Source organism: Clostridium akagii DSM 12554, from assembly GCF_000686725.1.
GTDB classification, from domain to species: domain Bacteria; phylum Bacillota; class Clostridia; order Clostridiales; family Clostridiaceae; genus Clostridium_I; species Clostridium_I akagii.
In genome coordinates this window covers 230,686-288,356 of record NZ_KK366007.1, presented here as the reverse complement: position 1 = coordinate 288,356, position 57,671 = coordinate 230,686, and the positions used below count along the sequence as shown (strand labels likewise).

The 57,671-nt window shown below is 31.4% G+C and carries 56 protein-coding genes (2 of these 56 only partly in view); 10 read left to right on the top strand and 46 right to left on the bottom strand.

Translation table 11 applies throughout. The features are described 5' to 3' along the window. The 23 genes from rnr to BR66_RS0116780 all read right to left on the bottom strand — a co-directional run. On the bottom strand, nt 1-167 hold the start of the coding sequence (gene rnr / locus BR66_RS0116890; RefSeq protein ID WP_026883953.1) for a ribonuclease R. The gene continues 2,119 nt to the left of window position 1, outside the view; only the first 167 of its 2,286 coding nucleotides appear in the window; the start codon lies at nt 165-167; its stop codon lies off the left edge, out of view. Nucleotides 168-356: 189 nt separating this feature from the next. Next, nucleotides 357-593: a preprotein translocase subunit SecG gene (secG, locus tag BR66_RS0116885; RefSeq protein ID WP_026883952.1), complete on the bottom strand. Its 237-nt coding sequence runs from the start codon at nt 591-593 to the stop codon at nt 357-359. Nucleotides 594-770: 177 nt separating this feature from the next. Continuing rightward, the gene (gene eno / locus BR66_RS0116880; protein ID WP_026883951.1) at nt 771-2,066 is read right to left on the bottom strand and encodes a phosphopyruvate hydratase; all 1,296 of its coding nucleotides are present in this window, start codon (nt 2,064-2,066) and stop codon (nt 771-773) included. Nucleotides 2,067-2,188: 122 nt separating this feature from the next. Then, a complete protein-coding gene (gpmI, locus tag BR66_RS0116875; RefSeq protein ID WP_026883950.1) occupies nt 2,189-3,706 on the bottom strand; it encodes a 2,3-bisphosphoglycerate-independent phosphoglycerate mutase in 1,518 nt (505 codons plus the stop codon). A gap of 175 nt (nt 3,707-3,881) precedes the next feature. Further along, nucleotides 3,882-4,631: a triose-phosphate isomerase gene (tpiA, locus tag BR66_RS0116870; protein WP_035796486.1), complete on the bottom strand. Its 750-nt coding sequence runs from the start codon at nt 4,629-4,631 to the stop codon at nt 3,882-3,884. Nucleotides 4,632-4,837: 206 nt separating this feature from the next. Further along, nucleotides 4,838-6,031 (bottom strand): phosphoglycerate kinase, encoded by a 1,194-nt coding sequence (locus tag BR66_RS0116865; RefSeq protein ID WP_026883948.1) that lies wholly within the window; start codon nt 6,029-6,031, stop codon nt 4,838-4,840. A gap of 110 nt (nt 6,032-6,141) precedes the next feature. Further along, nucleotides 6,142-7,146, bottom strand: a complete 1,005-nt coding sequence (gap, locus tag BR66_RS0116860; protein WP_026883947.1) for a type I glyceraldehyde-3-phosphate dehydrogenase — start codon at nt 7,144-7,146, stop codon at nt 6,142-6,144. 117 nt (nt 7,147-7,263) lie between these two features. Continuing rightward, nucleotides 7,264-8,298: a sugar-binding transcriptional regulator gene (locus BR66_RS0116855; protein WP_026883946.1), complete on the bottom strand. Its 1,035-nt coding sequence runs from the start codon at nt 8,296-8,298 to the stop codon at nt 7,264-7,266. A 125-nt stretch (nt 8,299-8,423) separates the two neighbouring features. Then, nucleotides 8,424-9,785, bottom strand: coding sequence for an RNA polymerase factor sigma-54 (gene rpoN, locus BR66_RS0116850; protein ID WP_026883945.1), 1,362 nt, complete (start codon nt 9,783-9,785; stop codon nt 8,424-8,426). Between the two features lie 264 nt (nt 9,786-10,049). Next, a complete protein-coding gene (locus tag BR66_RS0116845; RefSeq protein ID WP_026883944.1) occupies nt 10,050-10,982 on the bottom strand; it encodes an ABC transporter permease in 933 nt (310 codons plus the stop codon). Next, the gene (locus BR66_RS0116840) at nt 10,975-12,078 is read right to left on the bottom strand and encodes an ABC transporter permease (protein WP_026883943.1); all 1,104 of its coding nucleotides are present in this window, start codon (nt 12,076-12,078) and stop codon (nt 10,975-10,977) included. Before BR66_RS0116840 ends, BR66_RS0116845 begins: the two co-directional genes overlap by 8 nt. Next, nucleotides 12,068-13,606 carry an ABC transporter ATP-binding protein gene (locus BR66_RS0116835; RefSeq protein ID WP_026883942.1) on the bottom strand — a complete coding sequence of 513 codons (1,539 nt, stop codon included), beginning with the start codon at nt 13,604-13,606 and terminating at the stop codon, nt 12,068-12,070. Before BR66_RS0116835 ends, BR66_RS0116840 begins: the two co-directional genes overlap by 11 nt. Nucleotides 13,607-13,795: 189 nt before the next feature. Continuing rightward, nucleotides 13,796-14,860 (bottom strand): BMP family lipoprotein, encoded by a 1,065-nt coding sequence (locus tag BR66_RS0116830; RefSeq protein WP_026883941.1) that lies wholly within the window; start codon nt 14,858-14,860, stop codon nt 13,796-13,798. Between the two features lie 247 nt (nt 14,861-15,107). Then, on the bottom strand, nt 15,108-15,944 hold the full coding sequence (locus BR66_RS0116825; protein WP_026883940.1) for a DegV family protein: 837 nt from the start codon (nt 15,942-15,944) through the stop codon (nt 15,108-15,110). Between the two features lie 15 nt (nt 15,945-15,959). After that, the gene (locus tag BR66_RS0116820; protein WP_156946316.1) at nt 15,960-16,472 is read right to left on the bottom strand and encodes a tRNA (cytidine(34)-2'-O)-methyltransferase; all 513 of its coding nucleotides are present in this window, start codon (nt 16,470-16,472) and stop codon (nt 15,960-15,962) included. A 60-nt stretch (nt 16,473-16,532) separates the two neighbouring features. Further along, nucleotides 16,533-17,540 (bottom strand): spore photoproduct lyase, encoded by a 1,008-nt coding sequence (gene splB, locus BR66_RS0116815; RefSeq protein WP_026883938.1) that lies wholly within the window; start codon nt 17,538-17,540, stop codon nt 16,533-16,535. Nucleotides 17,541-17,600: 60 nt separating this feature from the next. Continuing rightward, on the bottom strand, nt 17,601-18,422 hold the full coding sequence (locus tag BR66_RS0116810) for a Cof-type HAD-IIB family hydrolase (RefSeq protein ID WP_026883937.1): 822 nt from the start codon (nt 18,420-18,422) through the stop codon (nt 17,601-17,603). Between the two features lie 258 nt (nt 18,423-18,680). Further along, complete coding sequence (locus BR66_RS0116805; protein ID WP_026883936.1) at nt 18,681-20,162, bottom strand: UxaA family hydrolase; 1,482 nt, start codon at nt 20,160-20,162, stop codon at nt 18,681-18,683. 130 nt (nt 20,163-20,292) lie between these two features. Then, the gene (locus BR66_RS0116800) at nt 20,293-21,306 is read right to left on the bottom strand and encodes a LacI family DNA-binding transcriptional regulator (RefSeq protein WP_026883935.1); all 1,014 of its coding nucleotides are present in this window, start codon (nt 21,304-21,306) and stop codon (nt 20,293-20,295) included. Nucleotides 21,307-21,423: 117 nt separating this feature from the next. Continuing rightward, nucleotides 21,424-22,830: a glucuronate isomerase gene (gene uxaC, locus BR66_RS0116795; RefSeq protein WP_026883934.1), complete on the bottom strand. Its 1,407-nt coding sequence runs from the start codon at nt 22,828-22,830 to the stop codon at nt 21,424-21,426. Nucleotides 22,831-22,980: 150 nt separating this feature from the next. Further along, on the bottom strand, nt 22,981-23,931 hold the full coding sequence (locus tag BR66_RS0116790) for an AEC family transporter (protein WP_026883933.1): 951 nt from the start codon (nt 23,929-23,931) through the stop codon (nt 22,981-22,983). Nucleotides 23,932-24,033: 102 nt separating this feature from the next. Beyond that, on the bottom strand, nt 24,034-24,387 hold the full coding sequence (locus BR66_RS0116785; protein WP_026883932.1) for an HsmA family protein: 354 nt from the start codon (nt 24,385-24,387) through the stop codon (nt 24,034-24,036). A gap of 29 nt (nt 24,388-24,416) precedes the next feature. After that, entirely contained in the window at nt 24,417-24,815 is a 399-nt protein-coding gene (locus BR66_RS0116780) for a DUF1284 domain-containing protein (protein ID WP_026883931.1), read from the bottom strand. Nucleotides 24,816-24,989: 174 nt separating this feature from the next. Here BR66_RS0116780 and BR66_RS0116775 point away from each other — a divergent pair, with 174 nt between their 5' ends. Continuing rightward, on the top strand, nt 24,990-25,562 hold the full coding sequence (locus BR66_RS0116775; RefSeq protein WP_051624280.1) for a TetR/AcrR family transcriptional regulator: 573 nt from the start codon (nt 24,990-24,992) through the stop codon (nt 25,560-25,562). Further along, the gene (locus tag BR66_RS0116770) at nt 25,562-25,939 is read left to right on the top strand and encodes a hypothetical protein (protein WP_026883929.1); all 378 of its coding nucleotides are present in this window, start codon (nt 25,562-25,564) and stop codon (nt 25,937-25,939) included. Before BR66_RS0116775 ends, BR66_RS0116770 begins: the two co-directional genes overlap by 1 nt. Before the next feature lie 233 nt (nt 25,940-26,172). Here the strand turns inward: BR66_RS0116770 and fucO are convergent, their stop codons facing one another. The 22 genes from fucO to BR66_RS0116660 form a co-directional block, all read right to left on the bottom strand. Continuing rightward, the gene (gene fucO, locus BR66_RS0116765; protein ID WP_026883928.1) at nt 26,173-27,324 is read right to left on the bottom strand and encodes a lactaldehyde reductase; all 1,152 of its coding nucleotides are present in this window, start codon (nt 27,322-27,324) and stop codon (nt 26,173-26,175) included. A gap of 74 nt (nt 27,325-27,398) precedes the next feature. Then, nucleotides 27,399-28,217 (bottom strand): rhamnulose-1-phosphate aldolase, encoded by an 819-nt coding sequence (gene rhaD, locus BR66_RS0116760; protein ID WP_026883927.1) that lies wholly within the window; start codon nt 28,215-28,217, stop codon nt 27,399-27,401. Between the two features lie 81 nt (nt 28,218-28,298). Then, complete coding sequence (gene rhaA / locus BR66_RS0116755) at nt 28,299-29,555, bottom strand: L-rhamnose isomerase (RefSeq protein ID WP_026883926.1); 1,257 nt, start codon at nt 29,553-29,555, stop codon at nt 28,299-28,301. 31 nt (nt 29,556-29,586) lie between these two features. Beyond that, nucleotides 29,587-30,990, bottom strand: coding sequence for a rhamnulokinase (rhaB, locus tag BR66_RS0116750; protein WP_026883925.1), 1,404 nt, complete (start codon nt 30,988-30,990; stop codon nt 29,587-29,589). 27 nt (nt 30,991-31,017) lie between these two features. Next, on the bottom strand, nt 31,018-32,016 hold the full coding sequence (locus BR66_RS0116745; protein WP_026883924.1) for an AraC family transcriptional regulator: 999 nt from the start codon (nt 32,014-32,016) through the stop codon (nt 31,018-31,020). A gap of 118 nt (nt 32,017-32,134) precedes the next feature. After that, nucleotides 32,135-33,424, bottom strand: coding sequence for an MFS transporter (locus BR66_RS0116740; protein WP_026883923.1), 1,290 nt, complete (start codon nt 33,422-33,424; stop codon nt 32,135-32,137). A gap of 53 nt (nt 33,425-33,477) precedes the next feature. Further along, on the bottom strand, nt 33,478-33,792 hold the full coding sequence (gene rhaM, locus BR66_RS0116735) for an L-rhamnose mutarotase (protein ID WP_026883922.1): 315 nt from the start codon (nt 33,790-33,792) through the stop codon (nt 33,478-33,480). A 238-nt stretch (nt 33,793-34,030) separates the two neighbouring features. Then, nucleotides 34,031-34,735 carry an MIP/aquaporin family protein gene (locus BR66_RS0116730; RefSeq protein WP_026883921.1) on the bottom strand — a complete coding sequence of 235 codons (705 nt, stop codon included), beginning with the start codon at nt 34,733-34,735 and terminating at the stop codon, nt 34,031-34,033. A 56-nt stretch (nt 34,736-34,791) separates the two neighbouring features. Next, complete coding sequence (gene glpK, locus BR66_RS0116725; protein WP_026883920.1) at nt 34,792-36,282, bottom strand: glycerol kinase GlpK; 1,491 nt, start codon at nt 36,280-36,282, stop codon at nt 34,792-34,794. Between the two features lie 122 nt (nt 36,283-36,404). Next, nucleotides 36,405-36,980: a glycerol-3-phosphate responsive antiterminator gene (locus tag BR66_RS0116720; protein ID WP_026883919.1), complete on the bottom strand. Its 576-nt coding sequence runs from the start codon at nt 36,978-36,980 to the stop codon at nt 36,405-36,407. Nucleotides 36,981-37,103: 123 nt separating this feature from the next. Continuing rightward, a complete protein-coding gene (locus BR66_RS0116715) occupies nt 37,104-37,466 on the bottom strand; it encodes a DUF1667 domain-containing protein (RefSeq protein WP_026883918.1) in 363 nt (120 codons plus the stop codon). A 5-nt stretch (nt 37,467-37,471) separates the two neighbouring features. Further along, nucleotides 37,472-38,728 (bottom strand): NAD(P)/FAD-dependent oxidoreductase, encoded by a 1,257-nt coding sequence (locus BR66_RS0116710; protein ID WP_026883917.1) that lies wholly within the window; start codon nt 38,726-38,728, stop codon nt 37,472-37,474. Nucleotides 38,729-38,762: 34 nt separating this feature from the next. Further along, entirely contained in the window at nt 38,763-40,202 is a 1,440-nt protein-coding gene (locus tag BR66_RS0116705) for an NAD(P)/FAD-dependent oxidoreductase (protein WP_026883916.1), read from the bottom strand. Nucleotides 40,203-40,447: 245 nt separating this feature from the next. Then, a complete protein-coding gene (gene larA / locus BR66_RS0116700) occupies nt 40,448-41,722 on the bottom strand; it encodes a nickel-dependent lactate racemase (protein ID WP_026883915.1) in 1,275 nt (424 codons plus the stop codon). A gap of 1 nt (nt 41,723) precedes the next feature. Further along, nucleotides 41,724-43,109, bottom strand: a complete 1,386-nt coding sequence (locus tag BR66_RS0116695) for an FAD-binding oxidoreductase (protein ID WP_035796483.1) — start codon at nt 43,107-43,109, stop codon at nt 41,724-41,726. Nucleotides 43,110-43,122: 13 nt separating this feature from the next. Beyond that, nucleotides 43,123-44,331, bottom strand: coding sequence for an electron transfer flavoprotein subunit alpha (locus tag BR66_RS0116690; RefSeq protein WP_026883913.1), 1,209 nt, complete (start codon nt 44,329-44,331; stop codon nt 43,123-43,125). A gap of 15 nt (nt 44,332-44,346) precedes the next feature. Then, nucleotides 44,347-45,135, bottom strand: coding sequence for an electron transfer flavoprotein subunit beta/FixA family protein (locus BR66_RS0116685; RefSeq protein WP_026883912.1), 789 nt, complete (start codon nt 45,133-45,135; stop codon nt 44,347-44,349). Nucleotides 45,136-45,411: 276 nt separating this feature from the next. Next, nucleotides 45,412-46,107, bottom strand: a complete 696-nt coding sequence (locus tag BR66_RS0116680; protein WP_026883911.1) for a FadR/GntR family transcriptional regulator — start codon at nt 46,105-46,107, stop codon at nt 45,412-45,414. 84 nt (nt 46,108-46,191) lie between these two features. Further along, complete coding sequence (locus BR66_RS25330; RefSeq protein ID WP_026883910.1) at nt 46,192-46,659, bottom strand: ATP-binding cassette domain-containing protein; 468 nt, start codon at nt 46,657-46,659, stop codon at nt 46,192-46,194. Continuing rightward, nucleotides 46,631-47,023 (bottom strand): ABC transporter ATP-binding protein, encoded by a 393-nt coding sequence (locus tag BR66_RS26670; RefSeq protein ID WP_051624279.1) that lies wholly within the window; start codon nt 47,021-47,023, stop codon nt 46,631-46,633. The genes BR66_RS25330 and BR66_RS26670 overlap by 29 nt, the downstream gene beginning before the upstream one ends. 153 nt (nt 47,024-47,176) lie before the next feature. After that, nucleotides 47,177-47,308: a hypothetical protein gene (locus BR66_RS26665; RefSeq protein WP_278246820.1), complete on the bottom strand. Its 132-nt coding sequence runs from the start codon at nt 47,306-47,308 to the stop codon at nt 47,177-47,179. Nucleotides 47,309-47,487: 179 nt separating this feature from the next. Then, the gene (locus BR66_RS0116660) at nt 47,488-48,594 is read right to left on the bottom strand and encodes an alpha/beta fold hydrolase (RefSeq protein WP_026883909.1); all 1,107 of its coding nucleotides are present in this window, start codon (nt 48,592-48,594) and stop codon (nt 47,488-47,490) included. Between the two features lie 401 nt (nt 48,595-48,995). Between BR66_RS0116660 and BR66_RS0116655 the strand changes: the two genes are divergently transcribed. Next, nucleotides 48,996-49,568 carry a TetR family transcriptional regulator gene (locus BR66_RS0116655; protein ID WP_026883908.1) on the top strand — a complete coding sequence of 191 codons (573 nt, stop codon included), beginning with the start codon at nt 48,996-48,998 and terminating at the stop codon, nt 49,566-49,568. Between the two features lie 252 nt (nt 49,569-49,820). Further along, nucleotides 49,821-51,179 (top strand): MATE family efflux transporter, encoded by a 1,359-nt coding sequence (locus tag BR66_RS0116650; protein ID WP_026883907.1) that lies wholly within the window; start codon nt 49,821-49,823, stop codon nt 51,177-51,179. Between the two features lie 95 nt (nt 51,180-51,274). On the opposite strand, the gene BR66_RS0116645 is transcribed toward BR66_RS0116650, so the two are convergent. Continuing rightward, nucleotides 51,275-52,906 (bottom strand): NAD-dependent malic enzyme, encoded by a 1,632-nt coding sequence (locus tag BR66_RS0116645; protein ID WP_026883906.1) that lies wholly within the window; start codon nt 52,904-52,906, stop codon nt 51,275-51,277. Nucleotides 52,907-53,271: 365 nt separating this feature from the next. On the opposite strand from BR66_RS0116645, the gene BR66_RS0116640 reads away from it, so the two are divergent. The 6 genes from BR66_RS0116640 to BR66_RS0116615 all read left to right on the top strand — a co-directional run. Next, nucleotides 53,272-54,045 carry a DeoR/GlpR family DNA-binding transcription regulator gene (locus BR66_RS0116640; RefSeq protein ID WP_026883905.1) on the top strand — a complete coding sequence of 258 codons (774 nt, stop codon included), beginning with the start codon at nt 53,272-53,274 and terminating at the stop codon, nt 54,043-54,045. 3 nt (nt 54,046-54,048) lie between these two features. Next, complete coding sequence (gene lacD, locus BR66_RS0116635; protein WP_026883904.1) at nt 54,049-55,050, top strand: tagatose-bisphosphate aldolase; 1,002 nt, start codon at nt 54,049-54,051, stop codon at nt 55,048-55,050. Nucleotides 55,051-55,081: 31 nt separating this feature from the next. Continuing rightward, on the top strand, nt 55,082-56,023 hold the full coding sequence (gene lacC, locus BR66_RS0116630; RefSeq protein ID WP_026883903.1) for a tagatose-6-phosphate kinase: 942 nt from the start codon (nt 55,082-55,084) through the stop codon (nt 56,021-56,023). Between the two features lie 153 nt (nt 56,024-56,176). Then, nucleotides 56,177-56,755 carry a TetR/AcrR family transcriptional regulator gene (locus BR66_RS0116625; RefSeq protein WP_026883902.1) on the top strand — a complete coding sequence of 193 codons (579 nt, stop codon included), beginning with the start codon at nt 56,177-56,179 and terminating at the stop codon, nt 56,753-56,755. A gap of 166 nt (nt 56,756-56,921) precedes the next feature. Beyond that, nucleotides 56,922-57,302, top strand: coding sequence for a hypothetical protein (locus BR66_RS26490; RefSeq protein ID WP_242841175.1), 381 nt, complete (start codon nt 56,922-56,924; stop codon nt 57,300-57,302). 157 nt (nt 57,303-57,459) lie between these two features. Further along, nucleotides 57,460-57,671, top strand: the 5' end (the start) of a protein-coding gene (locus BR66_RS0116615) for a cysteine hydrolase family protein (RefSeq protein ID WP_035796480.1). The gene runs 283 nt beyond the window's last position; only the first 212 of its 495 coding nucleotides appear in the window; the start codon lies at nt 57,460-57,462; its stop codon lies beyond the right edge, outside the window.

The window sequence follows — 57,671 nt, the reverse complement described above, 5'->3', positions numbered from 1 at the left end:
GTTCTATTTTGAACGATTAAACCTTCTAGTTCCATATCTTTTAGAAGTTTTTTAAAACCCTTAATTCCAGATTTTTTCACATCAAATATTTTTTCAAGTTCACGTGAGTTCATTGGTTTATATGCTTCTTCTCTCATAAAATCAATTAATGTCTCTCTTATACTCATATTTTCATCTCCATTCTTATTATTATATATATTATAAATTTTTAACCTAATAGAAAATAATATTCAATTAAATACTGTTATAAGGCATATTGAAAAAATATATCAGCATCTTAGTTGTGTATTTTTAACACGCCTAAAATTAAAAAGGCATAATTCATCATGCTATCGAATTATACCTAGTTTAATTTATTATTGTATAAATTTGGGTAAGTTTTGCATAATAACCACAACTGCAAACAGAACAGAAGATAAAACTGTAACTCTAGCAAGCCTTGACTCACGAGTTTTTGATTTATTATGTGAATAAAATGTCTCACCACCACCTGAGAAAAAATTAAATCCATCCATTTTACTTGGTTGCATTAAAATTGAAACTAAAATTACGATAGCACATATTACTTGTATACCTACTAAAAGATTATGCACGTCTAGAAACCCTCCTATAGATAGTTTTATTTATATAAAATAAAACATTAAAATCATTAAATTAACAATATCATATATTCTACATCTTAACATATGTACGTATTTATTACAACTTAATTTAATATTTCATGGTTTTTTATAAAAAAAGATTGAGGGAAAGCCCTCAATCTTTTTTTATTATTTCTTCAAATTATAGAAAGCACTAAGTCCTCTATATTCTCCAATGTCTCCAAGTTCTTCTTCAATTCTTAAAAGTTGATTATATTTAGCAACTCTTTCAGTTCTTGCTGGTGCTCCAGTTTTAATTTGTCCTGCATTAACAGCTACAACTAGATCTGCGATAGTTGTGTCTTCTGTTTCTCCAGATCTATGTGACACAACTGCAGTATATCCAGCTCTCTCAGCCATTTCAATGGTGTTAAGAGTTTCTGTAATTGTTCCGATTTGGTTAAGTTTAATAAGTACTGAATTTGCTACACCCTTTTCAATACCAGTTTTAAGTCTCTGAGTATTTGTAACAAATAGGTCATCGCCTACAAGTTGTATTCTCTTTCCAAGTCTCTCAGTTATCTCTTTCCATCCATCCCAATCTTCTTCTGCCATACCATCTTCAATGGATATTATAGGATATTTATTAACTAATTGTTCATAGTAATCAACCATTTCTTTAGCAGATAAAATTTTTCCTTCTCCTGCAAGATTATATTTTCCATCTTCATAAAATTCTGATGATGCTGGATCAAGTGCAATAAATGCATCTTTCCCTGGTGTATAACCTGCTGCTTCTATAGCTTCAATAATTATTTTTATTGCTTCTTCATTGCTGGAAAGGTTTGGTGCAAAACCACCTTCGTCACCTACTGCTGTATCAAGGCCTTTAGCTTTTAAAATTCCTTTAAGAGCATGATATACTTCTGCTCCCATTCTAAGTGCTTCACTAAAGCTTCTTGCTCCTGCAGGCATAACCATAAATTCTTGAAGATCCACATTATTATCTGCATGTTTACCACCATTTAATATGTTCATCATAGGAACTGGAAGTACTTTTGCATTTACTCCTCCAAGATATGAGTATAAACTCTGTCCAAGAGACTCCGCTGCTGCTCTAGCAACAGCTAGCGATACTCCAAGAGTTGCGTTAGCTCCAAGTTTTGCCTTATTATCTGTTCCATCAAGTTCGATTAATGTGTTATCAATTTTAACTTGACCATAAACACTCATTCCGATAAGTTCTGGTGCAATAATGTTATTAACATTATCCACAGCCTTTAGAACTCCTTTACCATTATATATTTCTTTATCATCATCTCTAAGTTCTACTGCTTCAAAAATTCCTGTGGAAGCACCTGATGGAACGGATGATCTACCAACGGTACCATCATCTAATGTAACCTCTACCTCTACTGTAGGAAAAGCTCTTGAATCTAATATTTGTCTAGCAAAGACATCTACAATTTCAACATCATATTTCATTTGAAATACCTCCCATAAATTTAATTTATAATAACTATGTTTATAACATAGGTATTTATCAAGCTCTAATTCACAATACCATATTTTTATGTGTATAAGTAGAAATTTAACTTAATTTAACCTTATTTTATTAAACTTTTACCTGTCATCTCTTTTGGAATAGGAAGTCCCATAACTTGTAACATTGTTGGTGCAATGTCTGCAAGCACTCCGCCATCTCTTAATTCACTAGTATCTTGGCTTACATAAACAAAAGGTACTGGACCAGTTGTATGTGCTGTCATAGGTTCTCCAGTTGCATAATCAATCATTTGTTCTGCATTACCATGATCAGCTGTTATAAACACTGTACCATCTTTCTCTAGTATTTTATCCACAACTTTACCTAAACATGCATCCACAACTTCTATAGCTTTTTTAGCAGCTTCTAATATACCAGTATGTCCAACCATATCTGGATTTGCAAAGTTAAGTATTATCATGTCATATTCATCTGTATCCAATCTCTTTAATAGTTCATCAGTAACTTCATAAGCACTCATTTCAGGCTTAAGATCATAAGTTGCTACCTTTGGTGAAGCTATAAGAGCTCTGTCTTCATTTTCATTTGCTTTTTCTACGCCACCATTAAAGAAGAAAGTTACATGAGCATATTTTTCAGTTTCAGCAATTCTAAGCTGTTTCTTTCCAAGTTTACTTACATATTCTCCAAGAGTGTTTGTTAATGATTCAGGTTTAAATGCTACATCCACACCTTCAAGAGTTAAATCATATTGTGTCATTGTTACAAATTTAAGATCTAATGCGTTTCTTGAAAAACCGTCAAAGTTTTTATCATTTATTGCTCTAGTAAGTTCTCTAGCCCTATCCGGTCTAAAATTAAAGAATATTACTGAATCCTTATTTTTAATTTCGGCTCCCTTTACTATAACAGTTGGAAGAACAAATTCATCATTTTTTCCTAAAGCATAAGACTTGTCTACAGCGTCAATTGCGGAAACTGCAGTTTCACCTTTTCCAAGTACTAATGCATTATATGCAAGTTCAACTCTATCCCATCTGTTATCTCTATCCATTGCATAATATCTTCCTGAAACAGAAGCTATCTTTCCTACTCCAATTTCTTTCATGTAATTTTCAATTTCTTCAATATAGTTTTTTGCTGAAGCTGGTGCCACATCTCTTCCATCTAGGAATGCATGTACATAAACTTCTTTTAATCCACCCTTTTTTGCAAGATCTAATAGACCCTTTAAGTGTTCTGTATGTGAGTGTACTCCGCCAGGTGAAAGTAATCCTAATAAATGAAGTGCTGAACCATTTGCCTTTGCATTTTTAACTGCATCCGTAAGTTCAGTATTTTCGAAAAAATCTCCATCTTTGATTGACTTAGTTATTCTTGTCAATGCTTGATAAACAACTCTTCCTGCTCCAATATTTAAATGTCCAACTTCTGAATTTCCCATCTGTCCTTCTGGAAGTCCAACGCTTAGTCCACATGCCCCTAGTGTTGTATTATAATAATGTGAGAATATATCATCAATATTAGGTTTATTTGCTGCCTTTACTGCGTTTCCCTCTGCCCTATCAGTTAGTCCAAATCCATCTAAAATCATTAACATTACAGGTTTCTTAGCCATGTTATTTCCTCCATCCAAAATATACTTATATATACATACATAAAAATGTATGATATTTTCAAATTTAATTAGTTGATGCATTATTCAAAGTATTTATATATATATTTTTCTATAAAAAAATTTATGATATGTGGAAGTAAAATTCAAAAGTTTACTTCCACATATTATTATGTTTTTAGAAGTTCACTATACCTGCAAAGTCATTAGCCTTAAGACTTGCTCCACCAACTAATGCTCCATCTATTTCTTCTTTTGCCATTTGTGCTTTAATAGTTCCTGGTTTAACAGAACCACCATATTGTATTCTAACTTTATCTGCTACTTCTTTACCAAAAATTTCAGCAACAGTTTTTCTTATAGCTCCAATAGTTTCATTAGCTTGATCATCTGTAGCTGTTTTTCCTGTTCCTATAGCCCATATTGGTTCATAAGCGATAACAACTTTAGCTGCGTCAGTTTTGCTAATTCCTTGTAAATCTAATTTGATTTGTTTTCCTGTAACTTCGTTTGTAACATTTGCTTCTCTTTCTTCAAGAGTCTCTCCGCAACAAAGAATTGGAGTTAAACCATGTGCAAATGTAGCTTTTACTTTTTTGTTTAAAGCTTCATCAGTTTCATTAAAGTATTGTCTTCTTTCACTATGTCCAAGTATTACATATTCTACTCCTAATTCTTCAAGTGCTTTTAAAGATATTTCTCCTGTGAAAGCTCCATTTTCTTCAAAATGAGCATTTTGAGCAGCTACTTTAACATTTGTTCCTTTAACTGTTTTAACTACTGCATCTAGTGCTATTGACGTTGGTGCAATAACAACATCTACCTTAGCATCTTTAACTAGTGGTATTAATTCTTCAGCTAATTTTATTGATTCGTTTATTGTGTTGTTTAATTTCCAGTTTCCAGCTATTATTGGTGTTCTACTCATTAAAATTCACTCTCCATTTTTATATATATTTGTGCCTTAAATATCTTAAATATATTAAATATATTAAATATCTTTATTTCACTGTTTAAATATATTATATCACTTTAAATTAAATTGTAAATGATATTAAATAATAATTATTATTATTTAACATAATTATAAGTATCATAAAGTGTAGAATTTAAAATTCTACACTTATTATTTAATTATTTATCATTTAAAGCAGCTATTCCAGGAAGTTCTTTTCCTTCTAAGAATTCAAGTGAAGCTCCACCACCAGTTGAAATATGAGTCATTTTATCTCCAAATCCCAATTGATTAACAGCTGCTGCACTATCTCCGCCACCAATAACTGTAGTTGCATCTGATTCAGCCATAGCTTTTGCAACTGCTATAGTACCACTTGCAAAATTTGCGAATTCAAATACACCCATAGGTCCGTTCCATATAACAGTTTTAGCAGTTTTGATTGCATCTGCATAATTTTTTGATGTTTTTGGTCCTATATCAAGTCCCATATATCCTTCTTGAATATTTGCATCATCGGTAGTAACTGGAGTTGTATCAGCATTAAATTCTGCTCCAACAACGTTATCTACAGGAAGTAGAAGTTTAACTCCCTTAGCTTTAGCTTTTTCAAGCATTTCTTTTGCATATTCAACTTTATCTTCTTCTACAAGTGATTTACCTATAGTATAACCTTGGCCTTTTAAGAAAGTATAAGCCATACCGCCACCTATAATTAAAGTATCAACTTTTTCAAGAAGATTGTTTATAACATTGATTTTATCTGAAACCTTTGCTCCACCTAGTATTGCAACAAATGGTCTTACTGGTCTTTCAACAACCTCACCCAAGAATTTTAATTCTTTTTGAATTAAAAATCCACATACAGCTGTTTTCACAAATTCAGTAACTCCAACTGTTGAACTATGAGCTCTATGAGCTGTACCAAACGCATCATTTACATATACGTCAGCAAGTGAAGCTAAATCCTTTGAAAAAGCCTCACCATTCTTTCCTTCTTCTGGTCTAAATCTTGTATTTTCAAGAAGAACAACTTCGCCTTCTTTTAAATTAGCAACAGCTTTTTGGGCATTTTCTCCAACTACAGTATCATCAGCAGCAAAAATAACTTCTTTTCCTAAAAGTTCTGAAAGTCTTTTTGCAACTGGTGCAAGAGTAAGTTTTGGATCTGGTCCTTTTGTCTTTCCAAGATGTGAGCAAAGAATAACTTTAGCACCTTTTTCTATTAAATATTTAATTGTTGGTAGTGCTCCAACTAGTCTGTTTTCATCAGTAATAACTCCATCTTTTAATGGAACATTAAAATCACATCTAACTAATACTCTTTTACCTTTAACTTCTATGTCTTCAACTGTTTTTTTATTTAATTGCATTTAAATTCACCTCTAAAAATTATTTAAAGAGGCCTAGCCTCATAGCTATAACTACAAAACCAGACCTCTTTACTATGTTTCGTTCAAATAATCAAATATTTACTTTTAGACTATTTAGCAATTTTAGCGAAATATTCTAAAGTTCTGATTAACTGTGAAGTGTATGACATTTCATTATCATACCATGAAGCAGTTTTAACTAATTGTTTTCCGTCAACTTCTATAACTTTAGTTAAAGTAGCATCAAATAATGAACCAAAGTTAATTCCGATAACATCTGAAGAAACTATTTCGTCTTCAGTATATCCGAATGATTCATTAGCAGCAGCTTTCATTGCAGCATTTACTTCTTCAACTGTTACATTCTTCTTAAGAGTTGAAACTAATTCAGTTATTGAACCAGTTATAACTGGAACTCTTTGAGCATTTCCGTCTAATTTACCTTTTAATTCTGGAATAACTTGACCGATTGCTTTAGCAGCACCAGTTGAGTTTGGTATTATACTAGCAGCAGCTGCTCTTGCTCTTCTGAAATCACCTTTTTTGTGAGGTCCGTCTAATGTGTTTTGATCATTTGTATAAGCATGAACTGTAGTCATAAATCCTTTTTCAAGACCAAAGTTATCATTTAATACTTTAACCATTGGAGCTAAGCAGTTAGTTGTACATGAAGCACCTGATACAACTGTTTCTGTTCCGTCTAATTCATTATGGTTAACATTAAATACTATTGTCTTTAAATCATTACCAGCAGGAGCTGAAATAACAACTTTTTTAGCGCCGGCTCTTATATGAGCTTCAGCTGCTTCTTTCTTTGTGAAGAAACCAGTACATTCAAGAACAACATCTATTCCAAGTTTTCCCCATGGTAGTTTTTCTGGATTTGATTCAGCGAAAACTTTAATTTCTTTTCCGTTTACTACAAATGAATCTTCTTTAACTTCAACTGTACCATTGAATCTACCTTGTGCTGAATCATATTTTAATAAGTGTGCTAACATTTTTGTATCAGTTAAGTCGTTGATTGCAACAACTTCAAGACCTGGTACCTCAAGAATTCTTCTTAAAGCTAATCTACCTATTCTTCCAAAACCATTAATCGCGATTTTTGCCATTTTTAAATACCTCCAAAGATATATATTTCTAAAATTATATGTAAATATAATTATTAGCAATTTAATAAAAATTTATTTAAAAATATCAAATCAACAAAATTCATTGATAGATATTAATTAACCTATTTCACTGAGCACCCTAACGATTTCCATAGCAGTGCCCTCATCTGTAATTAAAACACTTTTCTCATTATTCATTTGTGTTGCAACTATTGCTTCTGCTTTTGATTTTTTTCCTGCCACCGCTACTAGATTATCCACATTATTTATATCTTCAATTTTGAGTCCTACTGAAGGAGTCGAATAAACAACATTTCCATTGCCATCAAAGAAATACCCAAATGCCTCTCCAACTGAACCTTGCTCTAATAATCGCGATGTTTCCTCTTTGCTTAAACCTCTTCGTCTACTCATATCATCTGCCCTACCAACACCATAAACAATAATATTTGCACTATGAATAACATCCATTATGTCCTTTATGCCTTTTTCATTAAGTATTGCACTTAATGCCTCATTACTAAGGTTATCTGGGACATGTAACAATCTATATGTTGCCCCTAATTTATTAGCAAGGTTTGCAGCTAAAGTATTTGCTTCTGTTTCAACTTTTCTTGCCATTCCACCTCTAGCAGGTACTACTACAACATGTGAAAAATTATAATTATCATCAAAATTATCGATAACCTTTTTCATGGTAGTTCCTCCAGTAATAGCAATTATGCTTTCATCATTAATTATGCTTTCCACATATTTTGCTGCTGTTCTACCTAGTTCATTCATCACAGTTTTATCATCTTCAACACTGCCTGGCACAATAATTACTTTTTTTATGTTCAATTTTTCTTTTATTTGTATTTCAATCTCATTTAACCCTTTAAATTGTCGTATAAAGTTCTTAAGTTTATCTATTATTTCTTCGCCTTCATATGTTACTGACATTCCAGGGGTGCCTATGTTAATCAAACTTTGCTTTTTCAGAAAATTAATTTCAGTCCTAACTACTCTTTCACCTATTTCTAATTTGTTTGCTAAGATTCTTCTACCTATAGGCTGATTATAGTATATTGTCCTTAAAATATTATATCTTTTTTCAAGCAAATCCATAAGTTCTGGAACAATTTTCTTCTGCAATTTTAATATTTCGTGCACTTTAACCACCTCACTGGACTTACTTAGTCCCAGCAACTCAATTCTTGTCCCACTACTATTATAGATTAAAAAGACTAATTTTTAAATAGTATTTGTAAAAAAAAAAAAAATTATTTTCTATAGTGCTAAAACCTTTTTCTTTTAGAAGAAGCCTTTATTTCCATTTCTTCTCTGTATTTAGCTACTGTTCGCCTTGATATTTTAAAATCTTTACCCTTTAAAATATCAGCTATATTCTGATCAGATAGTGGTTTTTCATTATCTTCCTGCTCTATAAGTCCTTTTATTTCATTTTTTATCTTGTTTACAGAAACATCCTCACTATTATCATTAGTAATTGAAGTTGTAAATAAATCCTTTATCCTCACTATGCCCATATTGGTATATATATACTTTTCTTTTATAGCTCTACTTACTGTAGATTCATGCATATCAATTTTTTCTGATATGTCCTTTAGTGTCATGGCTTTTAGATAAATATTTCCTTTTAAAAAATATTCTTTCTGGATATCTACAATTTTTTCCAAAACTTTATACATCGTGCTTCTTCTCATGTTTATGCTCTTCATCAAAAATATGGCACTATTCATCTTTTCTTTTAAATATTTTTTAGCACTTTGATCCTCTGCCGCATCCAAAATATCTTTATACACATTGTTTATGGATAAACTTGGAATCGATGTATCATTCATAATTATATATATATCCTCACCTATATTTTCTATATAAGCATCCGGAATTATGAACTTTACCTCATCACCTGTATAAAATCCTCTTGATGGTTTTGGTTCAAATTTTTTAATCTCATCCCCATATTCTTGAGCTTCCTTAACAGAAATATTAAGTTCTTTAGCAATTTTATTATATCTATTATCTCCTATATCCTCAAGATGATTCAATATTATCTCCTGAAAATTATCATCTAATAATCCCTGTTCTTCTGCTTGAATTATCAAACATTCTTTTAAATTCTTCGCACCAATTCCATTTGGCTCGAAGCTTTGAACTATTTTAAGTGCGCTATCTACATCTGATCTATCCACCTTTAAAAACTTTGCAGTGTCCTCTAAGTCATCTGTAAAATATCCAACACTATCTATACCTTCAATAATGTACATGCATATAGTTTTAATAATAGTATTTTCATTTGATTCAACTAACTGCTCTTTAAGATAATCCTTTAGGGATTTTTTTTCAGAAATAAAATTAAAAGGTGAAACCTTTTCCTCACCATAAGATGAACTAGAGCTATAGTTATCGCTGGCTGAATGTTCAGACAACTTTTTATAGTCTATTTTCTCAAAATCCTCACCAATTTCAAGTTTAGAAAAATCAGCGTCTATAACTGGATTTTCTTGTATCTCTTGATTAAGATACTCAACTAATTGAAAATTGGACATTTGAAGTAATTTCACAGACAGCTGCATCTGTTGATTCATAATAAGTTTCTGTTGCTGAGTTAAGTTTAAGTTAAAATCTAAATTCATAATTTTCACCTATATCTATGTTATGTTTTTTATCTTCCATTATTCATTTAGTATATCATAAATCCACTTTTCAAACACCAAAAAACATTAAAATACTTTATATTTCACTATTTTTCAACATGTTATATGAGGAATAAGTTGCAAATTTAAAAATTCAAATTAAAATTTTTAATAATTCTTAAAAATGAGGATGGGAAAATATTTGCATAAACAAATCTTCTCTCATCCTCATTTTCTAAACCTTTAACTTGTCACCTGTGTCCGCTATCTTTTTCCCTTAATGTATGGAATTCCATCAGCCGCTGGTGCAGTTGTTTTACCAACAAAGCCTGCAAGTGCAAGCATTGTTAATACATATGGAAACATTGCATAAATTTCATCTGGCAGTTGAAAACTCATCATCTGTGCATTTATTTGAAGCGCACTTCCAAATGCAAATAAAAGGCAAGCCCACATTGTTCCTTTTGGTTTCCAGTTACCAAATATCAAAGCAGCTAAAGCTATATAACCACGCCCTGCAGTCATTCCTTCTCTAAATAGATTTGATATACCGATGGATAATGAAGCTCCACCTATTCCTGCTAACATTCCAGAAAGTATAACACATGTATATCGTATTTTATAAACATTTATTCCTAAAGTATCGGCTGCACTAGGATGCTCACCAACCGCTCTTATTCTAAGTCCAAATGGTGTTTTATAAAGTACAAAGTCAGTAACAAACACTAAAACTAAAGCAAAATATACAAACCAATTCAGCCCACCTAAAAGAGTCCCTAGTATCGGTATATTTTGAATGAATTTTGGAATATTATATGAAAGTGAATGAACTATATTTGTTTGTCCACCAGTATTAAAAACTTTAAATATCATAAAACTTGCAAAGGCAGTAGCAAATAAATTTATAGCTGTACCAGAAATAACCTGATCTGCCCTTAAATTAATACTTAAAAATGCATGAAGAGCTGCTATTATTCCACCAGCCGCTGCTGCAAATAGTATTCCAACAAGAGGACTTCCTGTTAGAAATGAACCAAGCACTGCGAAAAATGCTCCTGTAATCATCATGCCTTCAAGTCCTATATTTACAACGCCTGCATTTTCTGAAAACACACCACCAAGTCCAGTGAATATAAGCGGTGTAGCCATTCTTAGAGTGGCTGCCACGATACTCACCACAAGTGTGAACTTATCCATTTACAACAGCTCCTTTCTTTCTTTTCTTCTCTTTGAAATAATCAACAATATAATCTGTAGCTACAAAAACTATTACCACTGATTGAATTAAATAAACAACTTCTTTTGGTATATTATTAATCTGAAGTATTCTAGAACTACTTTCAAGTGTACCAAACAGAAGTGCTGATGGAATACAACCAATAGGATTGCTTTTGGCAAGTAATGCAACTGCTATACCATCCATTCCATATCCTATAAATGATAGTAAGTCTGTAGTCATATAAACCGTGCCTGAAAGATGAACTGCTCCTCCAAGTCCAGCTATAGCCCCTGAAAGTACCATGGCAAAAATAATATTTTTACTGATGTTTATTCCACCATACTCTGAAGCGTGTGGATTTATACCAACAGCTCTTATCTCATAGCCTTTGGTTGTTTTCCACAAAAGCCAAAATACAACTACAGCACATATTAATGCAATTATAATTCCAAAACTAACTCCGTTAAGTTTCATCAGCTTTGCACTATCTTGTATTATAGGTGTCTGCCCTTTACCATGAATTCCTGCTGGTGTCCTCATTATTACAAAATTAACAACATACATAGCGATATAATTAAGCATTATACAATTAATGACTTCATTAATACCTAATTTTGCCTTTAAAAACCCTGGTATTGAACCCCATAGTCCTCCAGCAACAACACCACTTAATATTATTAGTGGTATATGTACTATAGGGCTTAATCCATGTATTTGACCAACAACAGCTGCTGCAAGAATACCTAAGGTAAACTGCCCTTCTACTCCTATATTAAAAATTCCGCATTTAAAGGACACTGCACTGGCAACACCTGTAAAAATAAGCGGTGTAACATAATTCATAGTTTGAAGTGTTTGATCTGTAGATCCAAAGCTTCCTGTGATTATTATTCCCATCAAATCTGTGAGTGCTGTGAAATATTGTGTTATCCCATAGCCTTTAGACCACATTACAAAAAACACCGCAACGAAAAAAGAAATAAAAATTGCAAATAGTGGGAATGCTAGACTCCTCACAACATATTTTGCTGCTAACAAAAATTTGTTGCTTTTTGTTTCTGAATTACTCACCATCTCTCACCTCTTTATCATTTTTTACAGTTCCACCTGCCATAAGTATTCCTAGTTTTCTCTCATCTGCGTCTTTTCTCTCTAAAATGTCTACCACATTGCCATCATACATTACAGCTATTCTATCTGAAAGTGATAGAATTTCGTCAAGTTCAAGTGAAACCAAAAGTACAGCTTTACCCTTATCTCTTTCCTCAACGATTCTTTTATGAATATATTCTATAGCACCTACATCAAGTCCTCTAGTTGGTTGCGCAGCTATAAGAATATTAGGGTTTTTGGATATTTCTCTGGCTACTATAAGTTTCTGCTGATTACCTCCTGAAAGTGATCCAGCTGTAACTTCATCTGAAGGTGTTCTAACATCAAATTCACTTATAAGCCTTTGAGAATGCTTTCTTATTTCATTATATTTCATAATAATTCCCTTACTAAATGGAAGTTTATGATATAAACCAAGTATTGAATTTTCAAATAGTGAAAAATCTAAAATCAGCCCTCTTTTTTGTCTATCTTCTGGAACATGGCCAACGCCACTATCCGATATCTCTCTAGGAGTCTTATTAAATATATCTTTTCCATCCAACATAACTTTTCCATCTTGTGGTTTTATAAGTCCTGTTAATGCTTCAACTAGCTCAGTTTGACCATTTCCATCAACACCAGCGATTCCAACAATTTCTCCAGCACGTACAGTTAAATTAACGCCCTTTACAGCTAAAATTCCCCTATGATTCTTAACCTGAAGATTTTCAACTACAAGCATATCTTTTCCTATTTTTGCTTCTGATTTATTAACTGTAAGATTAACCTTTCTCCCAACCATAAGTTCAGCAAGTTCATCAATACTTGTTTCCTTGGTATAAACAGTTCCAGTAACTTTACCTCTTCTTATTATTGTGACTCTATCACTCATTTTCATTACTTCCTTAAGCTTATGAGTAATAAGTATAAATGATTTGCCCTCTTTTTTTAGGTTATCAATTATTGTTCCTAGTTCATCTATTTCCTGTGGAGTCAAAACAGCTGTAGGTTCATCCAATATTAGGATATCCGCACCTCTATAAAGTGCCTTTAGGATTTCAACTTTTTGCTGCTGCCCAACAGAAATGTCCTCAATTTTTGCAGTGGGTTCTATATTAAAAGCATATTTTTCAGCTAATTGTTTTACATCGTTAATTGCTTTTTTCATATCTATTTTCAAACCAATTTTAGGTTCTATTCCCAATATTATATTTTCAGTAACAGTGAATTTATCGATAAGCATAAAATGTTGGTGTACCATTCCAATTCCAAGCTTTATTGCATCGTTAGGGTTGTTAATTTTGCTAACTTGTCCATTAAAAAAAATATCGCCTTTTTCTGGTTGGTAAAGCCCGTATAAAATATTCATAAGGGTAGTTTTTCCAGCTCCATTTTCACCTAGTAAAACATGAGTTTCACCTTTTAAAAGTTCAAAGGTCACATCATCATTAGCTATAGTACCAGGGAAAATCTTAGTAATATGTTTCATTTCCATTACCTTATCCATCTCAATCCTCCTCAATTGATTTAGGCATCTTGATAAAATCACCTGTTAACATACCAGTTCATTTTGTCAGATGCCTTACCTATACATAAAAATGGCTAGGTTTTTATACCTAGCCATTATTATATTACAATATTAATAACTTTGGAATCATCTATGAAAGAAATAACAAAACTCAAAGATGTGGCGTTATTAAATTGTAGGTGCTACAAATTTTTTCGCATCTTCTATTTTAGATGGAACCACTATCTTTCCATCAACAATTGCTTTTTTATATTTATCAACTACATCTAAAATATCTTTAGAAACATGATCTTTTGTACTTGGTGCATAACCAACTCCATCTTCTTTTAATCCAAATGTTTTAACTTTACCACCATCAAATTTACCATCTTTTAAGTCTTTAGCAACATCATATGTAGCTGTATCAACTCTTTTAAGCATACTTGAAAGAATTACATCTTTATACTCTGGTACTGTTACTGCTTGGTCTTGATCAACACCGATAGCCCAAACTGCTTTTCCAGAATTTTTGATTGCTTGTGCTGCTTGGAATACACCTATACCAACACCACCAGCTGCGTGATAAACAATATCATAACCATCGTTATAAAGTGTAGTAGCTAATTCTTTTCCCTTTGCTGTATCATCATAACTATCAGCATATACTACTTTAACGTCGATACTAGGATTTATTGTTTTTGCACCAGCTATGTATCCTGCTGCAAATGAATCAATTAAATCTCCTTGTTTTCCGCCAATAAAACCAATTTTATTTGTCTTAGTTTCTTTTGCAGCAATGACGCCCATTAAAAATGAACCTTCTTGGGATTTAAAAATTAGTGATTCAACATTTTTAGGTTGTTTATCATAGGCATTATCGATTATAGCAAATTTTTTATCTGGATACTTATTAGCTATGGTTTGTAACGCATCTGCCATTTGGTACCCTACTCCAAATACTAAGTCCGAACCATTATCAATTAAAGCCTGAAGATTTGGTTGATAATCATCTGCTTTTTTTGACTCAATTGGTTTATAATTAATATTTCCAAATTCTTTTACCGCTTTTTTTATTCCTGTGTCAGCTGCTTGATTAAATGATTTATCATTTAGTCCACCTTCATCTGTAGAAAGCCCTATTTTAACTGTTTTTGCACTACTACCTTGGCTTGAAGTACTACTTCCACACCCTGCAAAAATTGATGCTACAACTAAAAAAGATGCAATTCCTGCCACTATTTTCTTCTTGTTCATTTTAGATTACCCCCTAAAAAATATGTTCCTTTTAACTTTAAGTTGTGTTACTAAGTACCTTATTTATATAATTTCATAAAATTGGTATAAATAGTAGCATATATAATCTCTGTTTTTAACTCTTTATCAGTATAAACTAAATATATTGTAAAATCAATATATTTGTGCCTAAATAAATGCTAATTTGAAAACCAAATTTGAAATCAGATACTAGTTAATATTGCACGAATGCTTTTGTTTGTGCATACTAGTAAGATTCAATGAAAAATACTCCACAGGCACCTGAGCCAGAATGTGTACCAACCACGCATCCAGCCTCACATTTTATAAATTTTTCATTTTCATTATAATTGCTTTCAAGTAATTCTCTTACCTCATTTTCACCTATATATAAAATTATGCTCATTTCTGCTTCAGATATACCCGTTTCAGTAACATAGTTTAATATGGATTTTGCCGCTTTTTTTGTTCCTCTCACTTTATCAACTACAACCATTTCACCGTCTCTAATAGTTAGTATAAGTTTTATTCCTAAAATATTACCTATAGTTCCCGCTGCCTTTGATAATCTACCACCTTTAATTAGGTTGTCCAATTTATTAAAAGCAATAATACTTTTAACATGAGGAATAACATTTATTATTTCTTTTTCAATTTCTTTGAAACTATAACCAGCACCTCTTAATCTACAAGCCTTAAGCACAATTACTCCAAGCCCAGATGTAACGTTAAGGCTATCTATTACAGTTATATTTTCACTTTCAAGCATATCCTTGGCAATGCAAGCTGACTGGTAGGTACCACTCATCTTAGAAGACATACTTATCATCAAAATTTTATACCCTTGGTCTAAATATTTTTTAAAACATTCAACATGCCTTTGTGGATTAACTTGTGTAGTTGTTGGATATATACCGTCCCTGTCCATGATTTCCAAAAGTTTAGAAGTAGTTATATCTACTCCATCAAAATAAGATTTTTCACCTATATTAACAATTAATGGTAATACTTCAATATCATATTTATCAATTATATCCTTAGGTAAATCTGCAGTACTTACGGTTATAATCTTAATTTTTTCCATTAATATTCTCCTTTATTATTTCATATTTGGAAATCCGATTTGTCTTAGTCCTTCATAAGCTACAATTGCAACCGTATTTGAAAGATTTAGTGATCTAAGGCTTGTTTTTATCATAGGGACTCTTATGCATCTTTCAGCGTTACTCTCTCTAATATCATCTGGAAGCCCACAAGATTCTCTTCCAAACACAATAAAATCCCCTTGGTTAAATTTTACTTCTTCATAATAATTTTTACCTTTTGTAGTGGAAAAATAAAATGTACTATCCTGATACTTTTCCCTTAACTCATCGTAAGACTCATATACAGTTATATCTAGATCTTTCCAATAATCTAGCCCTGCTCTCTTTAGATGTTTTTCATCTAAACTAAATCCAAGCGGTTTAATCAAATGTAATTTACTATTTGTAAGAACACATGTCCTTGCTATATTTCCTGTATTCTGTGGTATTTCTGGCTCAAATAAAACTATATTAAAATTTTCTTTTCCTAAAATCAATTGTACGCCCCCATTAGTATATTTAATCATAAAATTTATATTATACTAAAATTTCTTTATAGTAAAGTTGTTTATACAAAATATAACAATTTATATTATGTAATTTATACTGTTTTCTTCAAATTTTTCTAGCAGTTTACTTTTAAAAAAGTTTTTTAGAAGTTTCATTTTCTCATCTGGGTATATATATTTTCCATATCCAAATTGTCCAAATTTAAACTTACGCGCCTCTTCATCCATGGGCAATGTAGTTTTACTAAATATATTGATTATATTTTCCTTAGCACGTTTGGTAAACCTATGTGAAATAACTTCAAATGTTATGTTTCCTCTTGGGAATTTTAATGCTATAAGATTAATTAAACTTCCATATTCCTCTTCCCAACCTTCATACAGAAAAACTGGTGCTATTATAAATCCAATTTTATACCCATCAATATATAGCTTTTTTGCAGCGGTTATTCTCTCAATCACAGCTGTAGTATTATGTTCATATGCATTTATTATTCTATCTGTGTTTATACTAAATCTTACAGTTGTATTACCATTATGTCTAAGTCCTAATATAGTATCAATATCTGTGAATTTTGTTACAAATCTAAACCTACCAAGCTCATTATTTCCAAAAAACTCTATAGAATTTTTTAGTGACCTGCTGTAATACTCCACAGGAATTGGGTCAGAAGTTGCAGCACCTTCAAAAATAGTTATATTCGGTTTTCTTTCATCTATATACTCTTGTGTTCTTTGTAGTATTTCATCTATATTTACATATATTTTAACGTATGGTTTTTTTCCCATTTGAGTGTTTAGATAACAATATTCACACATACCGTTGCATCCGCTTGCAATAGGCAATTGATAATGAGCTGATGGTTTACATGTAGCAAAGTTTAAATTTTTCCTTACACCTACAACTAGTGTACTTTTCCCTTCAAAATACATTTCACTGTTTGTTTTACCTGGTATACCGGTGATTCTACCATTTTTCGAATATAATATTTCCAACTTTTTATCTTTGAACTCTTCTAAAATACTGTTTCCCAGTTCATAATTTAATGCACGCTCTTCAAATATTACTCTTCTTGGATTAAACATAAAACCACCTCCTAAGAAGTAGTATTACATTTAATCATTATAAATATTCTACCGTAATATTTATAATGCAAATTTTTCTATAGCCTTTGCTACCCCTGAATTATTGTTTGTATCGGTAACAAATATAGCTACATCTTTTACAAGTTTTGAGCCATTTCCCATAGCTACACCCATGCCTGCATATTTTATCATGGATAAATCATTTTCATTATCGCCTATACACATTATCTCATCTTGCTTTATGTTATAAAACTCGGCCAAAACTTGAACAGCTTTTCCTTTTGAAACTCCCCTATGCATTATTTCAATATTATCACTGCCTGAGCTTACAATCTCAAACTCATTTAGTTCCATAAGTTCCTTTCTAGCTTTATCAATTTCCACAATATCTTTTGATATACATATGCATTTAAATACATCATCACCTTTTTCCCCTAGTGATGAATATATATCTTTGGCATCAATTAATTCCACTTTAAATTTTTCTGTTAATTTTTCATTCATTACTGCATAATTATAGTCTTTTGGAAATCCATTGGTTGCTATTATGGAATCGCTAGTATTGTAATATACTTGTAAATTGTATTTTCCAATTATATCTTGTATCTGTTTACAATTTTTTTTGCCTAGTTCAAGTTTGTAAATAATTTTTTCTTCGTCCTTTTCTCTTATATAAGCGCCATTGGAAGCTATTATAGGTGCTTTAACACCAATAAGCTCTCCATAATATTTAGCTGATGCAAAAAGCCTTCCTGTACAAACCGCTATTTTTACGCCTTTTTCATGTGCCATTTTTATTGCTTTTAAATTCTCTTCATTTATTGTTTTTTCATCATTTAGTAAAGTTCCATCCATATCAATACAAATTAGTTTACAACTCATAAATTTCATCTCCAGTTTAGCAATCAAAAAAAAGCAGCACAAAGCAGACCATAATCTCCAGTTGTTGTTTTTTCATGATGCCATAAAATAAGTAATACATATATTTATTATATCATAAGCCTATGACAGTTTATATTCTGAACACGCTGATTGATTTTATTTTAAATATCTTAAATATAATCGTAAAATTCTCTATAGAGGTAAATAATCGCCTAATCCTTTACCTTTATAAGAAGGTAAGAACCAAGCGATTATTTTTTAAAGTGTTACGCCATTTTTAAATATAGCTATTTCTCTTATGTCATTTTTTTCATTGTTAGCAAGTTGTTCACCGCTAGCAATGGAAATTACATAGTCAATAAAACGTTCTACTACTACATCCATTGTTTCATCTTCCAATAATACTCCTGCATTAAAATCTATCCAATGCTTCTTTTTATTGTATATTTCACTATTAGTAGATATCTTCACTGTTGGTACAAATGATCCAAAAGGAGTACCTCTACCTGTAGTAAATAGAACAATATGGCATCCAGCAGAAGCAAGAGCAGTGGATGCAACAAGATCATTTCCAGGTGCACTTAAAAGATTAAGACCCTTTTCTTTTAAAGTTTCTCCATACTTAAGTACATCTACAATTTCTGAAGTTCCTGATTTTTGAGTGCAACCTAGTGATTTATCTTCTAATGTAGTTATTCCTCCAGCCTTATTCCCTGGGGATGGGTTTTCATATACAGGTTGGTTATAACTCATGAAATATCTTTTAAAATCATTAATCAAATTAACTGTTTTATCAAATACCTCTAAACTTTTTGCTCTATTCATTAGAATTGTCTCTGCTCCAAACATTTCTGGCACTTCTGTAAGTACTGTTGTAGCTCCTTGCATAACTAAAAAATCAGAAAATTTTCCTAGAAGTGGATTCGCAGTTATACCAGAAAAGCCATCTGAACCACCGCATTTAAGTCCAATTTTAAGTTCAGCTAATGATACATCTTCCCTTTTATCTGCTTTCATATTTTCATAAAGTTCTTTTAATAGTTTTGTTCCTTCTTCTATCTCATCATCAACCCGTTGAGAAATTAAAGATCTTATTCTTTTCTTATTATAATCTCCCAAAGATTCAATAAAAACTTCCATAACATTATTTTCGCAGCCAAGACCTAAGACTAGTACACCACCAGCATTAGGATGTTTAACAATATCACCTAATATAGTTTTAGTATTTTCATGATCATCCCCAAGTTGAGAACAACCATAATTATGTTTGAATACATGGACATCTGAAAAAGAAGTCTCTTTAATAAAATTTTTCACTATTAAATCCGCTATACCATTTACGCAACCAACGGTAGGAACTATCCAAAGTTCATTCCTAATCCCAACAGTATTATTTTCTCTTCTGTAACCCTTAAATGTCAATTTTCTGTCTTGAAAACTGTTATTAAAATTCTTCTTATTGTACTCATAATCTTTAATACCAGTTAAATTAGTTTTGATGTTGTGTGAATGTATCCACTGACCTGCCTTAATGTTTTTAATAGCATGCCCTATAGGAAATCCATATTTAGTTATATTTCCACCTTCATCGATATCCTTAATCGCTACTTTATGCCCTTTTTTTATTACTTCATCAATTACAATTTTATTGTTATTTCCCTCTACAATGTCACCTTTACTTAAATCCATAAGTGCTACAACTACATTATCATTCTCATTTATTTTGAAAACATTTTTCATAAATACACCGCCTAACTACATTATCTCTATTTAATTTTATAATATACACATTATATTAATAAAATTGTTTTATCTTAAATTCGTGAACACGTTAACAACTCAGTTATTTAAAATATTCTATTAATTTCATTTAAATTTTCTCAACTGAAATGTTTTTTACTGAATCTCTTTTAATTAACTCAGTAGGAATGTACAATTTTTCACCAGTGAATTTTGAACTAGTAATTTGCTCTAGTAATTTTTGTGAACCAACTATACTTATTTTACTTGTTTGTTTCCTAACTGTAGTAAGAGCTGGTGTAACATATTCACAAAATATGTTATCATCAAATCCAATAATAGAAATATTTTCTGGAACTTTTAATCCTTTTTTTTGTATTGCTCTCATGGCACCAACAGCCATATCATCATTTGAACAAAATACTGCTGTTGGAATATTAGGTAATTTCAAAAGTTTTTCCATGGCACTAAATCCACTTTTAATATCATATTCACCAGGTACTAGGTATTCACTTTTAATTTTGATTTTATTATCAATAAGAGCATTAATATAACCCTCTTTTCTGAATACAGAAGATTTAAATCCTGCCTTACCCTCAATTATTGCAATGTTTTTGTGTCCATTTGAAATAAAATATTTTGTAGCCTCGTATGCTCCATCCTTCTCAGCAGAGAGTATATTGGTAATATTATCAGCCTCAATTTTCCTATTTAATACCACTAATGGAATTTCCTTACTTATAACATCATATATAAATGGATTATCACTTTCACTTTGACTCACCATTATAATACCGTCAAATCTCTCTTTAGATATATAATTAAAATTTATGCAACGATCAATCCCTCTTATTACTAAATTGTAATTCCCTTTAATTATACTACTTACCCCTTCAACTATTTCATGGAAAAAGCCTGGAGAAGTACCACTACTTATTGAAGAAAAAAGCAGCCCAATATTGTAAGACTTATTTAATACCAAGCTTTTTGCATTATAATTAGGAACATAATTCAACTCATCAGCTAGTTCTATTATTTTTTTTTTAGTTTTTTCATTTATAAAAGGACTATTGTTTAGTGCCCTTGAAACCGTTGTATGTGAAACATTTGCAATTTTAGCTATATCTTTTATGGTAATACTCACACAATCACACCCTCTAGTTAACAATCATTTACACATACAATAATATCATAATAGCCCCCTATAAACTACTATATTTATCTGTATTTCTTCTTATCTGTATAACTACATTGATTTTTATTATATATCCATTGCAAAATAATTTTGTGCATTCTTGTAACATATATTTTCAGTAATTTTTTTCAATAATTCCTCATCATTAGGGAATTCACCATTCTCAACTAAGTCCCCTAAAAATTCACATAATATTCTTCTGAAATATTCGTGTCTAGTGTAAGATAAAAAGCTTCTTGAATCTGTAAGCATTCCAATGAAACTAGATAATAGTCCAAGGTTTGCAAGTGCTTTCATCTGCTCAATCATTCCATCTTTATTATCATTAAACCACCAAGCTGCTCCAAGTTGAATTTTCCCGAAAGCTTCTTTTCCTTGAAAACATCCAATTAAAGTACCTAGCAAGTAATTATCATTTGGATTCAAGCTGTATAAAATAGTTTTTGGAAGAGATTTTGCATTTTCAAGAGAATTAAGTAATTTTGAAAGTGAATAAGAAACACTACTATCATTTATTGAATCAAAACCAGTATCTGGTCCCATTTTTTCAAGCATAGCACTGTTATTATCTCTAAATGCATTAATGTGTAATTCCATTACCCATCCTAGTTTTGTATAATTTTTACCAAGGAATTGCATTGTATATGTTCTGAATTTTGTTTCTTCTTCAATAGTAACTCCATTACCTTTTAATGCTTTACTAAATATATCTGATATTTCTTCCTTAGAAGCTTCTGCATATGGTACATAATCAAGTGCATGATCTGAGACTCTACAACCTACAGAATGGAAAAAGTTTATTCTACTTTCCAATGCAGCTAAAAATCCATCATAATTATCTACCTTTTCACTAGAAACTTCGCCTAATTTTTTAACCCAATCCACAAATGCTGACTTGTTTATTCCTAAGGCTTTATCAGGTCTAAATGCAGGGAATACTTTAACACTAAAATCATTTTCTTTTTTTAGTTTAATATGATACTCCAGTGAATCTATTGGATCATCTGTTGTACATATAGCTTTTACATTAGATTTCTTAATTATCTCTCTAACTGTGAAATCATCTTGAGCTAACAACTTATTTGCTTTTTCCCATATAACTGGTGCATTTTTTTCGTTTATAACTTCATATATTCCAAAATACCTTTGTAACTCTAAATGTGTCCAGTGATAAAGTGGGTTTCCTACTGCTGTTTCAATAGATTTTACATAGGCTATGAATTTTTCATAATCAGTAGATTCACCTGTAATGTATTTTTCATCTATTCCAAAACTTCTCATAAGTCTCCATTTATAATGGTCACCATAAAGCCAAGCTGCAGTTAAATTTTTAAATTTTTTATTATCATATATTTCCTGTGGACTTATATGGCAATGATAATCTATTATAGGCATTTTTTTTGCATACTTGTGAAATAAATTCTCCGCAGTAGCTGTTGAAAGTAAAAAATTTTCATCCATAAATTTTTTCATAAAATTCACCATTCCTCTTAAATAAATTTGTTTTGATAACGTTAACAAGTCTCTATAAATCAATTATAAACGTTTTAAAATTAATTTCAATACTTATTTTGTTCACGATAACAATTTTAATTTCATATGTATAAATTGTCAAGCTTTTTATCATTTTAAGTAGCTAAGTAAAACCATATACAATGGTATGGCAATTATTGATAATACCGTAGTCACAACTGTCATAACTGCTGCATATTCAGTATCTCCATCGTATGCTTTTGCAATAATACTTGTATTGGTCATAACTGGCATAGCTGCCTGTATTATAAATACTTTTTTCATAAGCAGTGGTATTGGAATAAACAATGTAATCATAAAAACAGTTAATGGAGATATAATAAATCTACCTGCAACTATACCAAACATATCTTTGCTTACTTTTATATCCTTAAATTTAACAGAAAAAATGCAGATTCCTATAAATAGCATTGACAGCGGTGTAGTAATATCACCCATATATTTGCATGTATCCATTATAAAATTAGGCAAATTAACTTTTAACATTACTAATACAAGTGCCACAATATATCCCAAAAGTGGCGGTGATATTATTCTCTTAATGGTATTTTTACTGAATATTTTATGATTAGTTTTTAGTTTTCCATTTTTGCTTATAAAATAAACACCGATTGTCCAAAAAAATGTTGTATTTGCTATGTAATATAGAAGTACATAAGGGATGCTTTTTTCACCAAATAAAGCAAGATTAACAGGAAGTCCAACAAAAATAGTATTTGAATTAAAAAACATGGATATAAAAAGTCCTGTATCCTCTGGTTTTGTTTTAATAAGTTTTGAAAAAATAATAGCTATAATTAAACATATACTCATAGATATCGCAGGAATCAGAATATCTTTTCCTTGGCTCACAAGTTGACTTCTATCTAAATTACCAAGTACTGTAGATATCATAAGTGCTGGCAATGCTATTGTAATTACAAGTTTAGTCAACAATTTGGATGATTCATCGCTGAACCACCCTTTTGCAGTGAGAACATATCCAATAAAAATCATAATAACAATACTTAATATACTGCCAACTGAATTTAATAATAACATTTTTCTGACTCCCTTTATCCATCTATTTATTGAGTAAATACACTAATATTTATATATAACCTATTCAGTATATTGGCTTGTTATTTTTTTCAAGGTGGCTTATTACATATTAACAATCATACCTGTTACATAGGAAACTATCCATACTATCCAAACAAAAATGCTGAATTTATAGAACTTTACTGGTATTTTTTTATTTAGAACAGCTATACTGCCTATAAGATTAAGTAACATGAGAAATAATGCTATAAATCCCAATACATCATGTATTCCATAGCTTATTTTATTACCGCCAAGTTTATACATCAAAAAGGTACCTACAACGTCAAAGATAAAACCAATACTAAAGACAATGACATGTTGCAAAAGTATAGACTTAGTTCTAAATTCCTTCCATGCGACCACAGTGTACATAATCAAAGCTAAGTTTATAAGTATTATAGAAATAACTAACATATATAACCTCCATTAAAATTATTATGTAATTAATGAAATTTTGATATCCAAAGACATTTTTCGCTCCAAGAACACTCTCCGCAAATTTCATAGGCATCCTGTAGACTTTTCAATTTATCATTAACTAAATTGAAAGCTTCTTCTATATTGACTACTTGTTCACTCGTGAGTTTAAGTTTATCTAGTAATCTCTTATCCATATTATCAACACTTTCACAATTCTTACACATGTCACTAATATTATTTTTACATGATAAACATATATTATCACAATATTCTACAATTCTTATTTTTTCCTTAGGGTTCTCTTTTATATACTTCACTATTTTCCCCATATTTTCTACAAATTCACCACTATAACCATAGCCTTGAAATCCCTGAATACATAATAAATGATGCGCTCTTATATTTAATATCTCATTATACATTTATATTCACCTTCTTCTAAATTAATCTGTAAATTAAGTTTAATTAGAACACAATTATTGTATCATTTTACAAACATTTATCCAAATTATTTGCTTATGAATTGTAATTTCTTCTTGACATAAGCAAATATAAATATTAAAATTAAACATGTATTAAACACGTTTAATTTGGAGGTGATCACTATAAAAAATAACACAAGAGAGGCACTTATTTCAGCAACAGTTTTCCTTATATCAACAAATAAAGATGCCACTAAAATTACCTCTCGTGAAATAGTTGCAGAAGCAAAAACCAATTTAGCCATGATAAACTATTGTTTTAAATCCAAAGAGGATTTAATGAATATAGCCGTACAGAGAATCATCGCCAGCCAGGCTAATAACTTTAAGGCTATAACTAATGAGGATATCACTCCAAGAGATCAACTAAAAAAAATGTTATACACTCTTTCTGATATAACCGTTTCCTATAACTATTTAACCAAAATATCAGTTCCATATATTTTATTACATGATGAAATAACTCATCCTCTAGATGTTTTGCCTATAATAAAAAAGCATTTTGGAGGTGAAAGGAGTGAAACTTACTGCAGAATTATTGCGTACCAAATGATTTCTTTTATGCAATTAGTATTTTTGCGCGCAGATGACTTTTTTAAATATAGTGGTATTGATATTTTTAATGCTAAAGAACGTAATGACTTTATAGATATGCAACTTAATTTATTTTTAGGAGATGAAAAATAATGAAAAATCAAAAGTTATTAAGATCTTGGTCCATACTATCATTTTTTATTGCCATAGCTTCTCTCATTGTAGTTGATTGGTATTTTCATGGTTATGGGTTATTAATTATGTTTATTTTTATTTCTTTTGGTTTAATATTTCACCAACTTGAAGTGATATATTTTCCAAGCTCACAGGTCAGTGACTATAAAACTTACAAAAAAAATAAGCTTCTCAAGCTTTGTTCTTTAATACTTTTTGTTATGTCACCAATGTCATTGATTTACGGTGCACAGCACTTTAACAAAATAGGCTTTGTTATATTTGTGCTCATCATTGCTTCAGGTATATTTTTGGATCAATTAGCAAGAATTCATTACTCATATTCAATAGAATAAACAGATTTCTAAGTTTCAGTTGGAGTTTATTTCTCCATCTGAAACCTAGAAATCCTTAGTAAGGCGCATAGCAACCATTATACTATACATAGAAAGATGGAAGTGTTACGGCATGGTATTCCTCGGATAAAACTAAAATATGGTGATGATTATAGTCATTAATCCCTACAATCATCGCCATATAAAATTTATTCATATATATTTCATATAATTATTCACATATTTAATTGATTTTAATAAATTGATTTATAAATTTCAAATATCTCCTGAACATTAGTATCCCTAGGATTACCTGGAGTACATGCGTCTGCAAGTGCTGATTCTGCAAGTGCATGTAAATCCTCTTCCTTAACTCCAATTTCTTTTAAAGTCTTTGGAATTTTAACATCCTCTGAAAGCTTCCTAACCGCACCTATAGCTGCTTTTCTATATTCTTCCTTTGACATATTATCTACGCCTTCTACTCCCATGTGACGAGCAATTTCTCTGTACTTCTCTCCTGTATATGCCGCATTATATTCCATAACATAGGGTAAAATTACTGCATTAGCCACTCCATGTGGAGTGCTATAAAATGCTCCAAGTGGATGTGCCATTCCATGAACTAGTCCAAGTCCTACATTACTAAATCCCATTCCTGCCACGTATTGTCCAAGTGCCATATCTTCTCTTCCTTTAGGCTCGTTGGCTACTGCACTTCTAAGTGAACGTGAAATGATCTCAATAGCTTTTAAATGTAGCGTATCTGTTAGTTCCCAAGCACCTTTTGTAATATATCCTTCAATTGCATGAGTTAAAGCATCCATTCCAGTAGCCGCTGTTAATCCCTTTGGCATTGAAGACATCATTTTTGAATCTACAACTGCTATAACTGGAATATCATGTGGATCTACACATACAAATTTTCGTTTTTTCTCTTCATCTGTTACAACGTAATTAATTGTAACTTCTGCTGCAGTCCCTGCTGTAGTTGGAACTGCTATGATAGGCACACATTTATTATTAGTCACTACTGCCCCTTCAAGGCTTCTCACATCTGAAAATTCAGGATTGTTTATAATGATTCCAATAGCTTTTGCAGTATCAATAGAAGAACCTCCACCTATTGCTATTAAATAATCTGCTCCAACTGCTTTAAACTTCTCTATTCCACTTTTCACTACATTTATAGTAGGATTGGGCTTAACTTCATCGAAAATTACAAAAGCCAAATCATTTTGTTTAAGTAAATCTGTTACATTACTAACTACATTAAATTTTATTAAATCTTTATCAGTTACTATTAGAGCTTTTTTATAACCTCTTATTTGGGCCTCTGAAACAATATTTTCAATTGCTCCAGCACCTATATAGCTTGTTTCATTTAAAACCATTCTGTTTGCCATGAAAATTCCTCTCCTCTTATAATTTATTTAATGCAATAAATTGTAAGTTTATTGCATTAAAGTATATTAAATTATTAATCTAAATAGTCTTCTGAAATGTGAACCTTAAAAGCTTTTCCTAAATCTCTAAAATTTTGAGAAGTTATTGTTTGTTTTTTTCCACCCATAGATAATACTTTTACTAATATTTCAGCTGATTTTTCCACTGTGTCCATAAGTCCAAAAGTTAAATCTAAGCTCTCACCAGCACAGAACATTCCATGATGTGCCCAAATTACTACATCATGATCATTCATTAATTTACCGGTTTCTTCTGCAATTGCAGCTCCACCTGGCACCATCCAAGGCACAATACCTATTCCACCGGGGAACACTACTGGACATTCCGTTGCCATTTCCCACAATTGTCTAGTAAATACTTTCCCATCTAGTGGTAATACAAAAGTTAAAGCTATAGTGTTTGTAGTATGTGAATGCATTATAACTCTGTATGCGCCATTTGTTTTTTCTTTTTTTATTGAGTGACTCATTAAATGTGAAGTTATTTCACTTGTTGGTCTTGCTCCATTTATAAGACCCCAAACTATTTTATAGTTTTCACCTTTTTCGTCTACTTTAATTATTCCTGCATTTTCTTCTAAGCAAACTGTCATGTTTCTTATAAATTTCCCACTTCCAGTTACTAAAAAGTAATCATTAGCTAAGTTTTTAACAGTTACTCCTATTGGAGTATATGCAGAACCTTCATTTATGAATTTCTTAGCTGCTACTGCTTCCTCCTCTGTTAATCTATAAGTTATGTTTCCACCATTTCTTTCATGCCAGCCCTTAAGCCATGCATCATTAGTGATTTTTTTAAAGTTTTGAACAAATTTTATATCTTCTATAGTCATATTTATCTCCTACTTTCTTCTTCATAGTCCGATTTTTTAATCAATTTTCATTTGTTTCTTCATTCTGAGTTCTGCATTAGATTATTTTCTCTTTGATAATTCAGTTTTTTCATAATCTTTAACATCATTAAGCCAATTTTCAGCAACTGGAACATTATTTTTTTCACAATAGTAATTCCAAATATCACCTATTGGATAAGTTTTAAACTCTTCCATTAGGGCTAGTCTTTCTGTAAAGTTCCCTGTATCTTGTAATTCTTTTAATTTTTCATTTGGAATTAACATTGCATTTAATAGTGCCTTTATCATATTTCTTGTTCCAATCGTCCATGCTGCTATTCTATTTATACTTGCATCAAAGAAATCAAGTCCAATAATTACTCTACCCAATGCATCATTTCTTACAATTTCTTTAGCTAATTCTTTAAGTTCATCGTCTAAAAGAATAACATGATCAGAATCCCATCTTACTGGTCTACTAACGTGAAGTGCAACCTTTTCATTAAATAATAACATTGCTGAGAGTTTATCTGATACAACTTCTGTTGGATGATAATGTCCTGTATCCATTAATGACATTATATTGTTTTTAGCTGCGTAACTTATATAAAATTCACTTGAACCTACAGTATAAGCCTCTGCTCCCAGTCCAAATACTTTTGATTCCACACAATCAAGATTGTACTTTTTATCTATTTCAACTTTGAATATTTCATCTAATGATTCTTTAAGTCTTCTTCTAGGTCCTAATCTATCACTTGGAATGTCTTTATAACCATCTGGAATCCAAATGTTAGTTAAACAAGTTTGTCCAAGTTCCTTACCAAAGTATTCTCCAATCTTTCTTGACGCTTTGCAATGTCTTATCCAAAAATCTCTTATTTCTTTATTAGGACTAGATAAAGTTAATCCATCTGCAGCTTTGGGATGGGAAAAAATTGTTGGATTAAAATCAAGACCTAATCCGTTTTTCTTTGCCCAATCTACCCAATTTTTAAAATGTTCTGGCTTTAATTCATCTCTTTCCACTACCTTACCATTAGTTTCAGCATATATTGCATGAAGGTTTACTTTGTGTTTTCCTGGAATTAAACTTAAAGCCTTTTCTAGGTCACGTCTTAGTTCTTCCGCATTTCTAGCTTTTCCTGGATAATTACCAGTTGCTGCTATTCCACCGGATAATTCATTCTGATTTACTTCAAAACCTTTTACATCATCACCTTGCCAGCAATGAACTGATATTTTTACCTTGTTAAGAACTTCTAAAATCTTATCTACATCAAGTCCCCATTTTTCATATTCTTTTTTAGCTACTTCATATTTTTCTTTAATATTCATTTTTACGCCCCCCATTTTATTATAAGCATTACTAATTTGCTTTAAATTGTTTAATATCAAAAGACTTTTTAATAGCTTGTCTCGCCTGTCCTAAATCTTTAAAAACATTTTGACTTATTAGTTGAGCTGCAAGATTTCCTATTGCCGTAGCTTCCACTGGACCTGCTAGTACCTCTTTTCCAGTAGCTTTAGCCACTAATTCATTTAAAAAATCATTTTGACATCCACCGCCAAAAATATTTATTCTCTTGAATTTTTTTTCAAATATCTCTTCAAGATTTGCTACGGCTTTTTTATAACAATGGGCTAAGCTATTAAAAACACACATAGCTATTTCGCCAACCTCCTGCGGCATTTTTTGATTTGTTTCCCTGCAATAATCCTTTATTTCTTCAATCATATTTTCAGGCTTTAAAAATCTATCAGCATTCACATCTACTATTGATGGAAAATCTATATTTTCTCTTGCCAGATCTACTAATTCTGAAAAAGAATATTTATCATTAAGATTTCGTCTCACCTCTTGAATTACCCAAAGCCCCATAATATTTTTTAAAAATCTATATCTATAATCTATTCCACCTTCATTAGTGAAGTTGTATTCCATAGCCTGTGGCACACAAATAGGAAATCTATTTTCAACACCCATTAGTGACCATGTTCCAGAACTTAAATAAATACTATCATTATCATTACATACTGATGATATAAAGGCGGAACCTGTATCGTGAGTTGCAGGAAGTATAACCTCCATATCAAAACCAAACTCCTTTACTAATTCTTTTCTCAAATTACCAAGACTAGTTTTAGGAAGTTTTATTTCTTGGAATATATCTTTGTTAATTCCAAGTTCTTTTAAAATTTTTGTATCCCAGGTTCTATCAAAAGAATTTACCAGTTGTGTTGATGATGCATTGGTGTATTCATTGACTTTTTTCCCTGTAAGCAAAAAGTTTAAATAATCTGGAATCATTAAAAAAGTTTTTGCTTTATTCAAAATTTCCGGATTATTTTTCTTAATGGATAATAATTGATACACAGTATTAAATCTCTGAAACTGGATGCCTGTGTATAAATACATCATATCTTTAGGAATAATCTTAAATACTTCTTCCATCATTCCTTCGGTCCTATCATCCCTGTAAGCTACTGCATTACCTAACATATCATCATTTCCATCCAGTAGCACAAAATCTACTGCCCAGGTATCTATTCCTATTGTTTTAGGTATTTTACCTATATCCTTACATTTTTTTATTCCTAATTTTATATCCCTAAACAACTGCTGAATATTCCAACAATACTCATTTCCTATTTTACTAATTCCATTTTGAAATCTATAAACTTCTTCTAATTTTAATTTTCCATTTTCTACGCTTCCCAATATATGTCTTCCACTAGAAGCCCCAATATCAATTGCTAAATAATATTCCATTGCTTACCTCCAATCTTTTGCAAACCTTTACTCTCTTCTGTATTCATCAGGGGTTTCACCTACTTGCTCTTTAAATTGCCTGTAAAAATAACTTACATTGGAATAGCCTATTTCTGTAACCACATCCATTACTGACATTTTTGTATTCTGTAATAAATATTGTGCTTGATTTATTTTTTTCTCTATTATAAGTTCCGTTAATGTCTTTCCTATAATCTTTTTAACAAGTTTACCTATATAATCAGGATTATAGCTAAAATGATCTGCCATAGCCTTTAAGGTTATCTCCTTATAGTGGCTGTTGATATAATTTAGGATTTCTGTAGATATTGTTGAATCTATTTTATAAACTAGTTCACTGGATAAATGTTTTTTATATTGCCTTAGCAACTCATTAAATAGCAACATGATATAAGCACGAATAGCCGTTTCCATTCCATTTTTTTTATCATAATATTCCATAAGTATTTGTATCATAAAATTGGATACCTTATCATTCTCCGATGTTTTAAAATGAATATATTGCTTAGACTCATTTTTACCATAAAGTGCTTGAACAATAAAATTAGAGATTAAATCATTATCTGCAATTTGACTCATAAAAATCCAATCAAAAAACTCTTTTTTAATTAATATATTGATGGCTATATCATTCTCACTAGCTGCTTCTATGCTATGTTCTACATTCATATCTAATAATAAAATTTCGCCCTTTTCTACTACTAATTTTTTTCCTTCAATTTCCTGTTTTATACTTCCTGAATAAACAAACATCATTTCCACATAATCATGTTTATGTTTTTCAAATTTAACAAATCTGTCATGTTTATGAATAGATATAACTTCTGATTCATTCATTAATTTTTCATTGTTAATTACCCATAATTCATTTTGAAATTCACTAGAAAAATGCTCTTTAAGGGTAATATTAAGTTCTTCATTTTTTTTATTGTTATATAAAATATGATACTTATTTTCCATGTCAGTTAGTTGTTTTAGTCTTTCATCAAGTTTTATAATGTTCATATTATCACCATCACTTTTTATTTTGCTATCATATTTTTATTATAGTTTATAAAACTCAGTATTAATTTATACTTGATGAAATTTCAGAACTTTTAACTGTTTTTTTCCTATTATTTAATTATGCAGAATCCCCGTAACGTTCTTCTTCGATTTTTTCAAGTGTTTTACCCGAAGTATTTGGAGCAAATGTTATGCCAACTACCGCACTAATTACAAGAAATCCAACCATACATGCTGCTGCCAATTGAAAACCAAACTTACTCATAATTGTTGGAATAGCAAAACTCCATATACCCAGTGTTACACGAACTATAAAAAACATTACGCCTTGAGCAGATGCTCTATATCGTGTTGGAAAAAGTTCACTTGCCCATAATTGATAGAATGGTTGTTGTCCAAATCCACATGAAAGTCCATATCCAATAACAAATATCAAAAGCATGCTAGGCTTCATACTTGACGATGGTAATAGGAATATTGACCATGCACCGATTGCCATTATAGAGGATACTGCAAATATCCCTCTACGACTTATTTTATCTCCGAGGCGCATAAAAATGAAATAAGTTGCAATAGCCGTACATCCAAATAACCCTGCTTGAAGTAAATTAGCATTTTGGGAGGAAACCTTACCAACCGTTTGATAGATTAATGGCATGAAGAACCCCATTGTACCTGCTGCCAAATTCCAAAATAAATATACGCCAAGTAAAAATATTATGGACTTGAGATTTACTCCTTTTAATAGATCTTTAGCAGACACTTTTTCTAGTTGTTTGCCTTGTGATAAAAGCTTTTCATCTTTATCCTTTTGAGCTTGCCAAGATGCTGATTCAGGAAGTGTTCTTCTTAAAAGCCAAGTAAACAATGCTATTACAAATAAATGTGCAAAAACTATACGGCTACCAAGTAGACCATATTTCCCTAGGACAACTGATAGGATTAATACAATAATGGGACCCGCTGACCAGGCTAACTGTGCTGTGCCACAATGTTTTGCCCTGTCTTTAGCAGGTGCACCTTCTGCAATAGTAGTCCAAGATGCAGGAATATCCGCACCAACTGCAAGTCCTACAATAATATATCCACCAAATAGCATTGGAAAGTTTTGAGCAAAAATAATTAATAACATACCTAGCATATAAAATATCATATCGTAAGTGTAGACTAATTTACGTCCATATTTATCACAAATATAACCTCCAATTAATGCTCCGATAGCTGCTGAAATAGCATTTGAACTAAGAGCACTTAACAAACCAAGTTTCATATCGCCCATATGAAGATAGGCCGTCCAAAGTGATAAACCTGCTGCTCCAGCAACAATAGAACCAGCATCAATATAATTTGCCATAGAAGCTGCAATGGTGGTTTTCCAAACTGATGTTTTTACTTGCTTATTACTCATTTATTATTCCTCCTTTAAATGCAAAATTAGTTTTGAAGTTTAATGAAGTTATTTTAATCTAAATGAAATACTTCTTTTAACTCAATGGAAACTGGACTATTATCTTCATTTGTTTCCATAACATCTTTCATATATTTCCACCATTTTTGACATATTTCTGTTTCGTCGCTTTTACTCCATAATTCTTCATCTTCAATTTCTAAATAAGCAAATAAGCTGTTTGTTTCTGAATCTAAAAAAATCGAATAATTTTTTGCACCATATTGATGTAACATCTTCACCATTTCCGGCCAAATTTCATTATGACGTTTTTTATATTCATCATGTAAACCACTAAATACTTTCATTACAATACATTTACGAACCATTTTAGAATCCCCCTTTATATGATTTTACATTTATTACATTTGTATACGTTTGCTGTATACGTTTTTATTTGCTATATATACATTGTAGCTTTATCTATATGTACATTCATTAACCTTAAAAGTGCTTATAACTATCCAAATCAGTTCTCAGATAATAAAAAAAGATTATATCAAAGTAAACTTACTTTAATATAATCTCTTTATTTTTAATTTTTAGATGTTGCTTGAATTTTTTTCATTAAAAAATCATTTTAAAAAATACTGATGCAACTATACCTCCACAGATAGGCCCAACTACTGGTATCCATGCATAGCCCCAGTTAGAACCTTGTTTATTTTTAATTGGGAGAAATGCATGTGCTATTCTTGGTCCTAAATCTCTTGCTGGATTAATTGCATAACCTGTTGTGCCACCTAAGGATAAACCGATTACTAAAATGATACCCCCTACAACAAACCCTCCAACTCCATCTGCAAATTTAGTATTTGCAAAGCCTAAAAGTGTAAACACTAATATAAAGGTCCCAATAAATTCAGAAACAAAGTTTTGGAATGTATCTTTTATAGCTGGTGATGTGCAAAATACATCTCTTTTAGCATCTGCATCATCTGTAGCATCAAAATGATTTTTATAATGTAAATAGACTAAACAGGCGCCTACTATTCCACCTAATATCTGTGCAATAATATATCCTGGAACTTTAGCCCAAGAAAATTTTCCTATTACAGCTAATGCTAAAGTCAAAGCTGGATTAAAGCTAGCTCCTGATATTGGACCAAAAATAAATGCTGGAATTGCCACAGCTAGAGCCCACCCAACTGCTATAACTATAAGCCCACTATTATTCCCTTTAGTTTTATTAAGTACTACATTTGCTACTACTCCATCCCCTAATAAAATTAATATGGCTGTTCCTAAAAATTCGGCTAAATAAGCTGACATTTAATAACCTCCCTAAGATAATAATTCAAAAATGCCACTGATATTTTCACCATGTCTTATTCTTCCCAATTCATAGATTTGTCAATTGCCTTATGCCATCCATAAAGTAATCCTTTACGTTTTTCTTCTTCCATATTTGATGTAAAAGATCTTGATAAAGCCCAATTACTACATATATCTTCTTTATCCTTCCAATATCCAACAGCTAGTCCTGCCAGGTATGCTGCCCCAAGCGCTGTAGTTTCAATTATTTCTGGCCTGTCAACTTGTACTCCTAGTATATCTGTTTGAAATTGCATTAAGAAGTTATTTGCACAGGCTCCACCATCAACTTTTAAAGCTTTAAGTTCAATTTCAGAATCCTCTTGCATAGCTTTTAAAACGTCATTAGTTTGATATGCCAGCGATTCTAAAGTTGCACGAATTAGATGCTCTTTTTTTGCTCCCCTTGTTAATCCAAAAATTGCCCCCCTTGCATATGGGTCCCAGTATGGTGCTCCAAGTCCTACAAATGCAGGAACAACGTAAACTCCATTAGTGTCTTCAACTGCTGTTGCATATCTCTCGGAATCGGCTGCATTATCAAACATTCTTAGTTCATCTCTTAGCCATTGAATTGCCGCTCCAGCGATAAATACACTACCTTCAAGTGCATATTCAACCTTTCCATTAATTCCCCATGCAATAGTAGTCAATAATCCATTTTTTGATTCTACAGCCTTGTCTCCAGTATTCATTAGAAGAAAAGCTCCAGTTCCATATGTGTTTTTAGCAGTTCCCGGTTCATAGCAACATTGTCCAAATAAAGCAGCTTGTTGATCTCCAGCAGCTCCAGCTATTGGTATCTCTGCTCCAAATAAAGCTGAATCAGTTTTGCCATAAACACAACTTGATGGTTTAACCTCTGGGAGCATGGACAATGGTATATTTAATTCTTCTAAAATTTCTTCATCCCATTTTAATTCATGAATGTTAAACAACATAGTTCTTGAGGCGTTAGAATAATCAGTTACATATGTTTTTCCCTTAGTCAAGTTCCAGATTAGCCAGGTGTCAACAGTTCCAAATAACAGGTTACCTTTTTCAGCATTTTCTCTTGCACCTTCTACATTATCAAGTATCCATTTAACCTTTGTTCCTGAAAAATATGCATCAAGAATTAATCCAGTTTTTTCTTTTACAACTTTATCAAAACCTTTGGCTTTAAGATCATCACACATATTGGCCGTCCTTCTACATTGCCATACTATAGCATTGTAAACAGGAATTCCTGTTCTTTTATCCCATACAATTGTAGTTTCCCTTTGATTTGTTATGCCCACAGCAACAATATCTGTTGCCGTGGCACCAACTTTTGCCATTGCTTCTATTGCAACTGAAAATTGTGATGCCCATATTTCTATTGGATTATGCTCTACCCAGCCAGCACTAGGATAAATCTGAGTAAATTCCTTTTGTGCTGAACTTTCAATAAGTCCTTTCTTGTTAAATAAAATACACCTTGAACTAGTTGTTCCTTGATCTAATGCCATTACATACTTACTCATTTTAATACGCCTCCACTTTATATTGAAATCGATTACTTTGTAAACATAAAAAAGGTCGAGCAAAATAAAGTGTAAAACTCTATTTCTCCCGGCTCTCTTTTCTCCAGCCTATAATAAATTATTTAATTATCTAAATCCCAAAGTTCATGTGCTGTTGTAGATACCGCCATAGCACCCGAGCTTATGGACTCCATTATTTCTTTTTTTGTGCTTATTAATCCCCCTGCAATTATAGGAAGATGTATCTCCTTTTCAAGAGACCTTATTATCTTACTTGCTATGCCTGGCATAACCTCAACTGCATTAGGTGAAACTGCATGTATATTCTTTATACCTGTTATAAGTGATAAAGAATCTATAACAAATATTCTCTGAATAGTATAAAGACCTAAATTATGCGCATGCTTAATGTTATTTTGTCTTGTGGTAATTATTCCAAAAGGCTCTACTTGTTCCTTAATAAATTCAATACCTTTTTGATCATTTTTTAATCCATCTATCATGTCTACGTGAACAAATACAACTTTACCAGCCTTTTTTAAAGAACTACATATATCTTTCACACTTGTAATTGATCCATAAAGTATAAATACAATTTTAATTTTACTTATATTTATTTTCTGCAAGTCATCATCATTTCTAATAGCACCCACTACTGGATTCTCTATTAAAAGTTGTTCAAAGGAAAAAGCATCCATTCTATTGCCTCCGACTTTATATTTAGCACAATAAAAGCGTGTCCCGAATACATTATTGCATATTAGAATTTTATAGTCAATATTACCACAAAACAGTGATATTTAATTTACATTTTGTCATAATCACTTTTGAATACTCTTAGTTGCAATAAAATTCACACCTGTATTAGCAACATTTTTTAAAATTATGTCCTTCATATTTATTGGTGCACTTACCTTTATTCCTTTCAGAGCGGTTATACATTCTTTAATTTTGTTTTTTGGAACATCACTTTCAGTTTTAACTGGAAGCATAATTCCTTCTCTACCAATAACTTCTACTGTAGATGTCAAAATTCTTGTAGGATTAGTACACTCTTTTTTCCCATATACTTCTCCTATTTTACAACTATTTCCTGTTATTTTCACATTATTCCTATCAATGATTTCAGCGGAAAGAGCACATCCCTTTGGACAGCCTATGCAAGTTAATTCTCTCTTCTCCATAAATTTTACTCCTTTTCTATTTTTATTGTTATTTCTTTGCAATTAGAATATTTATTTAGTAAAACTTTGGTAACTTTAATTTCTTCCATTTCCCCTGGGCTAAGAATTTTCTTCTTAACAAGCATGACCCTAGTATGGTCAAAATATAACGATACATAATTCTCTTTAAAAACCTCTCCCACCCTAAATCTTATTGTTGTAGAATTATTAACTTTTGAACTATTAATTAATGATGGCACAGTATACCTTACGCCTTGAGCCCCACTAACTTTAATATATTCTCCTGATCTTTTATCGTCCTTAACATAACTTGCTGCACATCTTCCTGCATTTGAACTTTCTAAAGATACATTATCAACTAAATCATGGACATGTAGCACATTACCACAAGCAAATACTCCTTCAATGTTTGTTTCTAGTGATTCATTTACTATTGCTCCACCAGTAACTGGAGATAGATTGACCTCTGCATTTTTGGACAATTCATTTTCTGGAACTAAACCCACTGATAGAAGCAATGTATCACAGCTTATTAATTCTTCTGTACCTTTAATTGGTTGTTTATTTTCATCAACCTTTGATATAACAACTCCTTCTAATCTATCTTTTCCTTTTATATTTATAATAGTGTGACTGAGTTTTAGCGGAATATTGTAATCATCTAAACATTGAACAACATTTCGTTTTAAACCACTTGAATAAGGTAGTAATTCCACCACAGCTTTTACATTTGCACCTTCAAATGTCATTCTCCTAGCCATAATTAGCCCGATATCACCAGACCCTAAAATCACAACTTCTTTTCCTGGCATATAACCTTCTATATTCACAAACTTTTGAGCAGCGCCAGCTGTAAGAATACCTGCGCATCTGCTACCTGGAATATTTATAGCACCACGAGGCCTTTCCCTGCAACCCATAGCTAAAATAATGGCTTTTGCCCGTAATTCTATTATGCCATCTTCATTTACCGCTGTTATAATTTTATCTTTTGTTATCTCTAATACCGTAGTATTAAGTAGATATGGTATTTTATGATCATTTACCTTATCAATAAATCTACTGGCATACTCAGGTCCTGTAAGCTCCTCCTTGAATGTATGAAGTCCAAAACCATTATGAATACATTGATTTAATATTCCACCAAGTTGAGCTTCTCTTTCTAATATTAAAATATTTTCTATGCCTTCATCTTTAGCTGCTATTGATGCTGCAAGCCCTGCGGGGCCTCCTCCAATTATCACTATATCAATGTCCTTCATAAATAACCCTCCTATGATGTTATAAAAACCACTTTTATAAATTCTCTTTATTCTTACCAATCAATAAATTGGAATTCCTTCCAAACTTTGTAACCTTTGTAACTGGAATGTTTAATTCCTTGCTTAGGATATCTAGAACTCTGGACGTACAAAAACCTGCTTGGCATCTTCCCATTCCTGCCCTTGTTCTCTTTTTAACTCCATCTATAGTTTTAGCTCCCAGTGGCCGTCTGATTGAATCTTTTATTTCACCTTCAGTAATAACTTCACATCTACAGACTATCCTGCCATATTCAGGATTACTCTTTATAAGAGTATTTCTTTCTTTATTACTTAATTCTCTGAATTTCACAATTCCTTTTCTTTCCCTTATAAAATTTTCTTTTGAAGTAGCTTTTAGTATACCTTTAACAATGCTAGCTACCACTTCTGCTATTGCCGGAGCAGACGTTAATCCTGGAGAATCAATACTTGCTGCATTTATAAACCCTGGCGAATCTTTTACTTCACCTATTATAAAATCTCCATTTTTATTACTAGCTCTTAGACCTGAAAATGATGTGATTATTTGTCTAGTTGGTATATCTTTTATACTCAATTTAGCTTTATCAATAATGTAATCTAATCCTTCTTTTGTGGTATCCAAATCTTCTTTATCTTCTATATTTACAGAATTCGGTCCTATAAGTAAGTTCCCATCAACCGTTGGAGTAACTAATACTCCTTTTCCTGCCTTTGTAGGTAACTGAAATATAGTTTTTTTAACAAAATTCCCAGCAGATTTATCAAACAAACAATATTCGCCTTTTCTAGGTATAATATTGAATTTTTCATCCGAAACAAAATTGTTTATTACATCAGAATACAATCCTGCTGCATTTATAATAACTTTACTCTCTATAACTTCATCTTCATTTAATAACAAACTATATCCATTATGAATTTTTTTAATGTCATTTACTTGACTCCCAAGTTTAAATTCCACTCCATTAGTGAAAGCGTTCTCAGCTAGGGCTATAGTCATTTCATAAGGACAAACTATTCCACCTGAAGGCGCTAGCAGTGCTGCAACTACATTTTCTGAAATACTAGGTTCCATTTTTCTAGTGTCTTCTCCAGTTAATATTTCAAGACCCGGTACTCCATTTATTTCACCTTGTTCCCTAAGTAATTCTAATTTTTTCTTGTCATTCTCATTAAAACATAAAACCAAAGAACCATTTTTCTTAAATGGAAAATCTAGCTCCTTTGATAACTTTTCAAACATTAAATTTCCCTTAGCATTTAGTTCACCTTTAAAAGTACCTGGTTTGGCATCAAAGCCAGCATGAACAATTGCACTGTTAGCTTTAGTTGTTCCAGATGCTAAGTCAAGATCTTTATCCACTACTATTACCTTCAAATTATATTTGCTAATCTCTCTAGCAATGGAAGAACCTACAATTCCTGCGCCAATAATTATTACATCATACATCTTATAATTCCTCCCAATTTTCAACTTGTATTAGGTATCTTGAAAAATAGCAGACCAAAAATACCTTATTTTAGTGAAATATTAAAAACAAAAAAACCACAACTAGAGTAAAACTCCAATTGTGGCTCTCAAAATCTCGGCCAAAATATTTCATTAATTTCATGTTAACACACATTGATAAAGTAATCAATATTATTTTATTTGTTGCTTATCCTCTGCTAATCTATAACTGTATAACCATGATTTTAAACAACTATACTAGAAACACCATCTTTTATAAGTGTGACTTTAGCATGCTCTCCCTTAATTTTAAATGCCATATTCAAAGCTTCATCAAAGGTATAAGCATGTTCCATGTGCATATTTTTTATAATCTTTGGGTTACACATATCCGTGACAATTATAACCTGATGTTTCAATAGTATCCTAGTTAAGATTTGAACTTCCCATTGATCAGGCACAGTATCTTTTCTTGATACTCTCATTAGTTTATTCATAAAATCTCTTGGGCTTTTAGCATTTGCCATAGTATTATAAAAAGATTCGCCCCCATGACCATCTGAGCATGAGGCGATCATAATTATAACTCCATTTTCAGAGGCGCAACCTTCAGCTGCTGTCATGCCTTTTACTGCTTGATAAATATTTTGATCTAAGGGATATCCCCCATTTGTAGTAACTACAATATCAGAATTATTTCCCTTAATCTCTGAAATAGTCTTAACAAACTTGCACCCCTCTTCATGAGCTAACTGAACATGACCTGTGAAAGCATTTATTATGTTTTTATCCTTACCTAATACAACATTTAATATAAAGGCAAGTTTTGCTTTTTTTGCAGCATATATCATATCTTCATGTATGGGGTTATTTTTTATAATGCCAGTTCTTGCATTTTTGCTACTAATAAATTCAGAGCAATGATTGGCCTTTATGGTTTCTGCTCCTGAAATACCAGGAAGTATACTTTTTCTTCCTCCTGAAAATCCTGCAAAAAAATGTGGTTCAATAAATCCCTCTGCAATAAGTAGCTGAGTCTCCATGGCTATTTTATTTATCCATAGCTTGCCACCTGATGGCAATAACCCTAAGTTTACAAGGCTTTCTTTATCCTCAGCTCTATGACAAATAATATTTTCATTATTAACAATATCCGCGCCAAATTTATCAATCATCTCTTCGTGAGTTGTTGCCCTATGAAACCCTGTTGCTATTAAGATCTTAATAGCAATTTTAGGATTTACACTTCTTATACGCTTTAAAAGTATAGGAAGTGTGATTTTACTGGGCACAGGTCTTGTGTGATCGCTAGTTATAATAACCATGTTATCTTTATCCTTAACTAATTCTTCAAGTTTCAAAGAACCAATTGGATTATCTAGTGCTCTCTCAACTATTTTTTCCTCCGATAAACCTGGATTGTAGTCCTCTGACTTTGATTTAAGAACCCCAGCAAAATTTTCATCAGGAATATCTATTTTCATAGTTCCCTTATAATAAGGTATTTTAAAACTAGCCATATTATTCACATACCTTTTGTGGATTTAAAATATTTTTCGGATCAAATGCCTTTTTAATATTTCTCATCAATAATACATATTCCTCCCCATATTGTTTAAGCATATAATTTTTTTTAGCGAAACCAATACCATGTTCACCTGATACTAGTCCTTCTAAATCAATTGCCTTTTGATACATACAGTCAAATATGGCTTTAAGCTTCTCCCACCACTCCTCTTGAGTTAGTTCATCCTTTAAAATATATACATGAAGATTCCCATCGCCTGCATGTCCGAAACTTCTTATTCTTATATTAAACTGCTGCTGCAATTCATCAGTATATTTAATAAATTCAGCTACCCTATTCCTTGGTACAACAACATCACATTCATCCATTTCTGTGGTGGATGCCTTTACAGCTTCAAGAAAAGCTCCCCTTGCATTCCATACAGCATCTTTTCGTTCATCTGTATCAACTATATAAACATCTAGCGCCTTTTCTTCTAAACATATCTCAGCTACTTTTTCATAATCCTTTTCTATTTCTTCTTTACTATTCCCATCAAAACTTAAAAGAAGATATGCATCTGAAGTATTGTCAGGAAACTTTTTTCCTAAAAATTCTTCTGCTGCAAGTATAACTTCCCTCTGCATAAATTCAATTGCTGTGGGAATTGCTTTGGATTTTATAATCTTAGGTACTGTTCCTATTGCTAAATCTAAATTGGGAAACGGAACTAAAAGGCTTATACTCTTTTTAGGCAATGGAAGAAGTTTTAATATGGCTTTTGTAATTATCGCAAGTGTTCCTTCTGAACCGCATATTAAATCTTTAATGCTGTAACCAGAGCTGTTTTTTACAACTTTACCACCAACATTAAGTATACTTCCATTAGGAAGTACTATTTCAAGTCCTCTAACATAATCTCTTGTAACTCCATATTTTACAGCCCTCATGCCACCAGCATTAGTGCTGATATTTCCACCTATAGTTGCAGACTTTTCACCTGGATCTGGCGGATAAAATAAATCATTTTCCTCCACAAATTTACTTATATCCATGAGCAAAACTCCTGGCTCCACTGTAAGTGTTAAATTTTCATCATCAAGCTCTAATATATTATTCATATTACTCATATTTATCATAATTCCACCTTGAAGTGGAACTGATGCACCTACAAGTCCAGTACCCGAACCTCTGGCCACAACAGGAATACCTTTTTCATATGCATATTTCATTATTTTTGATATTTCCTCTGTGCTTCTAGCCTCTAATAACACCTCTGGCATCTTACTAATTCCGCCTAGTTCATCATGACTAAAATCATCGTTAATACTGTCTTTTGTCAAAACTCTATCCTCACCAAGAAATGAATTAAAATACTCTATATCCTTAACCGTAATCATAATTTAGCCTCCTTTATATAACAGCCTTTATTTTTTTATTTGCCTTAAGTCCTTCTATGATTTTAGGGACAATTTCATATATATCACCAACAATTGCATAATTGGAAGCATTAAAAATCGGTGCTTTTTCATCTTTATTTATTGCAAATATATAATCAGAACTATTCATTCCAGCAGTGAACTGAACTGCACCAGAAATGCCTAATACTATTATAAGTTTTGGTTTTACTGTTCTTCCGCTAAGTCCTATTTGACATTTTGCATCAATCCATCCGGCTTCTACTAGTGGTCTTGTACCAGCTACCTTAGCATCCATTAAATCAGCTAATTCTTGTACCATATCCATATCTTTTTGTGATTTTATTCCTCTTCCTACCGCTATTATTACTTCTGCATCTGATATACTATTTTCCACTTGTTTTTTTGTAACCTTTAAAACCTTAATATTTGAATGAAGTTTTTCCTTATGGATTTTGCACAGTGTAGCTTTACCACTTATTTCATCTTGTCTTTTTGCCTCGTCCATAACTTTATATCTAACGGTAGACATTTGTGGCCTAGCATTTGGATTGATTATCTGAGCCATTATATTTCCACCAAAGGCAGGTCTTATTTGAATTAAATCTGTATTTTCCTTCATATCTAAAATTGTACAATCTGCAGTAAGCCCTGTCCTAAACCTTGCTGCAACCCTTGGTGCTAGTGATCTGCCAATAGTTGTAGCTCCAACGAGTATTGCTGTGGGTTTAGTTTTATTTATAAAATCTTCAAAAGCCGCAGTATATGGTTCTATAGTAAAATCTTTAAGTTCTGCGTAGTCATATACAAATACCTCATCTACCCCATAATGGAGTAAGTCTTCTGCTTTCTTTTCAATGTTATGTCCAATAAATAATGCGTACACAGGTTGATTTATCTTTTTTGCAATTTCTTTGGCCTTTCCTATAAGTTCTAAAGTTACTGGATGGATTTTTCCTTCAACGTGATCAACATAAATTGCAACACCCTTCCAAAGACTTTTATCAATTTTCTTACTCTCACCTTCTACAAATTCTATAACACCCTTAGGTCCTTTCTTCACGCACATCTTACATAATTTACACCCTGCATTTATATCTATTTTATTTCCTTTAGCCTCAATTGCATTAAAAGGACATATAGCAACTAATTCTTTAATGTTATCCATTGTTAATTTCTCATAATTTATTACTAGCTTAGACATATTTTCAACCTCCTCTTAGACGAATTTTAATTCTTTTATTTTTTTTATTAATCTATCTGATATTTCCTCACTACTACCAGTCCATGTTTCTCTATCCGTATTAGCGTCTGGAGGAAAAATTCTCTCTACTTGAGTTGGTGATCCGTTAAGACCATATTTATTTTCATCCCTGTCTTCAAAGTCATTTAAACAAATAGTTTCTATCTTCTTATCTCGAGTTTTAAGTTTCATTTTATAAGAAGGTAGTCTTGGCTGAAATATATCTTTTTCTACTGTAATAAGGCATGGAAAATTAACTTCTGCCACTTCAATTGTATTTGGCATGTCCATTTCAACTACTATTGATTTATCTTTGACTTCCAATATTTTTAAAACATTGGCAACATGGGGCAAACCTAAATATTCTGCTATCTCTGGACCAACCTGTGCAGTGTCACCATCTGTAGTTTGTTTGCCACAGATTATTAAATCTACATTTCCCATTTTCCTTATTCCTTGAGAAATTGTATAGGAAGTAGCGAGGACGTCTGCTCCTGCAAATTTTCTATCGGATATTAATGCTCCCCTGTCCACTCCCATCATATATGCCTCTTTAATAACTTCCATAGCTTGAGGTGGTCCCATGGATATAACTCCTATATTTCCGCTACTAGTTTCTCTAATTCTTAATGCGGTTTCTAATGCATAAAGATCATAGGGGTTCATTTTTGAATCTACACCATCTCTTTTTAACACACCTGTTTTCTCATCGACTTCAACTTTACTTGTACCAGGAACTTGCTTAATACAGACTAATATTTCCATTTTATTACCTCCATCTTAATTGTTAGTAAATATGTGAACTATTTCATATTTACTAACAATTAATTTATATACAAATTGGTACTATGGTCATACCAATTTATTTATAGTATAACACAGCAAAAATATTGATTCCACAATAATCCAAAAGTTAAATTATTAACTTTTTATAGTGAAAATTCCTAGTCAAATGTAATATTTAGATTTTTCTGCCTTGTGCAAATCTACAATTTCAGAGATAATTTTTATATTATCATCTGTTTGTTTGTTAAAATATTATCATTGTTTAAAAATCGTCTTATTAATAAACTCCAAATGTTTTTTCATTTCCTCTGCTGCACTATTTGAATCGTGGCTAGACAAAGCCTTATATACAGCTTCATGTTGATAAATTAATGTCTCTCTATTATCTTTATTTTCCATAATTCTAAATCTAGCATCACTTATAAACGAATCAATAATAGATGAAATGGTATTTAAAATATTTATTAGTAGAAAATTTTCTGATGCTTCAGTTATTTTAGAATGAAATTTTTGATCCAGTTCTGTATTCAATTTCTCATCCGTAGTATTTTTAAATGTACTTACTATTTCGTGTAATTCATTAAGGCTTTCCTCGTTAATATGCCTAGCAGCTAGTGAAGCAGTTTCCGTCTCTATTACTCTTCTAAGTTCAAGAACTTCCTTTGGACTACTTTCTTCAAGCATAAACATTATGGACAGTGGCTCCAAAAGGCTCTGATGAAAACTCTCTCTTATAAAGTTTCCCTCTCCTTGCCTACTTTCAATAAGTCCTAATATTTCTAAAGATCTAAGTGCTTCTCTTATTGAGGTCCTACTTACCTGAAGTTGTTCCACTAATTCTCTTTCTGGTGGTAGTTTATCACCTTTCTTGAGTTGTCCTGTCTTTATCATATCCTTTATCTGTTCTATTACTACCTTATAAACTTTTTGGTTTTTAACTGGCGTAAACATAGTTTTAACCCCTCGCATAATTATATTCTGAATACTAATTGTACCAAAAGTAAATCATTTAGCAAAATAATAATGAAAAAAAGTTTAGAAATCAAAAAGTTTATTTATATAATATTTTTTATATACAAAATATGATAAAACCTGTAAGCATATATAAGCAAGCCCAATAACAAGTGAAGATTCTGCAGCTATTATTCCTCTTTCATATTGTAAATTAATATAATAGCTATAAAATGTAGAAATAATGATTCCAAATATAACTGGTAGTAAGAACAGTACTTTTAATTCTTTTGATATTATCTTTGTTACTTCTTGCTTTGTGATCCCTATTTTATAAATCTTTTTATATTTTAGCTTTTCCCTTTCAAATTTAGCAGACTTTGAATCCAAGTTTCCTGTAGGCTCGTCTGCAAATATTATATCTGGATTATTAACAATTGCTCTTGAAACCGCTACCCTTTGCTGCTGTCCGCCTGATAACTCATAAGGATATTTGTTTGCAATTTCCCTAATATTAAACATTTCAGTTAATTCTGTCACTTTTTTTTTCAATATCGCTAAATTCACTCTTATCAAGAATCATCAGTAACATTATATTTTCTTTTACAGTTAAACTATCTAACAAATTAAACTCTTGAAATACAAATCCCAAATGTTTTCGCCTAAATAGCGCTAATTTATCCTTTGTCATAGTAGCAATGTCTTGTCCAGAAATTTTGATTGAACCTGAAGTAGCCTTATCTATTCCACTTAATATATTCAGCAACGTAGTTTTTCCACTACCTGAGGGCCCCATTATTCCAACAAATTCACCAGCATCTACTTTTAGATCTATTCCATTCAAAGCCTTAGTTATTACTACATTACGTTTGCTTGCATACTCTTTAACCAATTTATCTACATTTAAAATACTCAAATTTATTCACACCTCCCACATAAAAGCTCAACAAATTCAGTCATGTTATCTAGCGTTTTCTAATTATATTCTTCTATTATATAACAATTTTCTAAAATAAAGATATATTTTCTCATATATGGATTTACTAGAATGCTTCAAGATATGAATCCCCTAATACAATAAAGCGTTCATCTTTGAGCTCTTTAAAGTTGCAGAACCTTTTTCAATAAGTTCAATATGCTCTGCAAGACCATTTTTATCTAATTCCTTCATGAAAGACGGAAAAAAATATCCACCAATCATTGGTGGAATACCTAATTTTATTTTTGTTCCACTTATTCTTGATATTTCTAGTTTAGCTTCTTCTATTTCATGAAATACATTATATGCTCATTTTTTAAGAATTTCACCAGCTTCTGCTAATATTATACTATCATGATTGGAATTCTTTTTCTATTATATACACAAGAGTCACATTATAATTATCTTGTAAGAAATTTCTTAATTTCAGCAAATGCTAAATCCATCCTTCCTGCTTGACAATGTTGCTCACCACCTGTCTCTTTAGTGAAAATTTTCTTTGTTATAGATTTTGCATTTACTAAATTATTTTCTAATAAATCCATTAACTCTATTGGAACATATTGATCTTCCTCACCGGCTAAAAGCAATAAATCTTGATCTATGAATTTCTCTATACCAGCCATTGTATGTAACTGAATAGCTTTAATGAAATCATAAGGATTTTCTGTTCCAGTGTTGTCCATTCCCTTGCAAAATTTCCAGTTAAGATCAATGTTATCTTTCATATTTGATAATATAAGTGAATTTATTTTATCTCTTTCATTGTTTGCAATCAATTTTTCTATTGTGTCACTAAATTTTTTTGATCCACCAATGGCATCCATTCCGCAATAGAAAATATCAAAACAAATTACTTCTTTAATTCTTTTCTCAAATGCTGCAGCTCTCATACAAAGATATCCACCCCATGATGCACCTAATATACCTACTTCCTTTAAATCAAAGTAATCTAAAATAGCCGATACTGGCTTTTCCCAATTATAGATGAACTTTAATCCATTCCTCAATGCTCCACCTTGACCAGGTCCTTCGAAAAGAATAATATCATATCCTAAATCCTTAAGAAAAGACATAACTGGTATTAATTCTTCGATGTATGAATCATAACCACCATGTACAATTAATGTTTTACAAGAATCTTTGTACTTTATACGCATAGCTGGCATGAATGAATTTTCATAAGGAACTTGAAAATGTTCAATTGGTAATTCATTGTAATATTTATAAAAGTTTTCTCTATACTTATTATACATATACGGTTTATTTAAATCACTTTCTTTTAAATAAAAATCCCCTGCTTGATAATAAGCAGATGCCAATTCAAATTGCCCCTTTGCTTCACTTTTTTCTCCTAATTTTCTCCATACTTTGTACCAAGTATTTGTATCTGTTAGTGTTGGTAATACAGACTCAATATCGTTTTGAACTTGCAGATCATTGAATTTCCCTAGAAATCGGTTAATTTGAAAATTAAATTGTTTATTCTCTAAATATTTTTTAAACATTATAAAACACTCCTTATTTATTTTTTAACAAAATTTATGCTATGTTATTATTATAAATGATAACCATTATCAATAAAAGAACTGAATTGTTTGTGTTTTGTAAGTTATCATACACAAATGTATAAAGATAAAAGATAACCTCCACTTTCTTATAAATTGGTTACTAATAAAAATACCTTTAAAAACATGATATTGAGATATATTAAAACCTTTCACTTATTATTTTCTTTCAAATGTCTTATTTCTGTTTGTGGTTTAATGTATTAAATATATGTAGTAGAATTGATAATATAATTATTATATTTTGTAGTGACGTTAAAATCCAATAACCAATTAAATTTGTGTTATATTCATCAGTAACTTTGTGATTAGAATAAAACTTTATTTTATGGAGGAATTTCATGAGTGAAAAAATTGATTTGAGAATATTAAAAACACATAGAACCATAAAAAATGCTTTTTCTAATCTATTATTGGTGAAAGGATTTAAAAATATTACGGTTCAAAATATCTGTGATGAGGCAGTAATTGGCCGTTCAACTTTCTATGATCATTACCATGATAAATACGATTTACTCAGTAAAATGCTTGAAGAGGTTGAAGATGAATTTAAATCATATATTAAAAGTAGATTTGATTTAAATAATTCACAGGATTTTACAACAATTGTCTCTAATATGATTAAGCATTTTTACACACAAAAAACTATTATGATGGGATTGTTAAATGTACATACTGAATCTGTTGATTTATATGATGATTTAAAGAATATATTAATAGAAGAATGCTCTTCTTATTTGGAACATAAAAACTTTATAAGTAAATTCAATGTTTCAAATGAATACATATGTCGCCATTACGCATCGTATGTATTAACATCATTTCAGTTGTGGCTTGAATACGGAGAAAATGATTCTACTTTAGAATTATCAAATAAATTGCAGAAATTTATATTTGAAAGCGATATACGTTAATTGGGAAAATTGATTTTTGCACCTACATTTTTTTTATTTTCTTGTGCTTTATGTGAGTTAAGTGCAGGTCCTAGCGTTTTATTTTCAATGAGTAGAGATGAATTAATACATATTTATGAATACTTCCAAATATACAAAACTCACCACATATAGTTAGCTTTTTATGATAACATATAATTCGTGTTATAAATAAATCACCAAAATATATTTTAAAATCTAAAAACATCTTATATATAGAGGCAGGTAGATCTTATGACGAGAGACATAACAAAAGGAAACCCCACAAAAATCATTATTTTTTTCACAATACCATTACTTATTGGTAATATTTTTCAGCAATTTTACAGCATGGCTGATACTCTCATTGTAGGACGTACAATTGGAGTAAATGCTTTAGCAGCAGTAGGATGTACAGGAAGCCTTATGTTTCTTATACTTGGGTTTTCACAAGGATTAACCGCTGGATTTTCCATAATCACTGCTAAGTGTTTTGGAGCTGGAGACAATCAGGGTGTAAGACATAGTTATGCCGCAAGTATTATACTAAGTCTTATCATTACAATATTTCTCACAATTATAAGTGTTATGTTAGCGAGACCAATTTTAGTGATAATGCACACACCACCAGAAATTATAGACGATGCCTATAATTTTATCATTATAATTTACTGGGGTATTATAGTATCCATGTTATTCAACTTATTTTCTAATGTTATTAGAGCTTTAGGAGACAGTCGAACCCCCTTAATATTTTTAATTATTGCCAGTATTATAAATATCGCTTTAGATTTTCTTTTCATTTTAGTATTCTCCATGGGGGTTTCAGGGGCAGCCTTAGCAACCACAATATCCCAAGGAATTTCTGCACTATTATGCTTTATCTATATCAGGAAAAAGATGCCAATTCTAAAATTGTGTAAGGATGATTGGCATTTATCAAAGGAAATCTTATGGGAGCATATAAGAATGGGTCTTCCTATGGGATTTCAGGCTTCTATTATTGCCATCGGTGCAATTATACTTCAATTTTCACTAAATAATTTAGGCGAAGTATCCATAGCAGCATACACTGCAGCACAAAAAATAGATGCACTAGCTATTCAACCTATGATGTCATTTGGAATTACAATGGCAACATATGTAGCACAAAACTATGGTGCCAACAAAATTGAAAGAATTCGTATTGGTATAAGACAATGTAGTATCATTTCAGTAGGTTTTAGTATTATCATTGGTATGTTTAATATTTTAGCTGGTCATTGGATGATAAAGCTTTTTGTAGGAAATAACCAACCTAAAGTAGTATCCCTTGCTCAAGTCTATTTAAATATCAATGGTGCTATGTATTTTTTATTAGCATTACTTTTCATTTATCGCTATGCTCTTCAAGGATTGGGACAAAGTTTTGCACCTACATTAGCAGGCATTATGGAACTATGTATGCGAACTTTTGCAGCTATTATTTTATCAAAATACCTAGGTTTTGCAGGTGTGGCACTAGCCAATCCTCTGGCATGGATTGGTTCCTGTATTCCTCTAGGAATTGCTTATTATTTCACCCAAAAGAAACTTTACGGATCTAAAGAGCCAATCTCTATATCTGAAAAGTAAAGGAGTAAGTAGATTTGTCATGACAAATTTACTTACTCCTTTATTTTATTGATTTTTAGATCTTTCCTCGAAAATTTTTCCTTAACTCTTAACTTTTATTTATATATTGCTTCCCAAATACTATCTTCTACTGCCTTTTTAGCATCTCCAATTTCCACGCGATTTAAACCTTCTTTAATTGCTTGCTCTACAACAGCAGTTGCCACAAGTTTTGACGCTTCTCTAAGTTTTTCAACTGAAGGTAAAATTGAAGCTCCAAGTTTAGAAAGATCTTGAAGTGAAGCTATTCCAAAAGCTGCTGCTGACAACATTCCATTGGATACAGTTTTAGCCTTTGCAACTATTATTCCAAGACCTAAACCGGGATATAAAAGTGCATTATTAGCCTGACCTATAGTATAAGTTACTCCATTATATTCAATAGGTTCAGATGGACTTCCAGTTACTACTAGTGCTCTGCCATCAGTCCATTTAATTATGTCTGTTGCTTTTGCTTCGGCAAGTTTTGTAGGATTTGAAATAGGCATAATAGCTGGTTTTTTGTTAATTTGCGCCATTTTTCTTACGGCTTCTTCTGTGAAAGCACCATGAACCCCAGAGGTTCCAATAAGTACTGAAGGTTTAGTAGCGTCTATTATTTCTGCAAGATTTGTTAACGGTTTTTTAAATTCACCTTTAGCTCTTGCATATTTTTTTTGACCCTCAGTGAGATCATCCATATCCTCAGTAATAAGTCCAAAACGATCAACAAGATAAAAATGTTTTCTTGCTTCTTCTTCTGATAATCCACTTTGAACTTTTTCGAGTAATATTTGATCTGATACTCCAACACCTGCAGTCCCACCACCAAAAACTAATATTTTATGATCTTTAACCTGTATTCCTGTTGCCTTAGCAATAGCATTCATAGCTGACACCATCATAACTCCAGTTCCCTGTATGTCATCGTTAAAGGTGCAAACATTATCTCTATATTTTTCAAGAATAGCACTGGCATTTCCACGTCCAAAATCTTCCCAATGAAGAAGTACTTCAGGAAACATTTCAGTAGCTATGCTGACAAATTTATCTATAAAATCATAATATTTTTCTCCAGTAATCCTTTTATGTTTATTTCCAAGGTATAATGAATCATTTAATAATGCCTCATTATTTGTTCCCGAATCTATTACTATAGGTAAAACATTTTTAGGATTAACTCCCGCTGCTACCGTATATACCGCAAGCTTTCCAATTGATATATCAACTCCCTGAATACCCCAGTCGCCTATTCCAAGTACTCCTTCACCATCTGTAACAACAATTAATTTTATTTCTTCAAGATCCTTTAAAGAATTTTTTATAGATTCTTTAATATTTTCAGGATGATCTACTGAAAGAAAAACAGCATCTTTTGGAGTATCATAGATTTTTGAATAGTTTATAACTGCATCACCTATAGTTGGAGTATATATTACTGGAAGAAATTCAGTAATATGTTTACCTACAACATAATAAAAAAGTGTTTTATTTGTATCATATAGATTCATAAGGTAATTACGTTTTTCCAGTTTATCTTCAAAAGCTTTAGTTCTTTCATAAATTATATGTTCTTGCTCATCAATAGTTCTTATAACATTTGGTAATAAACCTACAAGTTCATATTTTTTTCTTTCATCTTCTGTAAAAGCAGTCCCTTTATTTAAATAAGGATTTCTTAATAATTCCGTACCTTTTAAATTTGTCATTTATCTGCACCCCTTTTTCATCTAATTAATTCTATTATACATTTATATATTTTTTGTGAGAAATATTTATTGTTTATACAGTTATAAGTAATACCTATAACTATACAAATAATACTCATCCCTGTAAACTATTTTTTTAATATCACAAATACCACAAATATAATTAGTACATGTAATATAATGTTCTATTTTGTTTTTTTGTTTATGTATTTTTATAATAAATCCAATTAAATTATTATAATATCCTTCATTATCTATAAAATAATAATTTATATGTTGACTTATATCAGCGTTAGTGGTACTTTATAGACATGAACAATCATCGAACATTTGTTAACAATTACAAACATACCTGAGGTGATAATATGTTGAAAAAAGAAAGACTCTTGAGTCTACTAGAAATGACCAATAAAGAAGGATTCCTAGCTGTTAGTAAAGCTTCTGAAGCTTTAAAAGTTTCGGAAATGACTGTTCGCCGTGATTTAGCTGAATTAGAAAAAAGCGGTAGATTGATTCGTCTCCACGGCGGAAGTCAAAGTCTTAATCATAATAAAAGAGAAGAATTGTCCCGTAGTGAAAAAATGGATATTCATGTAGAAGAAAAAAATGAAGTTGCACAAATTGTAGCCTCCCTCATTGAAGAAGGTGATACCATATTTCTTGGACCAGGTACAACTATTGAAATGGTTCCGGACTATATTAATTTAGATTTTATAAGAGTTGTAACTAATAGTTTGCCTGTATTTGAGAAATTGCAAGAAAATTGTTCTCAATACGAAATATTGTTAATAGGTGGTAACTATCGTAAACATTCAGGTGCTTTTATTGGTAATATTGCTAATGAGACCCTAGAAAAATTGCGTGTCACTAAAGCTTTTATTAGTGTTAATGGAGTTCTTAACGAAAAAGTATCCAATGCAAACTCCGAGGAAGGTCGTACACAAAGTATAGCTTTAAATCATGCTAATGAAAAATACATTATTGCTGATCATTACAAATTGAATACTGAAGATTTCTATTGTTTCTATAGTCTCAATGATGTAGATGCAATGGTTATTGATAAAGGAATTGACGATGAGATGGTACGCCATTATGAACAATTCACAAAAATTATTACCAATAAAAAAAGGGGTGAATAACATATGTTAAAATTAAGTGTTAATAAATACGAAGCTTTAGAACGTCTATCAAATGAGGATCATCAAATTGCGGCTCTAGCCATTGATCAACGTGGATCACTAAAAAAGATGATTTCTGCTGCTAGTTCAAAACCTGTAAATGATGAGGATATCATTTATTTTAAAAAATTAATATCTAAGGATTTAACTCATTTTTCTTCTTCTATCCTTTTAGATCCAGAATACGGTTTACCTGCTTCTAAGGTGAGAGACGAAAACTCAGGATTATTAATTGCATATGAAAAAACAGGTTATGACACAACACAACCTGGGCACTTACCTGATTTATTACCTGATTGGTCTGTTAGAAGATTAAAAAATGAAGGTGCAGATGCCATCAAATTCATGTTATATTATGACGTTGATGAAGACATGAAAATTAATAATTGGAAACATGCTTTTGTTGAACGTGTTGGTTCAGAATGCAAATCAGAAGACATTCCTTTCTTTCTAGAGCTTGTAACTTACGATAAAAATATTGAAGATGTAAAAGGAAAAGCTTTTGCTAAAGTTAAACCACATAAAGTTATAAATATGATAAAAGAATTTTCAAAGCCACAGTATTTAGTTGATGTACTAAAAGTTGAAGTGCCCGTTAATATGGATTATGTTGAAGGCTTTGCTGCAAAGGGTGAAGAAGTGTATTCAAGAAAGGAAGCCGTAGACTATTTTAAATCACAAAGTGATGCTACCGATTTACCTTTCATTTTTCTAAGTGCAGGAGTTACTGCTAAATTGTTTCAAACAACACTTCAATTAGCTTCTGAGGCCAAATCTGAATTTAATGGTGTATTATGCGGTCGCGCAACTTGGAGAAATAGCATAGAGTGCTATGGTACTGGTGGTGAAAAAGCCACTGTTACTTGGCTTCAATCTCAAGGTAAAAAAAATATGGATGATCTTAATGCCGTTCTTAAAATCACAGCAAAACCTTGGACAAGAAAAGTTTCTAAATTAAATAGTTAATGTTATTTTATAGAAAGTGATGTGGTATATTATGATTTTAGCTGTTACTATGAATCCTTCTGTTGATATTTCATACAGGTTAGATAGCCTAAACATTAACGGAGTCACTCGTGTTGAAAATACAAGTAAAACAGCTGGTGGCAAAGGACTTAATGTAGCTCGTGTGATTAATCTTTTAAATGAAAGTGTTCTGGCAACTGGAGTTTTAGGTGGAACGCTGGGTGAGTTTATTAAATCTGAACTGAATAAAGCCAATATAGATAACGATTTTTTTCAAACTAAACATGAATCTCGAAATTGCATTGCTATTCTTCACGATAATGGCAAACAAACTGAGATATTAGAAAAAGGTCCCTTGTTAAGTAAAAAAGATCAAACTGATTTTCTTAAACATTTTCAAAAATTATTGCCTTCTGTAACTGTGGTTACCATTTCAGGAAGCTTGCCTCGTGGCTTTGATATTGACCTCTATGAAACCATGATTGATATTGCACAAAGTAATGGTATTCCTGTTTTGCTTGATGCATCAGGCGATTCATTAAAAAATAGCTTACTTGGTAACAACAAACCCTACTTAATTAAACCAAATCAAGAAGAAATTCAAGAATTACTCAATGCTACTAACCCTATAACTGATCTTCGCGAACTTAAAGAAAAACTAAAGGATAAATTGTTTAATGGTATCCAGTGGATTGTGGTTTCAATGGGTGCTGATGGTGCTTTTGTTAAACACAAAGAAGTGTTTTATCGTGTCACAATTCCAAAAATTCATGTAGTTAATCCTGTAGGTTCAGGTGACTCAACACTTTCAGGACTAGCAGTTGCAATTGCAAATCATAAAAACGATGATGACTGTCTTAAGACGGCAATGACATCTGGAATATTAAATACTCTTGAAAGTAAAACCGGTTATATTGACTATTCAAAGTTTGATAAATACTTTAGTCAGGTATTAGTTAAACCTTTTCAATAATTTCATCATAAAAAAACAGGCAGTCACCTATTTAAAGGTCGATGGCCTGTTTTATTGATACATATTATCATTGACAATAATATGTCCCAATGTTATTATTTATATGACCAAATGTTATCATTATAGTCATATAAATTAGAGAGGAGGATAACTATGCCACCGATATTTACCTTAGAGAAGCGTGAGGAAATTAATAACTCCATGTTGCAGGCAGGAATTAAACTGATTAAGGAATTCGGTCTGCGAAAGCTTCGTGTTGAGCAAATTACAAAAGAGGCAGGAATCGCCAAAGGAACTTTCTATCATTTTTATGAATCGAAGGAATTGTTTATTAGAGATGTGTTTGTTTATAGCAAGGAGAGCATACTACAATATTTAAATGAAGTGGTAAATCAGAAAGGTGGAATTGACAGAGAAGCTTTCTATAAAATTTTCGTTACTTATCAAAACGAAGATTCCATTGCATATTTCATGACATCAGATGATGAGGCGTGGTTGCTACAGAAAATGCCACAGTATTATGCACCAGATTCCGTCAATGAATCTGAAATTACAAAGCTGTTATTTAGTAAAATGCTTGGATTACGAAAAGATGTCAACCCACAGTTGGTTGCTAATATGATAAAAATCATGGCTCTTTCAATGGAAAACCGGAAATTATTGCATGAAAAAGTATTGCCAGAGACTATCCAGCTGATTGCTGAGAGTTTATGTGACTATATGTTTTTATAAAATTAAATTAAGCAAGTATTAATATAGAAAAGAGGTAAAAATGATTATTAAATTTATTATTGAGACCGTAATCGCTTGTATCCTATTTACTTTATTTACGATTCCATACTTATTTAAAGATCCATTAGCATGGTTTTACGATTATCCAGTGGAGGTTCAGGAACGTATGCGTTCCCTTTTGCAATACGAGGGAAAGATTCCAACAAAAAAACATTCTGATATCAAGAAAAAGCTACCGACATTTGTAATGTGCCTAATACTTTTTGCAGCTATAACTTATTATTCTGGCGCAAGGCCATTTATCAGTGCGTTAATCTATGTTTATCTGCTGTGGATGATTGTGAATTTCTATGATGCACTTGTCTTAGATACAATGTACTTTTGCCATTCTAAGAAGGTCCGTTTTTTGGGAACAGAAGATATGGTAAAGGAATATGAAAATCCAAAAATTCATTGGATTGGTTTTTTTAAAGGTTCAATACTAGGAATTGTATTTGCATTGCTAGTGGGGGGCTTAATTGCAGTGCTTTCTGTAATTACGGCATGATGGTTTTATACAATCTTATTGGCAAAATAATATGGTATCTTGTGCATTTTGTTTACTACAGTAATCATTAAAATGATATGGAAATGAAAAGTACTACTGCTAATACTATTAATAATATGGTATAATTTTCATATTATTGTTATAAGAGGAGGCCATTATGCCAAAAGTTGCACTTTTAGTAATAGACATGCAAAAAAATTGTAAAGAAGATACGCCTTGTAAGGCATCGTTTGAAAAAGCAGTAGAATATATTAATGAGATCAGTCAGTATTTCCGTAAGAAAAAATATCCTGTCATAATAATACAGGATATTGAAGCAGAGGGAGCAGAGACTGAAGGGTTTAAATGTGTGGAAGAATTGGTAGTATC

Bases quoted from the DNA above. Each gene is read 5' to 3' on its own strand.
- splB (WP_026883938.1), bottom strand. From the start codon at position 17,540: ATGTTTAATCCAAGAAGAGTAATATTTGAAGAGCGTGCATTAAATTAT.
- fucO (WP_026883928.1), bottom strand. From the start codon at position 27,324: ATGGCAAACAGAATGGTTTTAAATGAAACAAGCTATATAGGTGCTGGA.
- BR66_RS0116745 (WP_026883924.1), bottom strand. From the start codon at position 32,016: ATGAACATTATAAAACTTGATGAAAGACTAAAACAACTAACTGACATG.
- gpmI (WP_026883950.1), bottom strand. From the start codon at position 3,706: ATGGCTAAGAAACCTGTAATGTTAATGATTTTAGATGGATTTGGACTA.
- BR66_RS26490 (WP_242841175.1), top strand. From the start codon at position 56,922: ATGCGTTCCCTTTTGCAATACGAGGGAAAGATTCCAACAAAAAAACAT.
- BR66_RS0116790 (WP_026883933.1), bottom strand. From the start codon at position 23,931: ATGTTATTATTAAATTCAGTTGGCAGTATATTAAGTATTGTTATTATG.
- BR66_RS0116685 (WP_026883912.1), bottom strand. From the start codon at position 45,135: ATGGAAATATTAGTCTGTATTAAGCAAGTTCCTGGTACAAGTAAAGTT.
- BR66_RS0116770 (WP_026883929.1), top strand. From the start codon at position 25,562: ATGAAAAATCAAAAGTTATTAAGATCTTGGTCCATACTATCATTTTTT.
- BR66_RS0116715 (WP_026883918.1), bottom strand. From the start codon at position 37,466: ATGGAGAAGAGAGAATTAACTTGCATAGGCTGTCCAAAGGGATGTGCT.
- lacD (WP_026883904.1), top strand. From the start codon at position 54,049: ATGTTAAAATTAAGTGTTAATAAATACGAAGCTTTAGAACGTCTATCA.
- BR66_RS26665 (WP_278246820.1), bottom strand. From the start codon at position 47,308: ATGATTGGTGGATATTTTTTTCCGTCTTTCATGAAGGAATTAGATAAA.
- BR66_RS0116645 (WP_026883906.1), bottom strand. From the start codon at position 52,906: ATGACAAATTTAAAAGGTACGGAATTATTAAGAAATCCTTATTTAAAT.
- BR66_RS0116730 (WP_026883921.1), bottom strand. From the start codon at position 34,735: ATGTCAGCTTATTTAGCCGAATTTTTAGGAACAGCCATATTAATTTTA.
- BR66_RS0116805 (WP_026883936.1), bottom strand. From the start codon at position 20,162: ATGAAAAATGTTTTCAAAATAAATGAGAATGATAATGTAGTTGTAGCA.
- BR66_RS0116695 (WP_035796483.1), bottom strand. From the start codon at position 43,109: ATGATTACGGTTAAGGATATAGAGTATTTTAATTCATTTCTTGGTGAG.
- BR66_RS0116780 (WP_026883931.1), bottom strand. From the start codon at position 24,815: ATGTATAATGAGATATTAAATATAAGAGCGCATCATTTATTATGTATT.
- rhaM (WP_026883922.1), bottom strand. From the start codon at position 33,792: ATGGTTCGTAAATGTATTGTAATGAAAGTATTTAGTGGTTTACATGAT.
- BR66_RS0116865 (WP_026883948.1), bottom strand. From the start codon at position 6,031: ATGCAATTAAATAAAAAAACAGTTGAAGACATAGAAGTTAAAGGTAAA.
- BR66_RS0116705 (WP_026883916.1), bottom strand. From the start codon at position 40,202: ATGTATGATGTAATAATTATTGGCGCAGGAATTGTAGGTTCTTCCATT.
- BR66_RS0116690 (WP_026883913.1), bottom strand. From the start codon at position 44,331: ATGTCTAAGCTAGTAATAAATTATGAGAAATTAACAATGGATAACATT.
- BR66_RS0116825 (WP_026883940.1), bottom strand. From the start codon at position 15,944: ATGGAAAAAATTAAGATTATAACCGTAAGTACTGCAGATTTACCTAAG.
- BR66_RS0116845 (WP_026883944.1), bottom strand. From the start codon at position 10,982: ATGGATAAGTTCACACTTGTGGTGAGTATCGTGGCAGCCACTCTAAGA.
- BR66_RS0116785 (WP_026883932.1), bottom strand. From the start codon at position 24,387: ATGTTAGTTATTTCTATAATACTTATAAACTTAGCTTTGATTATGTAC.
- lacC (WP_026883903.1), top strand. From the start codon at position 55,082: ATGATTTTAGCTGTTACTATGAATCCTTCTGTTGATATTTCATACAGG.
- BR66_RS0116650 (WP_026883907.1), top strand. From the start codon at position 49,821: ATGACGAGAGACATAACAAAAGGAAACCCCACAAAAATCATTATTTTT.
- rpoN (WP_026883945.1), bottom strand. From the start codon at position 9,785: ATGAATTTAGATTTTAACTTAAACTTAACTCAGCAACAGAAACTTATT.
- BR66_RS0116820 (WP_156946316.1), bottom strand. From the start codon at position 16,472: ATGATTAAATATACTAATGGGGGCGTACAATTGATTTTAGGAAAAGAA.
- larA (WP_026883915.1), bottom strand. From the start codon at position 41,722: ATGGCTAGTTTTAAAATACCTTATTATAAGGGAACTATGAAAATAGAT.
- glpK (WP_026883920.1), bottom strand. From the start codon at position 36,282: ATGAGTAAGTATGTAATGGCATTAGATCAAGGAACAACTAGTTCAAGG.
- gap (WP_026883947.1), bottom strand. From the start codon at position 7,146: ATGGCAAAAATCGCGATTAATGGTTTTGGAAGAATAGGTAGATTAGCT.
- BR66_RS0116625 (WP_026883902.1), top strand. From the start codon at position 56,177: ATGCCACCGATATTTACCTTAGAGAAGCGTGAGGAAATTAATAACTCC.
- BR66_RS0116680 (WP_026883911.1), bottom strand. From the start codon at position 46,107: ATGTTTACGCCAGTTAAAAACCAAAAAGTTTATAAGGTAGTAATAGAA.
- BR66_RS0116835 (WP_026883942.1), bottom strand. From the start codon at position 13,606: ATGGATAAGGTAATGGAAATGAAACATATTACTAAGATTTTCCCTGGT.
- BR66_RS0116840 (WP_026883943.1), bottom strand. From the start codon at position 12,078: ATGGTGAGTAATTCAGAAACAAAAAGCAACAAATTTTTGTTAGCAGCA.
- BR66_RS0116830 (WP_026883941.1), bottom strand. From the start codon at position 14,860: ATGAACAAGAAGAAAATAGTGGCAGGAATTGCATCTTTTTTAGTTGTA.
- uxaC (WP_026883934.1), bottom strand. From the start codon at position 22,830: ATGAAAAAATTTATGGATGAAAATTTTTTACTTTCAACAGCTACTGCG.
- eno (WP_026883951.1), bottom strand. From the start codon at position 2,066: ATGAAATATGATGTTGAAATTGTAGATGTCTTTGCTAGACAAATATTA.
- BR66_RS0116660 (WP_026883909.1), bottom strand. From the start codon at position 48,594: ATGTTTAAAAAATATTTAGAGAATAAACAATTTAATTTTCAAATTAAC.
- tpiA (WP_035796486.1), bottom strand. From the start codon at position 4,631: ATGAGTAGAACACCAATAATAGCTGGAAACTGGAAATTAAACAACACA.
- rhaA (WP_026883926.1), bottom strand. From the start codon at position 29,555: ATGAATATTAAAGAAAAATATGAAGTAGCTAAAAAAGAATATGAAAAA.
- BR66_RS0116720 (WP_026883919.1), bottom strand. From the start codon at position 36,980: ATGGATGCTTTTTCCTTTGAACAACTTTTAATAGAGAATCCAGTAGTG.
- BR66_RS0116655 (WP_026883908.1), top strand. From the start codon at position 48,996: ATGAGTGAAAAAATTGATTTGAGAATATTAAAAACACATAGAACCATA.
- rhaB (WP_026883925.1), bottom strand. From the start codon at position 30,990: ATGGAATATTATTTAGCAATTGATATTGGGGCTTCTAGTGGAAGACAT.
- BR66_RS0116810 (WP_026883937.1), bottom strand. From the start codon at position 18,422: ATGAGTTGTAAACTAATTTGTATTGATATGGATGGAACTTTACTAAAT.
- rhaD (WP_026883927.1), bottom strand. From the start codon at position 28,217: ATGACTATAGAAGATATAAAATTTGTTCAAAACTTTAAAAAAATCACT.
- BR66_RS0116640 (WP_026883905.1), top strand. From the start codon at position 53,272: ATGTTGAAAAAAGAAAGACTCTTGAGTCTACTAGAAATGACCAATAAA.
- BR66_RS0116740 (WP_026883923.1), bottom strand. From the start codon at position 33,424: ATGAGTAATAAGCAAGTAAAAACATCAGTTTGGAAAACCACCATTGCA.
- BR66_RS0116710 (WP_026883917.1), bottom strand. From the start codon at position 38,728: ATGAAGGACATTGATATAGTGATAATTGGAGGAGGCCCCGCAGGGCTT.